Here is a 56029-nt window from a genome sequence, read left to right as displayed (position 1 = left end):
TGAAGATGGCGGCTGCCCGGCCCGGCGGGCCGGCGCGTGCGGCGGATGAAACCGGTGAATGCAGTCTAGTGGGCCCGGTTTGACACGGAAACGTGCAAAGGCGGATGATTGTTTTGCGTTATCCGCATAGCCAAATCAGCAGGCCCCCGCATGGACGACTTCCTTTCCCCGCACCTCGCGCTGTTCGTCGACGTGGTCGACCAGCAGAGCTTCTCGGCGGCCGCGCGCCGGCTCGGCGTCGCCGCGTCGTCGGTCACGCGGCGCATCGACCGGCTCGAGACGCAGCTCGGCATCCGGCTCCTGCATCGCACCACGCACGCGCTGCGGCCGACCGAGGCCGGGCAGCTTCTATATGGGCGCGCGGCCCGCATGCTGGCCGAACTGCGCGGACTACAGGAAGACCTGCACAGCCAGCACGACGAACCGGGCGGCCTGCTGCGCATCGACTGTCCGGCGCCGTTCGGCCGGCGGCACCTGATGGCTGCGCTGGCCGCGTTCATGCAGCGTCATCCGGCGCTGCAGGTCGATCTCGTGCTGACCGACAGCATGGTCGACCTGCAGGGCGCACGGCTGGGCTCCGACGTCGATCTCGCGGTGCGCATCGGCCCGCTCGAGGACACGCGTTTCGTCGCGACGGTGCTGGCGCCGCAGCGGCGCGTGCTGTGCGCGAGCGCGGCCTACCTCGCCCGGCGCGGCGAGCCCGCCTCGCCCGACGCGCTCGCCGGCCACGACTGTCTCGCGTGGCATGGCGCGCCGCCGCCCGGCGCATGGCGCTTCGGCGAGCGCCGTCACGTGCCGGCGCAGCCGCGGTTTCGCAGCAATCATTCGGAAGCGTTGCTCGAGGCGGCGATCGACGGGCTCGGTCTCGCGCACCTGCCGACCTGGCTCGTGGCGGACGCGCTGCGCGACGGACGGTTGCGCGCGCTGCTGCCGCAGTACGCGGCGGCGCCCGAGCCGGCGACGATTCACGTGCTGCGTCAGCAGCCGCGCGGCAGTGCGCGCACGTCGCGGCTCGTCGCGTTCCTCGCCACGTGGTTCGCGCAGCCGGCGTGGGATGCCGCATGGGCGTGACGGCCGGCGAACGCCGTGCCGCATGAAAAAAGGGCCTCGCATGCGAGGCCCGTCAACAGGTCGGAGAAACCGGTACGCCGGCCGGCGCCGCGGGTCGCGCGGCGCCGGCCGGATCTGCACCGTTACTGCGTTACTACCTTGCGCGGCTTGAAGAGGCCCTGGTATTGCCGTGCCGGGCGTTCCTTCGTCACCGGCTCGATGCCGCCGAAGGTCGGCGTCTGGCGCAGCTTCATCGCGGCCGGCGAAGCGACCGAGCCGATCGACGTCGAGCGCGAAGCCGGCGCGAGGTTGTTCGCGACGAGCAGCGCCGCTTCGCTCTTCAGGTTTGCCAGCAGCACCGGATCGGTCGAGCCGTTCACCTGCGTGAGCAGCCCGCTCCACGCCGCGTCGCTGTAGTTCACGACGTAGTAGTCGAGACCGCTCGGGTCGGCGACCACGCCCGTGCAGCCGTCGATCCGCGTCTGCGCCTGCGTGTCCTTCAGCGCGAGCGTCGTGCGTTTCGCGAGACCCTGGCCGTACGCGAGCGTGATCGGCACCGTCCATTGCAGGCCCGGATACGCGTTCTTGTTCGGGAACGGCTGCTGTTTCAGCGTGACGATCGTCTGGTTCTTCGTCATGTCGCACTGCGTGTCGAGCGAGATCAGCGGCACGCCGGTCTGACGCACGTAGCTGTCGCCGATCGGGCCGACCGACTGGCCGCTTTCCTTCGACAGCGCGTCCCACAGACGCTTCGGCGTCCCGTTGCCGAACGAGTAGTCGACCAGGTACTGCTGCAGACCCTTGCGCAGCGTCTGCTCACCGAGATAGTTCTCGAGCGTCTTCAGCACGTGGCCGCCCTTGTCGTACGTGAACGCGCTCGCGCTCAGCACGAAGTCGTTCGACGCCCAGTCGTTGAAGTTCGGCGCGACCGGGAACGCGTTCGGGCCGATGTCACGATTGATCACGCGATACTTGTTCTTCACCTGGTCGAGCCAGCTGAACTCGTCGGGGAAGAACTGGATCGTCGTCTTCGTCTCGAAGAACGTCGCGAACGATTCGTTGAGCCACACGTTGTCCCACCAGTCGGTCGTCACGAGATCGCCGAACCACTGGTGCGCCACTTCGTGCGTCAGCACTTCGTTGCCGTAGCGCGACATCGGCTGGCCCGGCTGCGGCAGGATGTCGTCGGCGAACTCGAGGATCGAGCCCCAGTTCTCCATTCCGCCGAAATTCAGGTCCTTCTGCTCCTTGAACGCGTCGTTCGCGGCCACCGTGTCGAACTTCGTCAGCGGCAGCGGGATGCCCGTGTAGCGGTAGTAGTAGTCGAGCGCCTGCTTGGTGCGGTCCATCGCCGGCTTCGCCCAGTCGCTCATGCCCGGCGGCGTGAACACGCGCAGGTGCAGGCCGCCCTTGCCGCCCGGCAGCGGGCTCGTGAAGTCGTCCTCGTAGGTGTCGAACAGGCCGCCGCCGAAGAACAGCAGGTACGACGGCATCGGCGGGGTCTTCTCGAACTGCACGAGCTTGTAGCCGCCGCCGACGTTGGTCGACGGCTTCTCGGCCGCGTTCGACACGACGCGCCAGTTCTGCGGCACTTCGGCCGTCACTTCATAGGTCGGGCGGAACGCCGGCTCGTCCCAGCCCGGGAACCACTGGCGCGACAGGTTGGTTTCGCCCTGCGTCAGGATCGCGCCGCTCGTCTTGCCATCGGTGCCCTTCAGGTCGACGCGGAACACGCCTTCTGCGGCCGAGCAGCCCGGGTACGGATCGTCGCCGCAGCTGCCGCCCGTCTGGTTGACCGGATCGTCATACGACTTGAAGTTGATGATGCCCGACCACTCCATGTGCAGCGAATAGTTGCCCGGTGCGATCGTGCCGGCAGTGGGGCGCAGCTGATAGAAGTCGCCCTTGTCCTGCGGCGTCGCGATCAGCTGGATGTTGCCCGGCTGCAGCGTGATGCGGCCGTTGGTGAACTTGATCCGGTGGCCGGCGATCACGATGTTGTTGACGGGCTTCAGCACCTTGATCTCGACGTCGGCGCGGCCGTCGAACGCGTTCAACGCGTCGTTCGGGCGGAACCACAGCCGGTAGTTCACAGGCACCACGGTGTCCGGCAATTCGACAGGCGAGACGCTCTTGTCGACGTTGGATGCGCTCGGCGGCGCGGTGACGGCGGGCGACGAGCCCGTATGCGGCGCGCCGGCGGAGCTGAGCGCGGAAGCGGAGCCCGCACCGCCGTCGTCGCCGCCGCACCCGGCTAGCGCGAGTGCGGCGACGAGCGGCAGATAACGCATCTTGCGAATATGAATCGACATGACTGAAACCTCGATTGTTGAATGAATCGTTCAGTGCTGCGAAAACACCGGCAAAAGCGATCCCCTCGCCGTTTAATCAACAGCGAAAAAATGCCAATGACGGATTATTCGAAAAAGACGGCGGCCGACTACGTGAAGGTAATCATGGTTTACTGCCCCCTCTGAATTTCCGGATGTCGTTTAACTGGCCGGTTCAAAATGGCCGGGCGCGTGTTGTACTGAATTGATTTCGCGCGCACGACACGGGGCCGCGCGCCCGGCGCGGGCGCGCAATCCCTTTGAACCGACGACCTACGGGGCTGGCCGGGCCAGGCCGCAGGACGGATGGACAGCGTGTCGCCGTCCCGTAAATTCGCCGTCATGCGGCTTCAAGGTTTGTCGGCTTGCTCCAAGGATGCGTAAATATACTTGATGGTTTTGGGTAAAGGAAACGAAAAATTTAGAAAGAGCATCTATTGAATTCCGGGCGCTTCATTGAATGCTGGAAGTCATTAATGCGCTTTCCGTTTAGCCGGAAATTTCGTAGTTTTAATCTATTAACGATCTTGCGTTGCCGCGGAAACTACGAAATCCGGTGACGGGCGGCACGGCCGGTACAGGCTCGGTCGGTACAATGCAGCGACGCGCCCCGTTCACCGCTTGCCGCGAGGAGACCTTCCCATGCCACGCACCCTGTCCCGTCTCGCGCCGCTGCGCGCCGTGCTGCTGCTGTTCGTCGTCGGGTTCCTGCTGGGCGGTTGCGCGGGGCTCATGCGCGAGCCGGTGCGCGTGTCGGTCGCCGGGCTCGACCCGCTCGTCGGGCAGGGTCTCGAGATGCGCTTCAGCCTGAAGTTGCGCGTGCAGAATCCGACCGATGCGCCGATCGACTACGACGGCATCTCGGTCTCGCTCGACCTGAACGGCACGCCGTTCGCGAGCGGCGTCAGCGACCGGGCGGGCACCGTGCCGCGGTTCGGCGAGGCCGTGCTCGACGTGCCGGTTTCGGTGTCGGCGTTCGCGGCTGCGCGGCAGGCGTGGAACCTGCCCGGCGCGGCCGCGAACGGCGAACTGCCGTATGCGCTGCGCGGCCGCCTCGCGGGCAGCGGGCTGGGCACCGTACACTTCAGCGACGCGGGCACGCTGCGCCTGCCGACCCTGCCGGGGTGGGGCGGATAGATCGTTCGGCGGACTTCAACGGCGGCCAAATGTGTCTGAAAATTCACCATTTGACAGTCTTTGACGCTTATCTTCGCGAGATGTCGACTTTAGTCGATGGACCCCCTTACACTTGTCGATGTCCGAGGGTCGGACATTCTTTTAGGGGAATTCCATGGCGGCAAAATTCGAGCTCAAGAAGGCCACGAACGGCCAGTACTACTTCCACCTGAAGTCGGCGAACGGCGAGATCATCCTCGCGAGCGAGCGGTACGAGGAGAAAAGCGGCGCGAGAAACGGGATCGCGTCCGTGCGGGAAAACGCGCCGCTCGACGAGCGCTACGAGCGCAAGCTCGCCCACAACGGTGAGCCCATGTTCAACCTGAAGGCAGCGAACCACCAGGTCATCGGCACGAGCGAAACGTACAGCAGCGCGCAGGCACGCGACAACGGCATCGCGGCCGTCAAGCGCGATGCGCCCACTGCGGAAACCTACGATCTCGGCTGATTGACGGTGGCGCCGCGCGGATGCCTTCGGGCGACCGTCGCGGCGCCTGTTTTTGCCGGGTCGGGCAAAGCGCGGTATGGTGTGGTCCGCGCGGTGAATTCTCGCCGCCGTTGAAGCCAACCGTACCGAGTTCGCGTGACCGATTTCCCCCTTTTCCACTGGACCGACGCCGACGGCGTCGATCATGCCGTGCGCTGGCGTTCCGAAGCCGGCGTGCAACCGCCGAAGCGCGCGGTGCCGGCCGACGACCGCCTCACGGCCGATGCGGCCTACCGCCTCGCCTGCGAGGGCACCGCGCTCGTCTGGCAGGGCGACTTCCAGAATGCGCGCCAGCTCCTGCAGGCGATGGCGCGCCGTGTCGAACGCAAACCGAAGAAAGCGAAAGCCGCGGCCGGCGTCGAGGCGTTCAACCTGCATCGTCTCGCGCAATCGCAGCGCGCCCGCACGCTCGGCATGCTGCTGATCCCGCTGGACGCCGATTACACGATCCCGCTGCGCCGCGCGCCCGACGTGCGGGCGGCCTGCGAGGAGGCGTACGGCCCCGGCAGTGTGCCGTCGGTCGTGTCGCTGCGCGAACTGCTCGGCCTCGTCGGCGCGCACGAGTGGCGCAAGAAGGGCGTGCCGATCCCGGCGCTCGGCGGCGCGCCGATCCATCCGCACTACGGCGTGTTCTCGCCGGTGCGCGGCGAATACGTCGAACTCGTCGCGCGTGCGCCGCTGCCGGCGACGTCGCTCGCGTTCGATATCGGCACGGGCACCGGCGTGCTGGCGGCGGTGCTCGCGTCGCGCGGCGTCGAGCGCGTCGTCGCGACCGACCAGGATCCGCGCGCGCTCGCCTGCGCGCGCGAGAACGTCGCGCGGCTCGGCCATGCGGGCCAGGTCGAGATCGTCGAGGCCGACCTGTTTCCTACCGGCCGTGCGCCGCTCGTGGTCTGCAACCCGCCATGGGTGCCGGCCCGGCCGAGCGCGCCGATCGAATACGCGGTCTACGACCCGGACAGCCGCATGCTGCGCGGTTTCCTCGCGGGGCTGGCCGCGCATCTGGAGCCGGGCGGCGAGGGCTGGTTGATCCTGTCCGATTTCGCCGAGCATCTCGGGCTGCGGCCGCGCGACACCTTGCTGCAATGGATCGACGAAGCCGGTCTCGTCGTGCTCGGCCGCGACGACATCCGCCCCGCGCATCCGAAGTCGACAGACGCCGACGATCCGCTGCATGCGGCGCGTCGCGCCGAGGTCACGTCGCTGTGGCGGCTGGGCGCCCGGGCCTGACCGCGTATTTTCGGTAAACTACCGCCATTCCTCACGAATTTCCGCCGCCGGGCCGTGGTCGACCGACCGTGGCCCGGCGGCGCTTCACGATGTCGAACAAGACCCACGAAATCCGCCCGGAGCAGTCCGTCGAGCTGCTGAAGGAACTGCACATCCTCACCCGCGACGGGAAGCTGAACCAGGACAGCCGCCGCAAGCTGAAGCAGGTCTATCACCTGTTCCAGTTCATCGAGCCGCTGCTCGCCGGCGTGCAGGCCGACAAGGGCCACGTGACGCTCGTCGATCACGGCGCCGGCAAGTCGTATCTCGGCTTCATCCTGTACGACCTGTTCTTCAAGCAGCAGCCGGGGCACGGCACACCGGCGTTCGCGTCGCACGTGTACGGCATCGAGACGCGCGAAGAACTCGTCGCGCGCTCGACCGAGCTTGCCGCGCGGCTCGGGTTCGGCGGCATGTCGTTCCTGAACCTGTCGGTCGCCGATTCGATCACGTCGCCGCAACTGCCCGACACGGTCGACGTCGTCACCGCGCTACATGCGTGCGACACGGCGACCGACGACGCGATCCGCTTCGCGCTCGCGAAGCGCGCGCAGCACATCGTGCTGGTGCCGTGCTGCCAGGCGGAGGTCGCGGGCGTGCTGCGCAGGAACAAGGGCAAGTCGCTCGCGAATGCGCTGACCGAGGTGTGGCGGCATCCGCTGCATACGCGCGAATTCGGCAGCCAGATCACCAACGTGCTGCGCTGCCTGCAGCTCGAGGCGCACGGCTACCAGGTCAGCGTGACCGAGCTGGTCGGCTGGGAGCATTCGATGAAGAACGAGCTGATCATCGCGCAGTACAAGAACCTGCCGCGCCGCAAGCCGGGCGAGCGGTTGAACGAGATCCTCGCGATGTTCGGGCTGGCCGAGCTGAACGAGCGCTTCTTCGTCGCGCAAGCCGCCGCGGCGGGCGACGCCGCCGTCGAGCCGGCCGAAGGCTGACGCGGTCGCGCGGGCATGGCGCCCGCGCCGCGCGTGGCACGCCGCATCACACGTCGTCGCCCGGCCGGCGCATCCATTCGCGCCAGCCTTCGTGGTCGAGGCGGCGCAGCGTTTCCTGATTCTTTTCGTAGATCGCGGACGCGTCCGGGAACGCGTCGACCGCGCGTGCGATGCTGTCCTCGCGCAGCAAGTGCAGGATCGGATACGGCGCGCGGTTCGTGTAGTTCTCGATGTCGTCGGGTTCGGTGCCGTCGAACTGGTATTGCGGATGGAAGCTCGCGATCTGCAGCACGCCGTCGAGCCGCAATTGCCGCACGAGCCGCTCGGCGAAGAACAGCGCATCGTTGTAGTCGACGAAATCGGCGAACGCGTGCGGGTAGATCACGAGCGTCGTATCGACCTGCTGCGGGTCCGCCGCTTCCAGCGCGCGCAGCTCGGTTTCGAGTTCGGCGAGCGCGTCCTCCAGCGTCGTCGCTTCGCTGATCGCGTAGCGCACCTGTTCCTTCACGTAGACGCTTTTCGCGAACGGGCACAGATTGAGCCCGATCACCGCGCGCGCGAGCCAGTGCCGCGTGGCGGCGAGGATGTCGTCGTGCGAATCGGGGCGGGTGTCGGTCATCGTGATACCAGTCGGGCGGAAGGGCGAAGAGGGCCGCATTGTAGCGGGCGCGCCGGGGACGAACGCGCGCGGCCCGTCACGCGCAGGCCGCCTCGATCAATTGCGTGACGAGTGCGGGCGCGGTGCCGATCGGCGTTTCGCCATGCCGGTAGGTCTGGCTGGCCGCATAGATGCCTTCGACCACCAGCGCGAGCGCATCGGCGAGCGCCTTCGGCTGCCGCGCGCCGGCGCTTTCGCATAGCGCGACGAGCCGTTTCATCAGCTGCTCCTTGTTCTGCGCGACGCGTTCGCGCGCCGGGTGCGACGCATCCGGGAATTCGGCGGCCACGTTGACGAACGGGCAGCCGCGATAGTCCTTTTGCGTCGCGCGCTCGGCGAGATCGGCGAAGTACTGGATCAACTGCGCCTTCGGCTGGCCCGGATGCTTCGCGGCGCTCGTGTCGAGCCGCTCGAAGAAGCACGCGTCCATCCGTTCCAGATACGCGAGGATCAGCTCGTCCTTCGACGAGAACTGGCGGTACAGGCTCATCTTGTTGACGCCCGCGCGTTCCACCACCGCCTCGACGCCGACCGTGCGCACCCCTTCCTTGTAAAACAGCTCCTCGGCGGCACGCAGCAGATGCTCCTGCGCGGTGGCGCCGTCGATCGGCCGGCGCGTGCGCCGCGCCAGCGGTTTGGCGACCTCGATGCCCGACATGATGGCCCTCGACTACGTAATGGATTGCTTGACATGTTACCGACTGGTAACTACGATCGCAACACAGTTGTGACCGGTCGGTAACAATCGCGGCCGGATCGACAGACGAATGCCAAGCGTCGGCCCGGGTCAGCCGATGTTGAAATGCGCGGCGGAGGTGGCCTGGTCGGGGCGGCGTGGTGCGATGGCGCCGGAACCGCCAACTGGAGAACGTGAAGATGAACTGGGCAGTGACACGAATCGGCGGGCGCTTCCATTACGGATGGCTCGCGGCGGCGGTGGTATTCCTGATCCTGCTGGCGGCGGCCGGCACGCGCGCGACGCCGAGCGTGCTGATGGTGCCGCTCGAACGCGAACTCGGCTGGAGCCGCGCGGCGATTTCGCTGGCGATTTCGGTGAACATCGCGTTGTACGGCCTGACGGGCCCGTTCGCGGCCGCCGCGATGCAGCGCTTCGGGCTGCGTCCGACGATCCTCACCGCGCTCGTGACGATGAGCGCGGGCGTCGCGCTGTCGTCGATGATGACGCAGAGCTGGCAGATGGTACTGATCTGGGGGCTGATGGTCGGCTGCTCGACGGGCGTCGTCGCGCTGACGCTGTCCGCGACCTTCGTCACGCGCTGGTTCCATGCGCGGCGCGGCCTCGTGATGGGGATCCTGACCGCGAGCACGGCCACCGGCCAGCTCGTGTTCCTGCCGATGCTCGCGGCGATCGCGCAGCGCCACGGCTGGCGGCCGGTCGTGCTGGTCGTCGCGGTGGCGGCCGCGATCGTGATTCCGCTGGTCGCGTTCCTGCTGCCCGAGCGGCCGGCCGACGTGAAGCTGCGCCCGTACGGCGAGCCGGTCGATACGCCGGCGGCGCCCGATGCGACGAAGGAGAATCCGCTCGCGGTCGCGTTCCGCACGCTGCTGATGGCGAGCCGCTCGCGCGACTTCTGGCTGCTGTTCTTCAGCTTCTTCATCTGCGGCGCGAGCACCAACGGCTATGTCGGCACGCACCTGATCGCGATGTGCAGCGACTACGGGATGACCGAAGTGCAGGGCGCGTCGCTGCTCGCGGCGATGGGCGTGTTCGACCTGTTCGGCACGACGCTGTCGGGATGGTTGTCCGACCGTTACGACAACCGCGTGCTGCTGTTCTGGTACTACGGGCTGCGCGGGCTGTCGCTGATCTACCTGCCGCATGCGTTCGGGATCGATTTCTTCGGGCTGCCGCTGTTCGCGATGTTCTACGGGCTCGACTGGATCGCGACCGTGCCGCCCACCGTGCGGCTCGCGACCGACGTGTTCGGCAAGGCCGCCGCACCGGTCGTGTTCGGCTGGATCGTCGCCGGCCACCAGCTCGGCGCGGCGTTCGCGGCGCTCGGCGCCGGGCTGCTGCGCGCGAGCCTCGGCACCTACACGATCGCATCGATGATCTCGGGCGGGCTGTGTATCGTCGGCGCGCTGATCGTGCTGCGGATCAATCGCGGCCCGTCGCGCGCGGCCGCGCAGGCGGCCTGAGCGCGGCGGACCGGCCGGCCGCACACGCTGCGGTCGGCCATTGCACGCGCGGCGATTTGCATAGCGCGGCAGGATCGGGCGCGCTGTCGCTCAAGCGGGTATGCTTGCGGTTCGCCGGGCGTTCGCGCCCCTTCATCGATGTCAGCGAGGAACCGCATGTCCGTCAAACCTGCTCCCACCACTGTTTCGATTCACGATCTGATCGCGGGCCGCTGGAGCCCCCGCGCGTATTCGGATGAAGCCGTCAGCGCCGGCGATCTCCACGCGGTGCTCGAAGCGGCACGCTGGGCCCCGTCCGCGTACAACGCGCAACCGTGGCGTTTCATCGTATTCGATCGCACCCAGGACGAAGACGCGTTCAAGCGCGCGTTCGCGACGCTGGTGCCGTTCAACCAGGGCTGGAATGCACCGGCGCCGGTGCTGATCGCGGTCACCGCGCACACGCTGACGCCGAAGGGCGAGCCGGCGCCGACCGCGCTGTACGACGCCGGCGCCGCCGCGATGTCGCTGGTGCTGCAGGCGCACGCGCTCGGCCTCGCCGCGCACCAGATGAGCGGGTTCGACGCGAAGGCATTCCGCGACGCGTTCGCGATTCCGGCGGATGTCGCGATCGTGTCGATCATTTCGCTCGGCCACTACGGCAATGTCGACAAGCTCGATCCCGTGCTGCGCGATCGCGAGAAGGCGCCGCGCACGCGCCACGCGCTCGGCGAAGTCGTCTACGCGGGTGCGTGGAAGAAGAGCTTCGACGCAGCGGCCTGACCCCGCGGGTGGGCAGGCTGCGTCGCGCATCCTGTCCGCGCCCGTTTCCGGCGCGCCACGCCGCGCGCCGTCGCCACCGGCGCCCGTTGCGCGGCCCCGGTGGCCGGCCCCGGTTGTGATCCCGCGGGCTTCATGTTAAAAAGCCGATCCTTTCCGTTTTCGCGCCGGCCCTGCTGCGGCAACTTCCCATGACTTACTGCGCGATCGATTTCGGCACGTCCAATTCCGCCGTGGCGCTGCCCGACGGCGACGGCATGCGCCTCGCGCCCGTCGAGGGCGACCACCTGACGCTGCCCACCGCGATCTTCTTCAACAACGACGAAGAGACGGTCGAATACGGCCGGGCGGCGCTGGCTTCCTATATCGACGGCTTCGACGGCCGGCTGATGCGCTCGATGAAGAGCATCCTCGGCTCGCCGCTCGCGGAAACGACAACCGATCTCGGCGACGGCAGCGCGATCGCGTACACCGAAATCATCGCGCGCTTTCTGACGCACCTGAAGCGCAAGGCCGAAGCGCGCGCGGGCGCGCCGATCGGCCGCGCGGTGCTTGGCCGGCCGGTGTTCTTCGTCGACGACGATCCGCGCGCCGACCGTCTCGCCCAGGATCAGCTCGAGGCGGCCGCGCAATCGGTCGGCTTCGCGGACGTTCACTTCCAGTACGAACCGATCGCCGCCGCATTCGACTACGAATCGCGCCAGCCGGCCGAGCGTCTCGTGCTGGTCGCCGACATCGGCGGCGGCACGTCCGACTTCTCGCTGGTGCGCGTTGGCCCGGCGCGGATGGCGCGGCTCGAGCGCAAGGACGACGTGCTGGCGCACCACGGCGTGCACGTCGCGGGCACCGACTACGACCGGCGTGTCGAGCTGGCGGCGATCCTGCCCGCATTCGGCTACCGTTCGCTCGACCCGGAAGGGCGCGAGCTGCCGAACAAGATCTACTTCGATCTCGCGACCTGGCACCTGATCAACACCGTCTACACCCCGAAGCGCGTCGGCGAGCTGAAGCTGATGAAGCACCTGTACCAGGACGTGCGGCAGTACGACCGGCTCACGAGCGTGGTCGACCAGCGGCTCGGGCACGCGCTGATGGCGCGTGCGGAAGAAGCGAAGATCGGCGTCGCGGCGGGCGGGGAGACGATGATCGACCTGAACGACGTGGAAGAGGATCTGTTGATCGCATTCGACGCGAATCGCCTCGTCGACGCGAGCCGCGACGATACCGCGCGCATCGTCGACGCCGCGCGCGAGACGGTGCGGCTCGCGGGCGTGGCGCCGCGCGACGTCGGTGCGCTGTATTTCACCGGTGGTTCGACGGGGCTTGCATTCCTGTCCGGCGCGCTCGCCGGTGCGTTCCCGGATGCGCAGCCGGTGTTCGGCGATCGCCTCGCGAGTGTCGCGACGGGGCTCGGCATTCACGCGCAGCGACTGTTCGGCTGAACGGCGGGCGGCTACGGGCCGCCATGCGCCACCATGTAGGACGACCGGCGCGCAAAAACAAAAAGCCCCGCCGAAGCGGGGCTTTTTTACACGAATAATCGCGCCAAGCTTAGACCGGACGGATGTTCGCAGCTTGCAGACCCTTCGGGCCCGTCTTCACTTCGAATTCAACCTTCTGGTTTTCTTGCAGCGTCTTGAAGCCTTCGACGCGGATTTCCGAGAAGTGCGCGAACAGATCGTCGCCGCCGCCTTCCGGGGTGATGAAGCCGAAGCCCTTTGCGTCATTGAACCACTTGACGGTACCGGTTGCCATGTTACTTGTTCCTAAAAAAATAAAACGGGGCCGAGGCCCATGGGGTGCGGAAAATCAAGGAAGGGGTAATAGGACCAACCGGAGTACCGTTGATGGGCGAACTACGAAAGAACCAATTCACTCGCCGCTTGAAATCCTGCGAAGTCCTTTATACGGCTAATCCTTCTGACGGTCAACCGTATTCCCATGCTCTCAGGGTTATTGCGGATATCTGGTTTACAAAGCTTGCAAGCGATGCGAATTTTTTGTAGGGGTCGATCGATTTTGGCGCCACGTTCGAGGTGCAACCGTTAAACTACGCGCCGCGTGGACGGGTTGCCCCGATCGGGTAACCCTCCTCCCCAAGAATGCGTGCGCGGCGCGCTCCGAGCCGATCCCGGATCGCAGGCCGACCATGCTTTTTGAGACACAGGAGAGGATGTGAAGAGTTCTATTCAACGGAACATCGGCCCGTTTGCATTGATGCTGACGGGGCTGGGTTCGATTATCGGCTCGGGTTGGCTGTTCGGTGCCTGGAAGGCCGCGAAGATCGCCGGTCCGGCGGCGATTTGCGCATGGATCATCGGCGCCGTCGTGATTCTCGCGATTGCGCTGACGTATGCGGAACTGGGGGCGATGTTCCCCGAATCGGGTGGCATGGTGCGTTACGCGCGCTACTCGCACGGTTCGCTGGTGGGCTTCATCAGCGCATGGGCCAACTGGATCGCGATCGTATCCGTGATCCCGATCGAGGCCGAAGCATCGATCCAGTACATGAGCACTTGGCCGTATCCGTGGGCGCACGCCCTGTTCGTGAACGGTGAATTACAGACGCTCGGGCTGCTGCTGTCGGCCGTGCTGGTCGTCGTCTACTTCATGCTGAACTACTGGGGCGTCAAGGCCTTCGCGCGGGCGAACACCGCGATCACGATCTTCAAGTTCCTGATCCCCGGCCTCACGATCCTCGGCCTGATGCTGTCGAGCTTCCATTCGGAGAACCTCGGCACCGCATCCAATGCCAGCTTTGCGCCGTACGGCTGGTCGGCCGTGCTGACCGCGGTCGCGACGAGCGGCATCGTGTTCGCGTTCAACGGCTTCCAGAGCCCGGTGAACCTGGCCGGTGAAGCGCGCAATCCGTCGCGCAGCGTGCCGTTCGCGGTGATCACGTCGATCCTGCTCGCACTCGTGATCTACGTGCTGCTGCAAATGGCGTATATCGGTTCGGTGAACCCGGCCGACGTCGCGAAGGGCTGGGAGCACTTCAACTTCTCGTCGCCGTTCGCGGAGCTCGCGATCGCGCTGAACCTGAACTGGCTCGCGATCCTGCTGTACGTCGACGCGTTCATCAGCCCGAGCGGCACCGGCACGACCTACATGGCGACGACCACCCGCATGATCTACGCGATGGAGCGCAACAACACGATGCCGAAGATGTTCGGCAACGTGCACCCGATCTACGGCGTGCCGCGCCAGGCGATGTGGTTCAACCTGCTCGTGTCGTTCATCTTCCTGTTCTTCTTCCGCGGCTGGAGCTCGCTCGCGGCGGTGATCTCGGTCGCGACGGTGATCTCGTACCTGACCGGCCCGATCAGCCTGATGGCGCTGCGCCGTTCGGCGACCGACATCGAGCGCCCGCTGTCGATTCCGCTGATGAAGCTGATCGCGCCGTTCGCGTTCGTATGCGCGTCGCTGATCCTGTACTGGGCGAAGTGGCCGCTGACGGGCGAAATCATCCTGCTGATGATCGTCGCGCTGCCGGTGTATTTCTACTTCCAGGCGAAGTCGGGCTGGACCGGCTGGGGCGCCGACCTGAAGGCCGCGTGGTGGCTGGTCGCATACTTGCCGACGATGGCCGTGCTGTCGCTGATCGGCAGCAAGGAGTTCGGCGGTCATGGCTACCTGCCGTATGGCTGGGACATGCTGATCGTCGCGGCGATTTCGCTGGTGTTCTACTTCTGGGGCGTGAATACCGGCTACCGGACCCAGTATCTCGACGAGCGCGAGTCGCACGACGAGATCCTCGAAGGGGTCGGTGTCTGACGCGTGACCTGTCGCCGGATTCGGCGGCGGCAGGATGCAGCGCAAAAAAGCCCGCCCGAGCGCGATACTCGGGCGGGCTTTTTGCTGACTGGCTCGGCGGTTGCACCGCCGTCCGGGTTCAGGCGTCGGCGTTCGCGAACACGTAGTTCGTCATCGCAAGCACGCGCTGGTACGTGCCGAGCGACTGGATGCCGAGCCGGTAGTCGTCATCCGCCGCGCCGAGTGCCGTGAAGACCGGCAGCAGGTGCTCGTCGGTCGGATGCATCAGCGCCGCGTGCGGCGCCTGCCGGCGATAGTCGAGCAGCGCATCGACGTCGCGCGCGGCGAGTTTCGCCTCGAACCAGTCGGTGAATTCGGCGACGCGCGGGTCCGCATCCTCGGGCGCCGCGCCGAAATCGGCGGCGCGCAGGTTGTGCGTGATCTGGCCCGAGCCGATCACCATCACGCCTTCGTCGCGCAGCGGCCGCAGCGCGCGGCCGAGCGCGAAGTGATGCGCGGCGTTCGCGCGCGGCTGGATCGACAGTTGCGCGACCGGCACGTCGGCTTCCGGAAACATCAGCAGCATCGGCACCCACGCGCCGTGATCGAGCCCGTGTTCGGTCGTCGCGGTCGCGATGCCGGCCGCGTTCAGCAGCGCGGCCGCGCGTTCGGCGACATCCGGTGCGCCCGGCGCCGGATAGCGGATGTCGTACAGCGCCTGCGGGAAACCGTAGAAATCGTGGATCGTGTCCGGATGCGCGGCGACGCTCGCGACCGGCTGTTGCGTGCCCCAGTGCGCGGACAGCATCAGCACCGCGCGCGGGCGCGGCAACTCGGCGCCGAGGTGCGTGAACGCGCCGGACGGCAGCGCCGGGTCGATCGGCAGTGTCGGGGCGCCGTGGGACAGGTAGAGCGAAGGCAAGCGGTTCATGGTGGTGACCTGCAAAAGGGGTTGCCTGTGACTATAAGCGCGTACCGTGCATTGATAAATCGGCGACAGAGAATTTGATTGACGTCTGTTTGTTGATAATCGTGGCGACGACCGGTGCTCGAATGCGGATTCGCATCCAAAGGTGAGAAATCGATGGGAGTTGCAGTGCGAATCGAAGGAGATCCGCGCAGAAGGATGGCTTACTGCGCGTGCCGGATGCCGGCCCACGGCGTCGTGAGCGGGGCGCTGAGCGCGAATAGGTCGAGCACGCGCGTGACGGTCTGGTCGACGAGTTCCTCGATCGTCTTCGGCATCGCGTAGAACGCGGGCAGCGGCGGGAAGACGATGCCGCCCATTTCGGTGACGGCGGTCATGTTGCGCAGATGCGCGAGGTTGAACGGCGTTTCGCGCACCATCAGCACGAGACGGCGGCGTTCCTTCAGCGTGACGTCGGCCGCGCGCGTGATCAGGTTGTCGGACAGCCCGTGCGCGACGCTCGCCAGCGTCTTCATCGAGCAGGGCGCGATCACCATGCCGTCGGTCGCGAACGAGCCCGACGCGATCGTCGCGCCGACGTCGCGCACCGAATGCACGACGTCCGCACGGCGTTCGACATCGGCCTTCGGCAGCTTCAGTTCATGCTGGATGTTGAGCCAGCCGGCGTTCGAGATCAGCAGATGCGTTTCGACGCCGCCGGCGGCGCGCAGCAGGTCGAGCAGCCGCACACCATAGATCGCGCCGGTGGCGCCGGTGATCGCGACGATCAGCCGGCGTGGCGGCGCGCTGGGAGATGCCATTGAAATGGGGATGGGTGCCGCGTGTTAGGCGGCGGCGAACAGTTGCTGCAGTTCGCCCGACTGGTACATCTCCATCATGATGTCCGAGCCGCCGATGAATTCGCCCTTCACGTACAGCTGCGGGATGGTCGGCCAGTTCGAGAATGCCTTGATGCCCTGGCGGATTTCGTCGTCCTCGAGCACGTTGACCGTCTTGAACTGGTCGACGCCGCAGGCCTTCAGCACCTGCACGGCGCGGCCCGAGAAGCCGCACATCGGGAATTGCGCGTTGCCCTTCATGAAGAGCACGACCTGGTTTTCGTCGACGATTTGCTTGATACGTTGTTGGGTGTCCATGACTGACCTTGCGTTTGCGGGGCGTTAGATCGAAATGATAGCGGATTTCAACCGGGCGGGCCGGCCATCAGCCCGGCAGGCGGCCGCCGGTCGTGCGTTCGATGGCGGCGAGATCGGCGAGCGATTCGACTGCGACGAAGCCGTGCGACGCCAGGATCGCGCGGACGGCTTCGGCCTGGTCGTAGCCGTGCTCGATCCAGAGCGTGCCGCCCGGTTTCAGATGTGCGCCGGCGCCCGCGACGATCGTGCGGATCGCGCTGAGGCCGTCGGCATCGTCGGTGAGCGCGCCGCGCGGCTCGAAACGCAGGTCGCCTTGCGCGAGGTGCGGGTCGTGCTGCGCGATGTACGGCGGGTTGCTGACGATCGTATCGAACGCGAGCGCGGGATCGAGCGCCGCGTACCAGTCGCTCTGCAGCCAGTGCAGCGGGCCGCCGGGGCGCCGCGCGTCGAGCAGTTTGTCGGCGTTGCGTTGCGCGACCGCGAGCGCGGCCGGCGAGCGGTCGAGCGCCCAGACGCGCGCATCGGGACGCTCGGCCGCGATCGACACGGCGATCGCGCCGCTGCCGGTGCCGAGGTCGAGCACGGCGGCATGCGGCAGCCCGCCGATCGCGTCGAGCGCGGCTTCGACGAGCAGCTCGGTTTCGGGGCGCGGGATCAGCACGTCGGGCGTCACGTCGAACGGGCGGCCGAAGAACTCGCGCATCCCGACCAGTTGCGCGACGGGCTCGCCGGCGACGCGGCGTGCTTCCAGTGCGCGGAAGCGTTCGACCGCGGCGTCGTCGAGCGGCGCGTCGCCGCGCGTGATCAGCTGCGTGCGGGTCCAGCCGAGCGCATGCGCGAGCAGCACGCGCGCATCGACCGGATCGAGCGGCGATGCGCGTAGCAGCGCGTCGGCGGTGGTGTCGGACATCGCGGCCTCAGTCGGCTTCGCCGAGCGACGCGAGCAACTCGGCCTGATGCTCGGTGACGAGCGCGCCGATCAGTTCGTCGAGATCGCCGTCCATGATCGCCTCGAGCCGGTACAGCGTCAGGTTGATCCGGTGGTCGGTCATCCGGCCCTGCGGGAAGTTGTACGTGCGGATGCGCTCCGAGCGGTCGCCGGAGCCGATCAGGCTCTTGCGCGTCGCGGCTTCCTTCGCATGCTGCTCGTGATACTGCTTGTCCTTGATGCGCGCGGCGAGCACCTTCAGCGCGCGATCCTTGTTCTTGTGCTGCGAGCGGTCGTCCTGGCATTCGACGACGATCCCGGTCGGGATGTGCGTGACGCGCACCGCCGAATCGGTCTTGTTGATGTGCTGGCCGCCGGCGCCGGACGCGCGGAACGTGTCGATGCGCAGGTCGGCCGGATTGATCTCGACCTCGCCGATTTCGTCCGCTTCCGGCATCACGGCGACCGTGCACGCGGACGTATGGATGCGCCCTTGCGTCTCGGTGGCCGGCACGCGCTGCACGCGATGGCCGCCCGATTCGAACTTCAGGCGCGAATACGCGCCCTGGCCCGCGATCCGCACGATCACTTCCTTGTAGCCGCCGAGATCCGACGCGCTCTCCGACATCATTTCGACCTGCCAGCGCTGGCGTTCCGCGAAGCGCAGGTACATGCGCAGCAGGTCGCCCGCGAACAGCGCCGATTCGTCGCCACCCGTGCCCGCGCGGATTTCGAGGAAGATGTTGCGGTCGTCATTCGGATCCTTCGGCAGCAGCATCTTCTGCAGCTCGGTCTCGAGGCGCGCCATGCCTTCGCGCGCGCTGCGGATCTCGTCTTCCGCGAAATCGCGCATCGACGGATCGGCGAGCAGCTCCTGCGCGGCCGCCTCGTCGCTGCGCGACTGGCGCCATAACGCGTATTGCTCGACGACCGGGCCGAGTTCCGCATGTTCGCGTGTCAGCTTGCGGTACTGGTCGAGGTCGGCCGTGACGTTTTCGCGGCTCAGCAGGTCGTTCAGTTCGGCCAGCCGTGTGGACAGCTGGTCGAGCTTGCGTTGCATGCTCGTCTTCATGGTGTGGAGCGGCGCTCCCGGGCAAGGGGTATTCGGAAAGGATAGGCCGGCGGCAGGACAACGACCGGCCGGCGGCAGGGCGACCGGGCGGCGCTAGTGGCCGGATGGGTCGTTCGAGCGCGGCGCGTGCTGGTAGAAGCCGCGCATCAGGTCGATCAGCGAATCGCGATCGGCGCCGTTGACGCGGTTGAGCGCGCTCGTCGGGCCGTGGATCAGCTTGTTGGTCAGCGCCTGCGACAGCGCTTCGAGCACCGCAGCCGGATCGTCACCGCGCGCGAGCAGCTTCTGCGCCTTCTCGACTTCGGCCCGGCGCAGCGCGTCCGCCTGCGTATGCATGTGACGGATCACCGGCACGACGCTGCGCGTGTCGAGCCATTGCATGAAATTCTGCACGCGCGTCTCGATGATCGCTTCGGCCTGCGCGACCGCGGCCTGGCGCGATGCGTTGCCCTCGCGCACGATCGCACCGAGATCGTCGACGGTGTAAAGGAACACGTCCTTCAGCTTGCCGACTTCGGGCTCGATGTCGCGCGGCACCGCGAGATCGACCATGAAGATCGGCCGGTGGCGGCGCGCCTTCACCGCGCGCTCGACCGCGCCGAGGCCGATGATCGGCAACGTCGACGCGGTGCACGACACGATGATGTCGAATTCGTGCATGCGCGTGGGCAGGTCGGCCAGCGGCATCGCGCGGCCGTTGAAGCGTTCGGCGAGCCGCTGGCCGCGTTCGGCCGTGCGGTTCGCGACGACGAGTTCGCGCGGGCCTTGCGCGGCGAAGTGCGTCGCGCACAGCTCGATCATTTCGCCGGCGCCGATGAACAGCACGCGCTGATCCGACACCTTTTCGAAGATCCGCTGCGCGAGGCGCACCGCGGCGGCGGCCATCGACACCGACTGCGTGCCGATTTCGGTCGTGCCGCGTACTTCCTTCGCCACCGCGAACGTGCGCTGGAATAGCTGGTTCAGGTAGGTGCCGAGCGCGCCCGCTTCGGTCGCGGTGCGAACGGCATCCTTCATCTGGCCCAGAATCTGGGTTTCGCCGAGCACCATCGAATCGAGGCCGGACGCGACACGAAACGCGTGCCGGACCGCTTCCGACTGCGGCAGCGCATAGACGTGCGGCGCGAGCTCGTCGACCGGAATCCGGTGATATTCCGACAGCCAGCGGAGCGCGCCTTCGCGGGCCGCGCGATCGTCGGTCGCGCAATACAGTTCGGTGCGGTTGCAGGTGGAGAGGATCGCCGCCTCGGGCGTATTCGGCGCCTGCGGGCCGAGAAACACGTTCTTGAACGTGACGAGAGCCGGTTTGATTTGCTCGAGCGGAAACGCCACGCGTTCGCGCAGGGCGACAGGCGCAGTGTGATGGTTGATTCCGATCGTGAGGAGTTGCATATCGAGGGCTATCGTTTAGCCTCATATTATAGCGTTTCAGTGATTTCCTCACTCGCTGCATACCGGGCATCGGCGTGGCGGGGCCGCGAATTTGGGGGTTCGATCGGCACGCGGTCGAGCTGATAGCCGAAGCCATAGAGCGGCAACAGCCGGTAGCCGCGCTCCGGAAGCAGCTGCAATTTGCTGCGCAGCCGGGACGCGTGCGTGTCGAGCGTGCGCGACTTCATGTCGCGGCGGCGGCCCCATACCGTTTCGAGGATATGGGCGCGCGACACGGGCCGCGACACGTTCGTGAGCAGCAACTGCGCGAAACGGAACTCCTTCGGCGTGAGTGAAACGATTGCGTCGCCGAAACGCACGAGGCAATGCGTGGTGTCGAATGCGTATTCGCCATACGTTTCGCGCGAGCGGGCAGGTGCGCGCCGTACGCCCGCGCGCCGGCTTAGCGCGTTGACGCGCGCGAGAAACTCGGGCCCGCTCACGGGGCGCACGAGGCAATCGTCGGCGCCCGCGTGCAGGCACGAGACGATTTCGCTTTCGCGCGCCGACTGCATCATGGCAATGGCCGGCAGCCCGGGCAGGACCGCCTGCGCGCGCGGAATGACTTCCTGCGCCGGCTGGTCGCCGGCCCAGTGGCCGGTGACCAGCATGTCGCAGGTGTTGTCGGCGGCGAGCCATTCGAAGAATGCGGTGCTGGACGGAAACGCATGGCACACATGACCGCCCGCGAAGAGCAGGCGGTTCAGGAGTGCGCTATGACGCGACTCCGGATCGATCAGAGCGATTCGCATGACGATTTCTTCAATACGGCAGCCGGTGTGCGCTTGCCATAACGTCGAGTCGGCCCCTACACTCGAACGTTCGCGGCGCCCGGCTGGTCTCGGGTTCGATGGATGAATCGATGCTAGCCGCTGGCAACGTTCACGCCTATGGGACGAATCTGAATTTATAGAAGGCGTTGAATGAACTGGTTTGGAATCCTTGTCCTGGGAGCGGCCGTCGGGCTGTTCGGCCGCTGGCTGCATCCGATGCGGCGCACGCGTCGGCCGGCGTGGTGGATCGCGGTGCTCGTCGGCATCGTGGGCGCGGCCGCCGCCCGCATGGTCGGCAATCTCTCGGGACTGTTTTACGATGGCGAGACGCTCGAATGGCCGGTCTGCACCGGCGTCGCGTTCCTCGCCGTAGCCGTGACGGTCGCGCTGTCGGCCCGTCGCTGAATGCTCTCAGGTGAAATCATGAATGCCCGTCTCCCCGAAGTCTCGCCGGTGCCGGCCCGTCTCGCGCTGCTGCGTGACGCGATGGCCCGCGAGAACCTGGCCGCCTATCTCGTGCCGTCCGCCGATCCCCATCTGTCCGAATACCTGCCGGAACGCTGGCAGGCGCGCCGCTGGCTGTCGGGTTTCACGGGCTCGGTCGGCACGCTGGTCGTGACCGCGGAGTTCGCGGGGTTGTGGGTCGACAGCCGCTACTGGGTGCAGGCCGACGCCGAGCTGGCGGGCACGGGCGTGCAACTGATGAAGATGACGGGCGGGCAGCAGAGCGCACCGCACGTCGACTGGCTCGCGCAGAACGTGGCGACCGGCGCGACGGTCGGCGTCGACGGCGCCGTGCTCGGCGTCGCGGCCGCGCGCGGGCTGACGGCCGCGCTGAGCGCGCGCGGCATTGCGCTGCGCACCGACGTCGACCTGCTCGACGCGATCTGGCCGGAGCGGCCGGGGCTGCCCGCCGACGCGGTGTTCGAGCACGTGGCGCCGCAGGCCGACACGACGCGCGCGAGCAAGCTGGCCGACGTGCGCCGCGCGATGCACGCGCAGGGCGCGCAATGGCACTTCGTGTCGACGCTCGACGATCTCGCGTGGCTGTTCAACCTGCGCGGCGCCGACGTCAACTTCAATCCGGTGTTCGTTGCGCACGCATTGATCGGCGCCGATCGCGCGACGCTGTTCGTCGCCGACGGCAAGGTGCCGCCGGCGCTGGCCGCGTCGCTCGCGCGGGATGGCGTCGACGTCCGCGCGTACGACGCCGCGCGTGCGTCGCTCGCGGCGCTGCCCGACGGCGCGACGCTGCTGATCGACCCGCGCCGCGTGACGTTCGGCACGCTCGAGGCCGTGCCGGCCGGCGTGAAGCTCGTCGAGGCCGTGAATCCGTCGACGTTCGCGAAATCGCGCAAGACGTCCGCGGAGATCGAGCACGTGCGCGTGACGATGGAGCACGACGGCGCCGCGCTCGCGGAGTTCTTCGCGTGGTTCGAACAGGCCGTCAATCGCGAGACGATCACCGAGCTGACGATCGAGGAAAAGCTCACGGCCGCGCGCGCCCGGCGCCCCGGCTACGTGTCGGCGAGCTTCGCGACGATCGCCGGCTTCAACGCGAACGGCGCGATGCCGCACTACCACGCGACGCGCGAGTCGCACGCGACGATCGTCGGCGACGGCCTGCTGCTGATCGATTCGGGCGGCCAATACATGACGGGCACGACCGACATCACGCGCGTCGTGCCGGTCGGCACCGTCAGCGACCTGCAGCGGCGCGATTTCACGATCGTGCTGAAGTCGATGATGGCGCTGTCGCGCGCCCGCTTCCCGCGCGGCATCCGCTCGCCGATGCTCGACGCGATCGCCCGTGCGCCGATGTGGGCGGCCGGGCTCGACTACGGCCACGGCACCGGGCATGGCGTCGGTTACTTCCTGAACGTGCACGAAGGCCCGCAGGTCATCTCGCACTACGCGCCGGCCGAGCCGTACACGGCGATGGAAGAGGGGATGATCACGTCGATCGAGCCGGGCGTGTACCGTCCGGGCCAGTGGGGCATCCGGATCGAGAACCTGGTCGTGAACCGGGCGGCCGGGAAGACGGAGTTCGGCGATTTCCTCGCGTTCGAGACGCTGACGCTGTGCCCGATCGACACGCGCTGCGTGCTGATCGAGATGCTGCACGACGAAGAGCGCGCGTGGCTGAACACGTATCACGCGACGGTGCGCGAGCGTGTCGGCCGGCACCTGGGCGGCGACGCGAAGGCGTGGCTCGACGCGCGCACGCAGCCGATCTGATGCAACGCGCGGCAACGGCCGGATGGCGATTCGGTCAAGATCGAACGACGGCCGGACGATAACAGCGAGGGCAAGCAATGGCGGATACGGCGGTGATCGTGGTCGACATGCAGCGCGGGCTGGTGGAGCGGGCGCGGCCCGCGTACCGGCTCGACGACGTGGTGTCGGGCATCAACCGGTTGACGGCGGCGGGGCGCGCGGCGAACGCGCCGGTGTGCTTCGTGCAGCACGACGGCGACGCGGACGACGACGTCGTGCCCGGCACGCCGGGCTGGGAACTGCATGCGGGGCTGGTCGTCGGCCGCGACGACTGGCGCGTGCGCAAGCAGGCGAGCGACGCGTTCCACGACACGCCGCTCGCGGCGCAGCTCGATCGCCACGGCATCCGCTCGGTGCTGATCTGCGGCTATGCGACCGAGTTCTGCATCGATTCGGCCGCGCGCCGCGCTGCTCGGCTATCGGACGACCGTCGTGTCCGACCTGCACACGACGAACGAGCGCGCCCACCTGTCGGCGGCGCAGATCGTCGCGCACCATCAGTTCATCTGGAACAACAATTCGCTGTCGGGCAACGCGGTGACGCCGCGTCCGCTCGCGGACGTGCTCGCCACGGAGTTCGCATGACGATCAAGGCAGTGGTGTTCGATTTCGGCGGCGTGCTGATCGACTGGAGTCCCGAGTACCTTTATCGTGAACTGATTCCCGACGACGCCGAGCGGCGCTGGTTCCTCACGCACGTGTGCGCGATGGACTGGGTGGTCCGCCAGGACGGCGGCCAGACGATCGACGAAGGCACGGCCGAACTCGTCGCGAAGTTTCCGGAGCACGAAGCGCTGATCCGCGCGTTCTACGCGCGCTGGCACGAGATGATCGGCGGCGTGCTCGACGAAGGCGCGGCGCTCGTCGACCGGCTGGACGCGCAGGGGATGCCGCTGTTCGGGCTGACGAACTGGTCCGCGCAGACGTTTCCGTATGCATGGGACAACTTCCCGGTGCTGCGCCGCTTCAAGGACATCGTCGTGTCGGGCCGCGTGAAGCTCGTGAAACCCGATCCGGCGATCTACCGCGAGATGCATGCGCGGATCGATCCACATCTGCCGGGAATCGCGCCGCACGAGCTCGTGTTCATCGACGACAACGCGCACAACGCGGCGGCCGCGACGGCGCTCGGCTGGCATGGCATTCATCACACGAGCGCGGCGGCGACCGAAGCGCGGCTGCGCGAACTGGGCGCGCTGGTGTAAGCGGCGGGGAAGCCACGCGGGATAAAAAAAGCGAGCCAAGGGCTCGCTTTTTTGATCGTGCCGTTCCGGAAGCGGCCCCGTTCGGCGCCGGCCCCGCGTGATCGCGGCGCCGGGCGCCCGGGCCGCGCCGCTCAGCGGCTGATCGGCTTGTAGCGCAGACGCTTCGGCTTCGCGGCTTCCTCGCCGAGGCGCGCACGCTTGTCGGCTTCGTACTCCTGGTAGTTGCCGTCGAAGAACGTGACCTGCGAATCGCCTTCGAACGCAAGGATGTGCGTCGCGATCCGGTCGAGGAACCAGCGATCGTGCGAGATCACCATCACCGAGCCCGCGAATTCGAGCAGCGCGTCTTCCAGCGCACGCAGCGTTTCGACGTCGAGGTCGTTCGACGGTTCGTCCAGCAGCAGCACGTTGCCGCCCGAGATCAGCGTCTTCGCGAGGTGCAGGCGCCCGCGTTCGCCGCCGGACAGGTTGCCGACGACCTTCTGCTGGTCGCCGCCCTTGAAGTTGAAGCGGCCGATGTACGCGCGCGACGGCGTTTCGTACTTGCCGACCGTCAGCACGTCGGCGCCGCCCGAGATTTCCTCGAACACCGTCTTCGAACCGTCGAGCGCGTCGCGGCTCTGGTCGACGTACGCGAGCTTCACCGTCGGGCCCATCACGACTTCGCCCGAATCCGGCTGTTCCTTGCCGGTCAGCATCTTGAACAGCGTCGACTTGCCGGCGCCGTTCGGGCCGATGATGCCGACGATCGCGCCGGCCGGGATCTTGAAGCTCAGGTTGTCGATCAGCAGGCGGTCGCCGAACGACTTGCTGACGTTCTTGAACTCGATCACTTCGTTGCCGAGGCGTTCGCCGGCCGGAATGAAGATTTCCTGCGTTTCGTTGCGCTTCTGGTATTCCTGGCTGCTCAGCTCCTCGAAGCGCGCGATACGCGCCTTCGACTTCGCCTGGCGGCCCTTCGGGTTCTGGCGCACCCACTCCAGTTCCTTCTTGATCGCCTTCTGGCGTGCCGACTCCGACGCTTCTTCCTGCTTCAGGCGCTCTTCCTTCTGGTCGAGCCAGCTGCTGTAGTTGCCCTTCCACGGAATGCCGTGGCCGCGGTCGAGTTCGAGAATCCACTCGGCCGCGTTGTCGAGGAAGTAGCGATCGTGCGTGACGGCGACCACGGTGCCCGGGAAGCGCACCAGGAACTGCTCGAGCCAGTCGACCGATTCTGCGTCGAGGTGGTTGGTCGGTTCGTCGAGCAGCAGCATGTCGGGCTTTTCGAGCAGCAGCTTGCACAGCGCGACGCGGCGCTTTTCGCCGCCCGACAGATGCTCGATCTTCGCGTCCCACGCCGGCAGGCGCAGCGCGTCGGCGGCCACTTCGAGCTGCTGCTCGGGGCTGCCGCCGTCGCTCGACGCGAGGATCGCCTCGTACTTCGCCTGCTCGGCCGCGAGCGCGTCGAAGTCGGCGTCCGGCTCCGCGTACGCCGCGTAGATCTCTTCCAGCTTCTTGTTGGCCTGGAACAGGTCGCCGAGGCCTTCCTCGACGGCTTCGCGCACGGTCTTCGTCGGGTCGAGCTGCGGTTCCTGCGGCAGGTAGCCGATGTTCAGGTTCGGCATCGGCGTGGCTTCGCCTTCGATGTCCTTGTCGACGCCCGCCATGATGCGGATCAGCGTCGACTTGCCCGAGCCGTTCAGGCCGAGCACGCCGATCTTCGCGCCGGGAAAGAACGACAGCGAGATGTCCTTCAGGATCTGGCGCTTGGGCGGCACGATCTTGCCGACCCGGTTCATCGTGAAAACGTATTGGGCCATTTCGGTGTGAAAGTCAGAAGTGGTTGAGACGGCCGCGCAGCGCGCGCGCGTGGCGGCGTCGGGTGATTCGGTACGGAGCGTGCCGCGCGGGGCGCGGCGGTGCGAGCGCGTATTGTACTTCGCCGCCGGCTGCCGCTGGCGCGGCGCAGGCCATTCGGCCGACCCGCGCTCACAGCCACGCGGCGACGCCGCCGTGCCCCGAGCACGTGCCGCGCCGGTGGCGGCTGAAGCTGTACGTGCCGTCGCGGCAGCGCGCGCTCGCGCCGTCCGGCACGCGGCCCGATTTCGAATGCGCGGGCGCATGCACGGTTTCGCCGTCGCGGTTGCGATACGTGTCGTGACGGTCGAGATCGGCTTCGTTGCCGTAGCCGGGCGGCGCGCGATAGGCGTGGGCGGAAGGGGGCAACGCGGCGCCCGCGACGACGAGCGCGGCGGACAGGGTCGCGACATGGGTCGCGCGGCGGAGCAGGGCATGCATGGTCTCTCTCGTTTCCTTCGTTGTTGTCGATGCCGGGCGATGTCGGACCAATCGCCCGCGCCGCATGTTAGCGGATCGGCGCCGGGTGCCCGCACGATGCTACGCCGCGCCGGACATCGACGCCGCGCCATCGGCCTGCGCGGCGTCGAGAATCCACCGGCGGAACGCGGCAACCTTCGGCCGTTCCGCGTGATGCGGCGGATAGACGAGGTAGTACGCGAAATCGTCGAGCCACGCGACGTCGGCAAGCTGCACGAGCCGGCCGCTCGCCAGCTCGCCGCGCACCATCGCGGCCGGCAGCAGCCCGGCGCCCTGGCCCGCGACGATCGCCTGCAGCAGCAGGCCCGAGTCGTCGAACGCGGGGCCGCGCGGCGGGCCGAAATCGTCGATCCGCTGCGCGCCGAACCAGATGTGCCAGCCCTTGCGTTCGGCGTCGTGCAACTGCGGCCAGCCGACGAGTTCGGCCGGCGCTGCCGGCATGCCGAGCCGCGCGACGAGTTCCGGCGACGCGAGCGCGACGATTTCCACCGTCAGCAGGCGTTCGCTGCATAGCCCGATGTAACGCCCGAGGCCGTGACGGATCGCGACGTCGACGCCGTCGCGCGCGAAGTCCGCGAGCGCGTGGCTCGTGACGACCTGCAGATCGACGTCCGGGCACGCCTGCCGGAACTGCGCGAGGCGCGGCACGAGCCACGCGGACGCGAAGAACGGCGTGACGCTCACCGTCAGCACGCCGCTGTCGGCGGCGCCCGACACGCGCTGCGACGCATCGGCGATCTGCCGGAACGCATTGCGCACGGGCGGCAGGTAGTCGCGGCCGGCGGCCGTCAGCAGGATGCCGCGGTTCACGCGCTCGAACAGCTGCACGCCGAGATGCGTCTCGAGCGTACGGATCATCTGGCTCACCGCGCCGGGCGTGACCGACAGCTCCTCGGCGGCCGACTTCACCGACAGGTGGCGGGCGGCGGCTTCGAAGGCGCGCAACGCATTGAGCGGCGGCAGGCGGGAGCGGTTCATTCAGTTTTTCTAAAGCGAAAGTTCGACGAAATATCGTTTGAGACGACGCGTACGCGCGAGTACCGTTGACGCATCGGATTGCATGTTTCGCGGCTGCCTGTCGGCGGCCGATGCGATCAACATAGTTCAACTATATCCACGGGGCAATCCGGACGCCGCCCGGCAGCCGGTGGAACCCGAAAGGAGCATCGTCATGAACCGCCCGGGCGCGTCGCGCATTTTCTACGGCTGGTACGTGGTGGCGGCCGCGTTCGCCGTCACGTTCGTCGGGTTCGGCAGCGCGTATACGTTCAGCGCGTTCGTCGAGTCGCTGCAGCGGGATTTCGCCGCGTCGCGCGGCCAGATCTCGCTCGTGTTCTCGCTCGCCGGCTTCCTGTACTTCGGCTTCGGCATCGTCAGCGGGCCGCTGGCCGATCGTTTCGGCTCGCGGCGGCTCGCCGTCGCCGGAATGCTGCTGACCGGCGTGGGGCTCGCGGCCGCCGGCGCCGCGCATACGCTGCTGCAGGTCTATGTCGCGTACGGGCTCGGTGTCGGTTTCGGCGTTGGCTGCGCGTACGTGCCGGCCGTCGGCGCGGTGCAGCGCTGGTTCGTGCGCCGGCGCGGGTTCGCGTCGGGGCTCGCGGTCGCGGGGATCGGCGTCGGCACGCTCGTGATGCCGCCGCTCGCGTCCGCGCTGATTGTGCAGGTCGGCTGGCGCGGCGCGTATTTCGCGCTGGCCGCGCTCGCGATCGTACTGGGAGCCGGCATGTCGCTGCTGATCGAGAACGATCCGCGCAGGCGCGGTTTGCTGCCGGACGGCGATGCACCCGGCGGCGGCGGTTGGCATGCCGCTGGCGCTGCTGCGTCGACCGGCGCGAGCGTGCATGCCGGCGCGACGGTGCGCGAAGCCGTCACGTCGCGGCCGTTCGCGAGCCTGTACGCGGCTTGCCTCGTCTGCTCGTTCGGCGTGTTCGTCCCGTTCGTTCACCTCGTGCCGTACGCGCTCGATCACGGCGTCGCGCCGTCGACGGCCGTGCTGCTGCTCGGCGCGATCGGCGTGGGCAGCACGGCCGGCCGCTTCTTCCTCGGCGGCCTCGCCGACCGCTTCGGCCGCCGCGCGTCGCTGCTCGCGATGTTCGCCGGCATGGCCGTCGCGCTCGTCGCATGGGCGGGCGCCGGCAGCGTCGCGACGCTGGCCGCGTTCGCGCTCGTGTTCGGCGTGTTCTACGGCGGCTGGGTCGCCGTGCTGCCGGCGGTCGTGATGGACTATTTCGGCGGGCGCAACGTGAGCGCGATCATCGGCATTCTGTACACGAGCGTCGCGTTCGGCACGTTGATCGGGCCGGCCGCCGCAGGCTTCATCTACGACGCGGGCGGCGGCTATCTCGTGCCGATCCTCGCGAGCGCCGCCGCGAATGCGATCGCGTTCGCGATCGTCGCGACCACCGGGCGGGCGCCGGCCGCCGCGCGCGCGGCTGGCGGATAACGCCGCCCGGCTGGGCGCGTCGCGCGGTTTCCGGTAGGGTGACCGGACCGTCAACCATCGACGCACGGTCGGGGAGGCATCGTGACATTCGACGAAGTCCGGCAGATCGCACTGGCGTGGCGCGGCGTCGAGGAACGCACGTCGTACGGCACGCCCGCGCTCAAGGTGAAGGGCAAGCTGCTCGCGCGATTGCGCGAGGACGGCGACACGCTCGTCGTGAAGGGCGTCGGCCCCGACGAGCGCGCGTGGCTGATCGAGTCGGCGCCCGACGTGTACTACGTGACCGATCACTATATCGGCTGGCCGATCGTGCTGGTGCGCCTGTCGGCCGCGCATCCCGACGCCGTGAAAAACCTGCTCCTGCGGGAATGGCGTGCAATCGTGCCGGCGAAGTGGCGGGACGAAGTCGCCGGCGACACGAACTGAACGGCGCGCGCAGCACGCGAGCCGCCGCCGAACCGGATCAAGCGTTGCATCGGTTCGTATCGATGCAACGAGTGGTTCCATCGAAATTCTTCAATTGGTTCTTAGTGAAGAACCGTTTGATGCTTACACTCCTTCGCTTCGAAGGCGGCTGACGACAGCCGACGGAACGGGCGTACGCGATGCGCCGGCGCCTGGTGCGCCGCATCGCACCCGCAGCTTCGCAGATTGCGCGGACGACCCGACCGGAACGGCCCCATCCGGCCTCATGCCCGCGTGCGGCGCACGCGCGGCCGCGGCCGGATTCAACAACGACAACGCCCGCGCCGCCTTCACGCGACACCGGTCGTACCGGAACCGTTTTTTGGAGAGAGACAGATGAGTGGAAGCAACACAGGCCTCGGCACCGGCCTGAAGCAGCGTCACGTCACGATGATGTCGATTGCCGGCGTCATCGGCGCGGGCTTGTTCGTCGGCTCCGGCCACGCGATCGCGGAAGCCGGGCCGGCATCGATACTCGCGTATGCGATCGCGGGCGTGCTGGTCGTGCTGGTGATGCGCATGCTCGGCGAGATGGCCGTCGCGCATCCGGACAGCGGGTCGTTCTCGACCTATGCCGACCGCGCGATCGGCCACTGGGCCGGCTTCACGATCGGCTGGCTGTACTGGTGGTTCTGGGTGCTGGTGATCCCGATCGAGGCGACCGCCGCCGCGACCATCCTCAATGCGTGGTTCCCGGGCATCGCGACATGGATCTTCGCGCTCGGCATCACGCTGCTGCTTACCGTCACCAATCTCTTTTCCGTCAAGAACTACGGCGAATTCGAATTCTGGTTCGCGCTGATCAAGGTCGTCGCGATCGTCGTGTTCCTGTGCATCGGCGGCGCGGCGATCGTCGGCATCATCCCTGCGCCGGCCGTGTCGGGCGTGTCGAACCTGTTCGTGCACGACGGCTTCATGCCGCACGGCGCGAGCGCGGTGCTCGCGGCGATGCTGACGACGATGTTCTCGTTCCTCGGCACCGAGATCGTGACGATCGCGGCCGCCGAATCGGACAACCCGCAACGCCAGATCGTGCGGGCGACGAACTCGGTCATCTGGCGTATCACGCTGTTCTATCTCGGCTCGATCCTCGTCGTCGCGGCCATCGTGCCGTGGAACGACCCGCTGCTGCCGAAGCACGGCTCGTATCAGCGCGCGATGGAACTGATCGGCGTCCCGAACGCGAAGGCGATCATCGACGTAATCGTGCTCGTGTCGGTCGCGAGCTGCCTGAATTCGGCACTGTACACGGCGTCGCGGATGCTGTTCTCGCTGTCCAGGCGCAAGGACGCGCCCGCCTTCCTGCATCGCACCGATTCGACCGGCACGCCGCGCGCGGCCGTGCTCGCGTCGACCGCGTTCGGTTTCCTGACCGTGATCGCGAACTACCTGATGCCGGAGCAGGTGTTCGGCTTCCTGCTCGCGACGTCGGGCGCGATCGCGCTGCTCGTGTATCTCGTGATCGCGATCTCGCAGCTGCGGATGCGCAAGACGCTCGAAGCGGGCGGCGCGGACCTGACGTTGCGGATGTGGCTGTTCCCGTGGCTCACGTGGGCGGTGATCCTGTTCATCTGCGGCACGCTGACCGTGATGTTCGTCAGCGAGGAACACCGGATGGAGGTTGGTGCGACGGCCGTGCTGGCGTTGATCGTGCTGCTCGCGTCGTGGCTGAACAAGCGTGGGCGCGATGCGCGGGCGGATGCGGGGCGGCGGGTGTCGGCGACGTGATCTGATCGAATGAGGTGACGACGGGGCGCGAAGTCCCGGGCGTGAATATGGCCTGATCGGCGGTTGCCGGTCGGGCCATTTGTCTTTTTGCGCGAGCACGCGGATATACGTCACGTCACGTTGCTCGGTCTTTCGTACCCCGCGATCGTTGATGTACGAACGCGTCAAAATCGAACTCGTCTGATTTCATCGCGAACGGCAACGCCATACATTCATCGCTTCGAGAACCGAGGTGAACGATGGCGTCGATGCCGACAACACAGTTCCGTTCAGCGAATCAGAGCGATGACGCGGGCGTCGTGTCCCACATGAATCAGCGCGTCTGGATTCATCCGCGAGACGAAAGCGGGCGTCGTCTGGCGCCCGTTCGTTCAAAGGGCTTGTCAACCGGCGCCGACTTGAATCGGCGCCGTTCCAGTCACAACAGAGGGCACCGTGAGAACGGCCATGATCGGTTTGCTCGTGCTGGCGTCGACGCATGCATTTGCCGGCCCGACGGCGGCGGACGAGATAGCGGCGCGCAGCGGCTTGCCGGCAAGCGAGGTCAATGTACTGCTCAGCGACTGTGAATCGAGCCAGACGAGCATGAATTTTTGCGCGTGGCGCGATCAGATCGTCGCCGAGCGGGAATTGCAGCGGATCGTCGACAAACAGGCGAGCGAGCAGCCACGGCGCAAGGCGGCGCTCGACGCGCAGATGGCGAAGTGGAAGAAAGCGCGCGACACATCCTGCGAAAAATCGGCGCGTCACGCATGGGGCGATGGGTCGATGCGACCTGCGGCACAGGCGATCTGTGCAACGGGGGCAACGAAGGAAATGGTGAAAAGGTTGTCCGCTCGCGCTTCCCGCAAACCTTCATGAATCGATCCGACATGACAAAAGCCCGCTGCGTTCGCGATCTCGTCACTGCCGATGCGTGTTCGCCATGTCATGCAGGAGTGACGCCCTGGTGTACTCGCGTCCTGTTATCAGGAGATCAGGTCCGCCGGCGTTCGCTTAAACGGCCGTGTCCCGATGTGTGACGATCGATTCGTTCCTGTTGGGAAATGAAGTATCGACAAGTCGGGGATTTGTTACTAACGTAGTTTCATTTAATCTACGGACACTCACCACCCATCAAGCGTCCAACCATGTCGATCCGTCATCTGTTTTCTTCCGCATTCGCGGCGACTGCGCTGCTCGGCGCCGCATCCGCGGGCATCGCCGCCCCGCTCACCGTCGATGTCTACAATCCGGGCGCGCATGCGATCTTCCCGGTTTCGTCCGAAATCGTTTCGGGCAAGACCGAGGCGATCCTGATCGACGCCCAGTTCCAGCGCAACGACGCGCAGGCGCTGGTGAGCCGGATCAAGGCGAGCGGCAAGACGCTCAAGGCCGTCTACGTGAGCCACAGCGACCCCGACTATTACTTCGGGCTGGAAACCATTCACGCGGCGTTCCCGGATGCGAAGATCGTCGCGACGCCGCAGACCGTCGCCGCGATCGAGGCCAGCAAGGACGGCAAGCTCGCCTACTGGGGCCCGATCCTGAAGGACAATGCGCCGACTTCGGTGATCGTGCCGCAGCCGCTCGACGGCAATACGCTGCGCGTCGACGGCGAGCCGCTGCGCATCGTCGGGCTCGACGGCCCGACGCCCGATCGCACGTTCGTGTGGATTCCTTCCACACGGACCGTGGTCGGTGGCATCCCGGTCGCCGCGAACATTCACGTGTGGATGGCCGACACGCAGACGCCGCTGTCGCACGCGAACTGGCTGGCGACGCTCGACCGGATCGATGCGCTGAAGCCGGCGCGCGTCGTGCCCGGCCACTTCCTGCCGAACCGTGACGGCAGCCAGCCGTTCGCCACCGGCGTCGCGTTCACGCGCAATTACGTGAAGGCGTTCGACGACGAAGCGGCGCGCGCGAAGGATTCGGCGGCACTGATCGCGGCGATGGAGGCGCGCTACCCGGATCTTGGCGAGAAGTCGTCGCTCGAGCTGAGCGCGAAGGTCGCCAAGGGCGAGATGCAGTGGCCCGCGCCGACGCCGTTCCCCGCGGCGGGCAAGACGGTGCGCGTGCAGTTCGGCGCTACCGCGTTCGACCTGCACTTCCAGGACGACAAGACGATGTCGTTCGTCGGTACGGCCGGCCAATTCAACGGTGTGACGGATACGGTGCAGTACACGGCGCGCGAGATTCGTCCGCAGGTGTACATGGTGTACTGGCATGAGCCGTCCACCGGCTCGAACGTCGTGCACGTCGAGGATTTCGAACGCGGCGCGGTGGATACGAACATCGCGACGAAGGACGGACAGTTCCTGCATATGTCCGGGACGCTGAAGATCGTCGGCCGGGAATGAGCCGGTCTTCCGCCATCGAAAAGAAAAAGCCCGCATTCAGCGGGCTTTTTTACGGTCGATGCAGCAGCAACGCTCAAACGTTGAACAGGAAGTTCATCACGTCGCCATCGTGCACGACATATTCCTTCCCTTCCGCGCGCATCTTGCCGGCTTCCTTAGCGCCTTGCTCGCCCTTGTACGTGACGAAGTCGTCGAACGCGATCGTCTGTGCGCGGATGAAGCCGCGCTCGAAGTCGGTGTGGATCACGCCGGCCGCCTGCGGAGCGGTATCGCCGATATGGATCGTCCACGCGCGCACTTCCTTCACGCCCGCGGTGAAGTAGGTCTGCAGGCCGAGCAGCTTGAAGCCCGCGCGGATCACGCGGTCGAGGCCCGGCTCTTCCATGCCCATGTCGGCGAGGAACGCTTCCTTGTCCGCGTCGTCGAGATCGGCGATTTCCGCCTCGATCGCCGCGCAGACGGCGACCACCGGCGCATTTTCGCTTTCCGCGTACTTGCGCACCGCCTCGAGGTGCGGGTTGTTCTCGAAGCCGTCGTCCTTCACGTTGGCGACGTACATCGCCGGCTTCGCGGTGATCAGGCAGAACGGCTTGATCAGCGCTTCTTCGTCGTCCGACAGCGCGAGGCCGCGCACCGCCTTGCCCTGGTCGAGCTGCGCGCGCACCTTTTCGAGCACCGCGACGAGCTTCGCCGCTTCCTTGTCGTTGCCCGACTTCGCCGCCTTCGAATAGCGCGTGAGCGCTTTCTCGATGGTGCCGAGGTCGGCGAGCGCGAGTTCGGTGTTGATCACTTCGATGTCGTCGATCGGGCTGACCTTGCCGGCGACGTGAATGACGTTGTCATCCTCGAAGCAGCGCACGACGTGCGTGATCGCGTCGGTTTCGCGGATGTTCGCGAGGAACTGGTTGCCGAGGCCTTCACCCTTGCTCGCGCCCGCGACGAGGCCCGCGATGTCGACGAACTCGACCACGGCCGGCACGACGCGCTCGGGGCTGATGATTTCGGCGAGCGCCTTCAGCCGCGTATCCGGCACTTCGACGATGCCGACGTTCGGCTCGATCGTGCAGAACGGGTAGTTCTCGGCGGCGATGCCGGCCTTGGTCAGCGCATTGAACAGGGTGGACTTGCCGACGTTGGGCAAGCCGACGATGCCGCATTTGAGACTCATGGAATCCTTCGGACGGGTGAGGCGGCGCGGCCGGACAGGGCACGGCGGCGCGGGAAAAAGGGCGGCCGGCGCGTGGAGCGCGGCGGGCCGACGGTCAAAGACGCTATTGTACCGTGCCGGCGCTCCGGATTCCGGGCTTGCCGCCGAACGGCCGATGCGGCGGGCCGCCGCGCCGGCGCACCGGCCTGCGATTCTGCTGATTTCCCGCAAAGTCCGGCCGCGTAAGGGTTTGGCCCCGCGGCTATAATGCCCGCCATGACTGCCCACCACTCCTTCGACGTCGCCGTGGTCGGCGGCGGGCTCGTCGGCAAGACGGCCGCGCTCGCGCTGACCCAGTCCGGCTACAAGACCGCCTTGCTCGCCCAGCCGGCCACGCCGCGCCCCGCCGATCTCGCGTTCGACACGCGCGTCTACGCGCTGTCGTCCAGTTCGCAGGCGTTGCTCGAGCGGCTGCGGGTCTGGCAGGCGCTCGACCACGGCCGGCTCGCGCCGGTCTACGACATGCGCGTGTATGGCGATGCGCATGCCGAATTGCATTTCTCCGCCTACCAGGCGTCCGTGCCGCAGCTCGCCTGGATCGCCGAATCGTCGCGGGTCGAGGCGTCGCTCGACGCCGCGCTGCGGTTCCAGCCGAACCTCACGTGGTTCGACGCGCGTGCGCAGGGTTTCGACGTGCGCGACGACGCGGCCGTGCTCACGCTGTCGTCGGGGCAGGTGCTCGAAGCCGATCTCGTCGTCGGCGCCGACGGCGCGCATTCATGGGTGCGCTCCCAAATGGGGGCCAGGGTAGAGCGGCGCGACTACCGGCAGACGGGCGTCGTCGCGAACTTCAAGGCGTCGCTGCCGCACCGCGAGACGGCCTACCAGTGGTTCCACGAAGGCGAGATCGTCGCGCTGCTGCCGCTGCCGGACGGCCACGTGTCGCTGGTATGGTCCGCGCACACCGCGCATGCGGACGAACTGCTCGCACTCGATCCGGCGCAGCTCGCGGCCGAGGTCGAGCGCGTGTCGCACGGCCAGGTCGGCACGCTCGAATGCGTGACGCCGGCCGCCGGCTTTCCGCTGGCGCTGCAGACGGTCGACAAGCTGATCGCGCCGCGCGTCGCGCTGGTCGGCGATGCCGCGCACCTGATCCACCCGCTCGCCGGGCAGGGGATGAACCTCGGGCTGCGCGACGTCGCCGCGCTCGCCGACGCGATCGCGCGCAAGGAAAGCTTCCGCAACCTCGGCGATCCGGTGCTGCTGCGCCGCTACGAGCGTTCGCGCCGCGAGGACATCCGCGCGCTGATGGTCGCGACCGACGGCCTGCAGCGGCTGTTCGCGGTGCCGAGCTCGCTCGCGAAGGCGGTGCGCAACGCGGGCATGGCGTTCGTCGGCGCGCAGCCGCTCGTGAAGCGCTGGCTCGTGTCGGCCGCGCTTGGGTGATCGAACCTTCTGCAACAGCGCGGGTCGGAGACGGTTCCATAACGGCGTACACTGTGCCGTGCACTCCGATTGAGCTGAAGGAAGATTTCGATGAAAAAAACGATCCGCATCGCATCGCTGGCGCTGGCCGTCACGATGGCGACGCTGGGCTGCACCGCGCAGGCCGACCAGACCACCGACAAGCTGAAGGCCACGCTGCAAGCCCGTCTCGGCAGCGACGCGCCGATCAAGAGCGTGTCGAAATCGCCGGTTGCAGGCCTTTACGAAGTGAACCTCGGCTCGCAGATCATCTATAGCGACGCGGCAGGCGACTACGTGCTGCTCGGCGATCTCGTCGACACCAAGTCGCACAAGAACCTGACCGACGCCCGCCTGTCCGAAATCAACAAGATCGACTTCGCGAGCCTGCCGTTCGCGAATGCAATCAAGGTCGTCAAGGGCAACGGCGCCCGCAAGATCGCGGTGTTCTCCGATCCGAACTGCCCGTACTGCAAGAAGCTCGAGACGACGCTGCAGTCGGTCGACAACGTGACCGTCTACACGTTCCTGTACCCGGTGCTGTCGCCGGATTCGACCGCGAAGTCGAAGGCGATCTGGTGCGCGACCGACCGCGCGAAGACGTGGGAAAGCTGGATGCTCGACCACCGCGCGCCGTCCGGCGCCGGCACGTGCGACACCACCGCGCTCGACAAGAACCTCGCGCTCGGCCGCGGGATGAACGTCACGGGCACGCCGACGATCTTCCTGCCGGATGGCCGCCGCCTGCCGGGCGCGGTATCGGCCGACCAGCTCAACCAGGCGCTCGCCTCGAGCAAGTAACCGACTGCACGCCGGGCGCATGGCCCGGCCAGCGAGGGGCGCCCGCATGATCTGCCGGCGCCTCTCTTCGTTTTCGCCGCCGTATTCGACCGACCGATTGCCACGATGACCCAGCCGATCCGCTATTCGATTGTCCCGAAAGATCTTGCCGCGCACCTGTTCGAAGTGACGGTGACGGTTGCCGATCCCGATCCCGACGGCCAGCGCTTCTCGCTGCCTGTATGGATTCCGGGCAGCTATCTCGTGCGCGAGTTCGCGCGCAACATCGTGACGCTGCATGCGTTCAGCGACGCGGGCCGCAAGGTGCGCATCGCGAAGACCGACAAGCACACGTGGCAGGCCGCGCCCGTCAGCGGCGCGCTGACGCTGCGCTACGACGTCTATGCGTGGGACCTGTCGGTGCGCTCCGCGTATCTCGACGATTCGGGCGGCTTCTTCAACGCGACGGCCGTATTCCTGAGCGTCGCCGGCCGCGAGGCGGCGCCGTGCGAAGTCGATATCGCGAAACCGGCCGGCCCGGCGTTCCGCACGTGGCGCGTCGGCACGTCGCTGCCCGAGGCGCGCGGCACCAGGCGCTACGGTTTCGGCGCGTATCGCGCGGCGAACTACGACGAGCTGTCCGACCATCCGGTGACGATCGGCGAATTCGCGCTCGCGACGTTCGACGCGCACGGCGTGCCGCACGATATCGTGATCGCCGGGCGCGTGACGCAGCTCGACCTGGAGCGGCTGCGTACCGATCTGAAGCGCGTATGCGAAGCGCAGATCGCGCTGTTCGAGCCGAAGTCGAAGAAGGCGCCGATGGATCGCTACGTGTTCATGACGCTCGCGGTCAGCGACGGCTACGGCGGCCTCGAGCATCGTGCGTCGACCGCGCTGATCTGCAACCGGACCGACCTGCCGGTGAAGGGGCGCCCGGAAACGACGGAAGGCTATCGCACGTATCTCGGCCTCTGCAGCCACGAGTACTTCCATACGTGGAACGTGAAGCGCATCAAGCCGGCGGCGTTCGTGCCATATGACCTCACGCGCGAGAACTACACGTCGCTGCTGTGGCTGTTCGAAGGCTTCACGTCGTATTACGACGACCTGATGCTGGTTCGCAGCGGGCTGATGTCGCAGGACGACTATTTCGCGGCGCTCGGCCGCACGATCGGCGGCGTGCTGCGCGGCACGGGCCGGCTCAAGCAGAGCGTCGCGGACAGCTCGTTCGACGCATGGATCAAGTACTACCGCCAGGACGAGAACGCGACCAACGCGATCGTCAGCTATTACACGAAGGGCTCGCTCGTTGCGCTCGCGTTCGATCTCGCGATCCGCGCACAGACGCGCAACCGGAAGTCGCTCGACGACGTGATGCGCATGCTGTGGCAGCGCTACGGCCGCGATTTCTATCGCGGCGGCAAGCAGGCGGGCGTGGAGGAAAACGAAGTCGAGACGCTGATCGAGGAAGCGACAGGCGTCGCGCTCGGCCGCCTGTTCGCCGACGCCGTGCACGGCACGCGCGACCTGCCGCTCGCCGAACTGCTCGCGCCGTTCGGCGTGACGCTGGCCCCCGACGTCGCGCTCGGCGCGGCCGCGAAGCCGACGATCGGCGCGCGCCTGCGCGGCGGCGCGGACTGCACGTTGGCGGCGGTCTACGAAGGCGGCGCCGCGCATCGCGCGGGATTGTCGGCCGGCGACACGCTGATCGCGGTCGACGGGCTGCGCGTGACGGGCACGAACCTCGATGCGCTGCTCGCCCGCTACCGGCCGGGCGACAAGGTCGAGGTTCACGCGTTCCGCCGCGACGAGCTGCGCACCGCGAAACTGAAGCTCGACGGGCCGGACATCACGCGCTACCGGCTGACGGCGGCCGCGAAGCCGGCCGCGGCCACGAAGGCCCGCGAAGCGTGGCTGAAGGGGTAAGCGTACGAAAGCGGGTAGCGGGGCGCGATCAAGGATTGTTCTGCTGTTGCAACAATCCGTCGCCCTGAACCCGCTTTTTCGCCGTCATATGGCCACGCACAATGGCGTCACTCGCGCTACCGAAGCGCAACCCCACCCGGAGCCTGACATGACGACCATTCTGCAAATCAATTCCGCTGCGCGTTCGCAAGGCGCGCAATCCACGCTGCTGGCCAACGAACTGACGGCAAAGCTGCAACAATCGAACCCCGGCGCGAACGTCGTGGTTCGCGACCTGCTCGCCGATGCGCTGCCGCACCTCGACGAATCGGTGCTGGGTGCGTTCTTCACGCCGGCCGACCAGCGCACCGCGGAACAGAATGCGATCGTCGCGAAGAGCGATGCACTGATCGCCGAGCTGCAAGCCGCCGACATCATCGTGATCGGCGCGCCGATGTACAACTTCGGCATCTCGTCGCAACTGAAGACGTATTTCGACTGGATCGCCCGCGCAGGCGTCACGTTCCGCTACACCGAGAACGGTCCGGAAGGCCTGATCAAGGGCAAGAAGGTTCACGTCGTGACGGCCCGTGGCGGCAAGTACCTGGGTACGCCGAACGACAGCCAGACCCCGTACCTGCGCACGTTCCTCGGCTTCATCGGCCTGACCGACGTGAGCTTCATCCACGCGGAAGGCCTGAACCTCGGCCCGGACGCGCAGAGCGCCGCGCTGGCCGGCGCACGCGAAGCGATCGCCGCCGCTTAACGCGCCAAGTTAACGCGCCAGGTCGACGCGGGTGCCACGCACCCGCTGCGTCACCCGATAAAGAACGCCGCGCCCTTCACGAAAGGGACGCGGCGTTTTTGCATTCGGCCGGCGAACTCGCCGCCGAGGCCGTTACGCGAGCGTTTCGGCCACGTCCGGCAGGCGCCAGTCGATCGGTTCGCGGCCGGCATCGACCAGGTAGTCGTTCGCGAGCGCGAAATGGCGGCAACCGAGGAAGCCGCGGTGCGCGGACAGCGGCGACGGATGCGGCGCCTCGAGCACGCAATGCGCGTTCGCGTCGAACAGCGCGCGCTTGGCCTGCGCATGCGCGCCCCACAGCATGAATACGAGCCCACGATGGCGGCCGGCGAGCTCGCGGATCAGCGTGTCCGTGCATTGTTCCCAGCCGCGCTTCGCATGGCTCGCGGCCGCGCCGCGCTCGACCGTCAACACGGTGTTGAGCAGCAGCACGCCCTGGCGCGCCCACGTGTCGAGGCAGCCGTGACGCGGCGTGTCGTGACCGAAGTTCGCGGCGATTTCCTTGAAGATGTTGCGCAGCGACGGCGGCGTGCGGACGGCCGGCGGTACCGAGAACGCGAGGCCGTGCGCCTGCGGCGTGCCGCGGTCGTCGCCGTGGTACGGATCCTGACCGAGGATCACGACCTTCACGTCGTCGGGATGCGTCAGGCGCAGCGCGCGGAACACGTCGGTCGGGTAGACCGTCTTGCCGGCGGCGCGCTCTTCGTCGACGAAGCGGCACAGCGGCGCGAACGCGTCGCTGTCGGTGAACGGTTTCAGCACGTCGCGCCAGACGGCCGGCAGCGCGTCGAATTGCGCGGCGAGATGCGGTACGTCGGTGGCAACGGGCCGCGGTGCCGAGGCGGCCGGGGCCGGTTCGGGCACGGCCGCCGGTGCGGCGGTTTTCTTTGCGGGTTTGCGCCGAGCGGCAGGCGGCTCGGAAGCCGCGGACGGAATATCGGCCGGTGCCGTTTCCGGCACGGGATCGTCGAACAGCGACGCCTGTTGCGGCGCGCGGGAAGTCTTGCGGGTTGCCATGCGTGATGCGTGTTTATTGCGCGCGCAGCCGGTAGCCGCGCTGCGCCTTGCTGATGTTTTCGGGAACGAGACCCGGCAGCGCCTGCTGCAGTTCGGCGGCGAGCGTCGCGAGCGCCGTTTCCGGGCCGTCGATCAGTTCGAGTTCGATTTCGCTGATCGGTTCGCGGCGCGTTTCGTGTTCCGCCTGGACGACGATCTCGCCGAGGTCCACCGCGGCCTCGACGGTTGCGCCGCCGATGGCGATGCGCCACAGCGTACGCGAAAAATCCGTGCGGAACAGCGCATGCAGCGCGCCGGCTGCGTCATTCAGCGCGGCGGCAGCTTCCGGCACGTCGCAGGCCGCGACGAGCGCGTCGATTTCGAGCGCGTCGCCCGCGACCGGCAGTTCCCACTCGTGGCGGCTATGCAGGCCGCCTTCCGCGCTGCCGACCGTCTTGAACGTCTGCAGCCAGCCGTCCGGCGTGCGGCGCACGCGCACCGCGCTCTTCGAGCGCGCGAGCGCGAGATCGGGCGTGTCGTAATAGACGTTCGCTAGCGTGATCGCGCGACCGGGTTCACCGGTCAGCGTCTCGAAGAAGCGGCGCGCGGCATCGGCCTGGCCGGCCGGCAGCGCGAGCTTGATTTCCTGTTCGATCGCCATCAGAAGAACATCCGTGCGAGTTCCTCGCCCGGCTGCTCGGCGCGCATGAACGCCTCGCCGACGAGGAACGTGTTCACGTTCGCCGCGCGCATCGTGTCGACGTCGGTGCGCGACAGGATGCCCGATTCGGTCACGACGATGCGATCCGCCGGAATCATGTCGAGCATGTCGAGCGTGGTCTGGATCGACGTCTCGAACGTGCGCAGGTTGCGGTTGTTGATACCGAGCAGCGGCGTCTTCAGCGTCAGCGCCTGTTCCATCTCGTGGCGGTCGTGCACTTCGACCAGCACCGCGAGGCCGAGCGAGTGCGCATAGGCTTCCAGATCCTGCATCAGCGGCGTGTCGAGCGCGGCGGCGATCAGCAGGATCGCGTCGGCGCCCATCGCGCGGGCTTCGACGATCTGGTACGCGTCGACGATGAAGTCCTTGCGCAGCACCGGCAGCGTGCAGGCCGCGCGCGCTTCCTCGAGGTAGCGGACGCCGCCCTGGAAGAACTGCTCGTCGGTCAGCACCGACAGGCACGCGGCGCCGTGCGCCGCATACGAGCGTGCGATGTCGGCCGGCACGAAATGCTCGCGCAGCACGCCTTTCGACGGGCTGGCCTTCTTGATTTCGGCGATCACGGCGGCGTTGCCGGCCGCGTGCTTCGCGCGCAGCGCACCGACGAAGTCGCGCAGGTCGCGCGCGGACGCTTCGAGTTTCAGTGCCTCGAGCGGCGTGCTGCGCAGCGCCGCCGCGATTTCTTCGCGCTTGACGGCGATGATTCGGTCGAGAATGTCGCTCATAGGGGTTCCTGCTGGATTCGTAAGAGGGTCAGCGCTTGAACTGCTGCGTGAAGCGCACGAGTTCGTCGACCTTCGCGCGGGCTTTGCCGCTCGCGATCGCTTCGCGGGCGAGCTGGATGCCGTCCGCGATCGACTCGGCGATATTGGCCGCGTAGAGCGCGGTGCCCGCGTTCAGCGTGACGATCTCGCGTGCGACGCCCGGCTGGTTGTCCAGCGCGCCGAGCAGCATCGTGCGCGATTCGTCCGCATTTTCCACCTTCAGCGTGCGATTCGACACCATCTGCAGGCCGAAGTCCTCCGGATGGATCTCGTATTCGTGCACCTTGCCGTCGCGCAATTCGCCGACGAGCGTCGCGGCGCCGAGCGATACCTCGTCCATGCCGTCCTTGCCGTACACGACGAGCACGTGCTGCGCGCCGAGACGCTGCATCACGCGCACCTGGATGCCGACGAGGTCGGCGTGGAACACGCCCATCAGCTGGTTCGGCGCGCCGGCCGGATTGGTCAGCGGGCCGAGGATGTTGAAGATCGTGCGCACGCCGAGCTCGCGGCGCACGGCCGCGATGTTCTTCATCGCCGGGTGATGGTTCGGCGCGAACATGAAGCCCATGCCGGTTTCGGCGATCGATGCGGCGACCTGGTCCGACTGCAGGTCGATGTTCACGCCGAGCGCCTCGAGCACGTCGGCGCTGCCGGACTTGCTCGATACGCCGCGGTTGCCGTGCTTCGCGACCTTCGCGCCCGCGGCCGCAGTGACGAACATCGACGCGGTCGAGATGTTGAACGTGTGCGAGCCGTCGCCGCCGGTGCCGACGATGTCGACGAAATTCGAGTTGTCCTGCACCTCGACGTGGTTCGCGAATTCGCGCATCACGGTCGCGGCGGCGGCGATCTCGCCGATCGTCTCCTTCTTCACGCGCAGCCCGGTGATGATCGCGGCCGCCATCACCGGCGACAGGTCGCCGCGCATGATCAGCCGCATCAGATGCAGCATTTCGTCGTGGAAGATCTCGCGGTGCTCGATCGTGCGTTGCAGCGCTTCCTGCGGGGTAATCGTCATCGTGCGTCTCCCGTCAGGCAGCCGGTGCGGCGGCATGGGCCGCTGCGCGGTTTTGCTTCAGGAAATTCTCGAGCAGCGCATGGCCATGCTCGGACAGGATCGATTCCGGGTGGAACTGCACGCCTTCGACCGGCAGCGTCTTGTGGCGCACGCCCATGATCTCGCCGTCGTCGGTCCACGCGGACACCTCGAGGCAGTCCGGCAGCGATTCGCGCTCGATCGCGAGCGAGTGATAGCGCGTCACGTCGAAATGCTTCGGCAGATCGGCGAACACGCCGCGGCAGTCGGTTTCGATCCGGCTCACCTTGCCGTGCATGATGGTCTTCGCGCGCACGACGCGGCCGCCGAACGCTTCGCCGATCGCCTGGTGGCCGAGGCAGACGCCGAGGATCGGCTTCCGGCCCGCGAATTCGCGCAGCACGTCGAGCGTGATGCCCGCGTGCTGCGGATTGCTCGGGCCGGGCGACAGGCAGATCGTGTCGGGGTTCAGGCGCGCGATGTCGTCGAGCGTGATTTCGTCGTTGCGGTAGGTGCGCACGTCCTCGCCGAGTTCGCCGAAGTACTGGACCAGGTTGTAGGTAAACGAGTCGTAGTTGTCGATCATGAGCAGCATGGTCAGTCTCCGGTCAGAAGTCGCTATCGAGGCCGTCCTGGACCTGTTCGGCCGCACGCAGCACCGCGCGCGCCTTGTTCTCGGTCTCTTGCCATTCGGATTCGGGCACCGAGTCCGCGACGACGCCGGCCGCCGCTTGCACGTACAGGTTGCCGTTGTGGATCAGGCCCGTGCGGATCGCGATCGCGAGATCCATCTCGCCGGAGAACGACAGGTAGCCGACCGCACCGCCGTACAGCCCGCGCTTGACCGGCTCGAGCTCGTCGATCAGTTCCATCGCGCGCACCTTCGGCGCGCCGGACAGCGTGCCGGCCGGGAACGTCGCGCGCAGCACGTCGTAGTTCGTCATGCCGGGCTTCAGCTTGCCTTCGACCGAGCTGACGATGTGCTGCACGTGCGAGTACTTCTCGATCACCATCTTGTCGGTCACCTGCACCGAACCGATCTCCGCGATGCGGCCGACGTCGTTGCGCGCGAGATCGATCAGCATCACGTGCTCGGCGATTTCCTTCGGATCGTTCAGCAGCTCGGTCGCGAGTTCCGCGTCGCGCTCGGGCGTGTTGCCGCGCGGGCGCGTGCCGGCGAGCGGCCGGATCGTGACGATCTGGTCGTCGCCGCGCTTTTCCTGGCGCACCAGGATTTCCGGCGATGCGCCGACCACGTGGAAATCGCCGAAGTTGTAGTAATACATGTACGGCGACGGATTCAGCGAACGCAGCGCGCGATACAGCGACAGCGGATTGTCGCGGTACGGCTTCGTGAGTCGCTGGCCGACCTGGATCTGCATCAGCTCGCCGGCCGCGATGTATTCCTTCGCCTGGCGCACGGCGGTCAGATAGTCGTCCTTCTTGAATTCGCGGAACGTCTCGGTGCGCACGCTCGCCGACGTGACGGGCGGCTGCACGGTCGTGCGCAGGCGCTGCTTCAGTTCGCGCAGGCGGTGTTTCGCCTTCGCATACGCTTCGGGTTGGCCCGGGTCCGCGTAGATGATCAGGTAGAGCTTGCCGGCGAGGTTGTCGATCACCGCGACTTCCTCGGTCAGCAGCAACTGGATGTCGGGCAGGCCGAGATCGTCGCGCGGCGCGGTGTTCGCGAGCTTCTTCTCGATGTAGCGCACCGCGTCGTAGCCGAAGTAGCCGGCGAGGCCGCCGCAGAACCGCGGCAGGCCCGGCCGCTGCGCGACCTTGAAGCGCGCCTGGAACGATTCGATGAACTGGAATGGGTCGCCGTCATGCGTCTCGACAACCTGGCCGTCGCGCACCACTTCCGACACGCCGTTGCGGGTGCGCACGAGCGTGCGGGCGGGCAGGCCGATGAACGAATAGCGGCCGAAACGTTCGCCGCCGACCACCGATTCGAGCAGGAACGAGTTGGCGCCCGCGCGTTCGGGCTGGGCCAGCTTCAGGTAGAGGGACAGCGGCGTTTCGAGATCGGCGAGGGCTTCCGCGATCAGCGGGATGCGGTTGTAGCCTTCGTTCGCGAGCGATTGGAATTCGAGTTCGGTCATGTTCCGGTCCTGTTCGGGACGAGCGGCGCGTGCGCCAGGGATCATTTGACGCTGCGCGGGTGGCCGTCGGCGAAAGGGCGGTCGATCGAGAAGTGCCTGTTGCCGGCCGGCACTCCGGGCGTGAACGTCGCGAGCCTGCGGCCGATCCTGAACGCAAGCGTTCGGACACAGTGGAACTCGAGGTGGTGCGACGATCGGCGCGCGGATGCGCAGCGAGATAAAAAACGGCGCTGAAGACGTGCTTCAGCGTACCTCATCGAAGAGGTCAGCGCGACCAGCGACGCCAGGGCCAGGCTCCCCGGTCGATGCTGCTCAGACTCCGTTTTTTATTCAGAAACATGCGGATGGAAGAAATAATCAGACGGTTGGCCGGCCGGCGTTGTGCGCGGAAATTGCGCGAGCCGCGACCAGCAACGAATCGACTATACCATCCGAATTTATCGTTTGTATAGCTTTGCCGTGGTTGTAGCCGTACGGCACCGTCAGTGTCGCCATCCCGGCCGCGCGGCCCGCCAGCGCGTCGTTTTCCGAGTCGCCGATCGCGACCGCGGCGTCCGGCGCGACGCCGAGCGCGTCGCAGGCCGTCAGCATCGGCAGCGGATCGGGCTTCTTGCGTGCGACGCTGTCGCCGCCCAGCACGATGCCGAAGCAGCCGGCCAGCCCGTATTGCTCGAGCAGCTCGACTGCGAAGCGGTGCGGCTTATTGGTCACGCACGCGAGCCGGATGCCGGCCGCGCGCAATGCGTCGAGGCCGGCCGCCACGTCCGGATAGAGACGCGTGTGGCGACCGTTGATCTTCGCGTATTCGGTCTGGTAGATCGCCAGTGCGTCGTCGAAGCGCGCGTGCGCTTCGTCGGCCGGGAAGCGCGGCTTCAGCACGCTGTGGATCAGGTGTTCGGAGCCTTTGCCGACATAGCCGATCACTTCGTCGCGCGACGTGGCCGGCGCGCCGAGCTGCGCGAGCATCCCGTTCAGGCCGGCCGTGAAATCGTCGGCCGTGTCGACCATCGTGCCGTCGAGGTCGATCAGCGCCGCATCGATGCGCGGCGCGGCGAAGCGAATCGGCGCAGCGTCCGCGGCGGCTCCGGCCGGCGCGTGGCCGGCGAACGACGAGTCGGCCACGGCGTCAGCTCCGCTCGACGGTCGCGAGCGCCGCGCGCATCTCGTCGATCACCTTGCGATAGTCGGGCTTGCCGAAGATCGCCGAACCCGCGACGAACGTGTCCGCGCCGGCCGCCGCGATTTCCGCGATGTTGTCGGCCTTCACGCCGCCGTCGACTTCGAGCAGGATCTCGCGGCCCGTGCGTTCGGTGTACGCGTCGATGCGGGCGCGCGCCTCGCGCAGCTTGTTCAGCGTTTCCGGGATGAACGACTGGCCGCCGAAGCCGGGGTTGACCGACATCAGCAGCACGAAGTCGAGGCGATCCATCACGTGGTCGAGGTAGTTCAGCGGCGTGGCCGGATTGAACACGAGGCCGGCCTTGCAGCCATGGTCGCGGATCAGCGACAGCGTGCGGTCGATGTGGTCGGAGCCTTCCGGGTGGAAGCTGATCAGGTTCGCGCCGGCCTTCGCGAAATCGGGCACGATCCGGTCGACCGGGCGCACCATCAGGTGCACGTCGATCGGCACCTGCACGTGCGGGCGGATCGCCTCGCAGACGAGCGGGCCGATCGTCAGGTTCGGCACATAATGATTGTCCATCACGTCGAAGTGAATCCAGTCGGCGCCGGCGGCGACCACGTTGCGGACTTCTTCGCCGAGCCGTGCAAAGTCGGCCGACAGGATGCTGGGAGCGATGCGGAATTGAGTCATGACAGGGGAGCGGGGACGTTGCGGCGCAAAACCGTCATTCTACCGTCCGGCGACCCGCTGCGCGGCGGCAGGCCGTGCGGTGGCGGCCCGAATGCGCATAGAATGCCGAACCAATGCGGCGCGCCCGCGGCCCGGCCGCTCGAGTCGGCGCGCGCGGTTACCTACAGCGGACACACCATGAGTCAGTATCAGTTCACCGTTTCGGTGAAAACCAGCTACTTGCCGGAACAATCCGACCCCGATCACCGTCAATACGCATTCGCGTACACGCTGACGATCCGCAATACCGGGCAGGTCGCGGCGCAGCTGATCGCGCGTCACTGGATCATCACGGACAGCGAGAGCCACGTGCAGGAAGTGAAGGGGCTCGGCGTCGTCGGGCACCAGCCGCTGCTGCAGCCGGGCGAGCATTTCGAATACACGAGCTGGGCCGTGATCGCGACGCCGGTCGGCACGATGCGCGGCGCGTACTTCTGCGTGGCGGAGGACGGCGAGCGTTTCGAGGCGCCGGTCGACGAGTTCGCGCTGCACATGCCGCGCACGCTGCATTGAGCGTGCGGTGTGCAGTGTGCGTCAGCGCGGCTGGCGGTCGTCGCGGCGGGCCTGCTTCTTTCTGCCCGACGACGTCCACACGACGATGAAGATCAGCAGGGCAAGCGCGACGAAGGCTTCGAGCGCGAAGATGAGCATCGGATATTGGTCGAGAAAATCTGACATGGCGGTTTCCATCAAGAACGGACATTGTATGTGGTTTGGGCCCCGGCTGGCCGGGTGGATGGCTGCGGCTGCTGCGGCGGCGCTGCTCGCCGCGTGCGGCGGCGCGCCGACGCGGACCTCCGCGCTGAAGCCGCCGACCGGTGCGGCGGTCGTGCCGGGGCAGGTCGCCGCGAAGCGGCTCACGCCGGTCGCGTGGCAGCAGGTGCCGGGCTGGCAGGACGATTCGCTGATCGGCGCGACGGCCGCGCTGCGGCAGAACTGCGCGCGGCTCGCGCGCCAGCCGGCCTGGGCGCGCGCTTGCGCGGCCGCCGACCGGCTCGACGAGCTCGACGTCAGCAGCGCCCGCAGTTTCTTCGAAACGTATTTCACGCCGTTCCAGTTCGCGAACACCGACGGTACGCTCGACGGGCTCGTGACCGGCTATTACGAGCCGCTGCTGCACGGTTCGCGCGTACGCCGCGGTCCGTATCAGTACGCGCTCTATCGCTGGCCGGCCGGCTATCGCGCGGGCGCCGCGCTGCCGGCACGCGCGCAGCTCGAGCGCGCTGGCATCCTGAACGGCAACGAGCTCGTGTGGGTCGACGATCCGATCGAGGCATTCTTCCTGCAGGTGCAGGGCTCGGGGCGCGTGCTGCTCGACGACGGTTCGGTGATGCGGGTCGGCTTCGGCGGCACCAACAACCAGCCGTACCGTTCGATCGGCAAGTGGCTGCTCGATCGCGGCGAGCTGACGCCCGCGCAGGCGACGATGCAGGGCATCAAGGCCTGGGCGAAGGCGAACCCGACGCGCGTCGACGCGCTGCTCGACACGAATCCGCGCTTCGTGTTCTTCCGCGACATGCCGACCAAGGAGGATGCGCCGCACGGCGGCGCCGACGGTCCGATCGGCGCGCTCGGCGTGCCGCTGACGCCGGAGCGCTCGATCGCGGTCGATCCGTCGTCGATCCCGCTCGGCACGCCGGTGTTCCTGCAGACCACGCGTCCGCTGACGAATACGCCGATGAACCGGCTCGTGTTCGCGCAGGATACGGGCTCGGCGATCAAGGGCGGCGTGCGGGCGGACTATTTCTGGGGGCTCGGCGACGACGCGGGCGACCAGGCTGGCCGGATGAAGCAGGTCGGCCGGATGTGGCTGTTGTTCCCGAATTCGTGATTGGGCGCGGCGCGGGTTGCCCGGAGGGTGGCCCGTGCACAAGATTCGGCATTCGTGGCGCGTCTCATGCGTGACGCGCATGCCGGTTTGATCGCCGGTGTGCCCATGTGATTTCGGTTCGCGTGATGCCGTGCGTGTCACGTCGAACGACGCTTTGGCGTAAAACAGCCCGATCGGCATTGGCCGACCGGGCTGTTTCGTTTGCAGGCACGGCTTCGCCGTTGCGCGGCGTGCGTGCGGCGAGTACGCGACGTTCGCGCCGGTCGCCTGCGCGGCGGGGTGACCTCAGCCCTTGCGTTTGTCGATGACGCGGCGCGCCTTGCCGACCGAGCGCTCGATGCCGTTCACGGGCAGCACGTTGATCATGGCCGTCACGCCGATCAGCGACTTGATGTCGTACGCGAGCGCCTGTTTTGCCGCCTGGATCGCCGCGGTATCGGGCGCGGTCTCCGGACAGGGCTCGACGTTGAGCGTCAACACGTCGAGCGGGCCTTCCTTCGTCAGCACGATCTGATAGTGCGGCGCGAGCGCGCGCTGCTTGAGCAACTGCTCCTCGATTTGCGTCGGGAACACGTTGACGCCGCGCACGATCATCATGTCGTCCGACCGGCCGGTGATCTTCTCCATCCGGCGCATCGTCCGGGCGGTGCCTGGCAACAGGCGCGTGAGGTCACGGGTGCGGTAGCGGACGATCGGCAGCGCTTCCTTCGTCAGCGACGTGAACACGAGCTCGCCGAGTTCGCCGTCCGGCAGCACTTCGCCGGTTTCGGGGTCGATGATTTCCGGATAGAAATGGTCTTCCCAGATGGTCGGGCCGTCCTTGGTCTCCACGCATTCGGACGCGACGCCCGGGCCCATCACTTCGGACAGCCCGTAGATGTCGACCGCGTCGATCCCCATCCGCTGTTCGATGGCGACGCGCATGTCGTTGGTCCACGGCTCCGCGCCGAAGATGCCGATGCGCAGCGAACTCTGCACGGGATCGAGGCCCTGGCGCTCGATCTCGTCGGCGATCGACAGCATGTAGCTTGGCGTGACCATGATGATGTCGGGCCGGAAGTCCTGGATCAGCTGCACCTGCTTTTCGGTCTGCCCGCCGCCGAACGGGATCACGGTGAGGCCCGCGCGTTCGGCACCGTAATGTGCGCCAAGCCCGCCCGTGAAGAGGCCATAGCCGTAGCTGACGTGCACCTTGTCGCCGCGGCGCGCACCGGCCGCGCGGATCGAGCGCGCGACGAGATTCGCCCACGTGTCGATGTCGGCGGCCGTATAGCCGACGACCGTCGGCTTGCCGGTCGTACCCGACGACGCATGGATGCGCGAGATCTGGTCCTGCGGCACCGCGAACATCCCGAACGGATAGCTGTCGCGCAGGTCGCCCTTGGTCGTGAACGGGAAGCACGACAGGTCGGCGAGCGTCTTCAGGTCGTCCGGATGCACGCCCGCTTCGTCGAACTTGCGGCGATAGACGGGCGAGTGGTCATACGCATGCCGGAGCGACCATTTGAGGCGTTCGAGCTGCAGCGCGGTCAGCTCGTCGCGTGAGGCGGTCTCGATTGGCTCGAGCGGTAGCGGGGTAGTCATGCATGTCTCCAGTGTTTGTTATGGGCGCGCCGTCGACGTCAGCGGTCTTCCGGGATGACCGTGCCCTTGATCTGGGCGGATTTGCCGCGAAACATCGCGACGGTGTCGCCTGTCTGGTTCGTGACGCGGATGTCGTAGATGCCGTGGCGGCCGGCACGCGCCTGTTCGATCGCCTCGGCCGTCAGCATGTCGTCGCCGTGCACGGGGCGCAGGAATTCGATCGAGCAGCCGGCCGCGACCGCATTCACGTTGTACGAGTTGCACGCGAACGCGAACGTCGAATCGGCGAGCGTGAAGATGATCCCGCCGTGACAGGTCTGGTGCCCGTTCAGGAATTCGGGTCGCACGCGCATCTGCAGGCGGGCGTAGCCGGCGCGGACTTCGGCGATCTCCATGCCGAACGCGCGGCTGCAGGCATCGGCGTCGTACATGGCCTGAGCGGTGGCGCGGGCGAGCGAATCGGGATCGAGCGTGGCGGTGGCGTTCGTCATGTCAATGCCCTTCGAAGCGCGGTGCGCGCTTCTCGATGAAGGCCTGCACACCTTCCGCATAGTCGTGCGACTGACCGAGCTTGCGCTGCAGGTCACGTTCCACGTCGAGTTGCTGATCGAGCGTGTTCGTGACGCTGTCCCGCATCGACTGCTTGATCGATGCGATCGCGAGCGTCGGCTGCTGCGCGAGCTGGGCGGCGAGTTGGCGGGCCGTCGCGACGAGCGCGTCGTCGTCGACCGCGCGCCAGATCAGGCCCCACTGTTCGGCCTGTTCGGCGCCGAGCTTGTCGCCGGTCAGCGCGAGCCCCAGCGCGCGCGCCATACCGATGCGTTGCGGCAGGAACCACGTGCCGCCCGAATCGGGTACGAGCCCGATCTTTACGAAGGCCTGGATGAAACTGCTCGAGCGGGCGGCGAACACGAGATCGCACGCGAGTGCGAGATTCGCGCCGGCGCCGGCCGCCGTGCCGTTGACGGCGGCGATTACCGGAATCGGCAGACGCTGCAGGCGGCGGATCAGCGGATTGAAATGCTCGTCGATCAGCGTGCCGAGGTCGGTGGACGCGCCCGGTGTGAAGTCGAGGTCGGCCAGATCCTGGCCCGCGCAAAAGCCGCGCCCCGCACCCGTCAGAATCAGCGCGCGTGCACCGGCCGCCTCGACTTCATCGAGCGCCGACTGCAGTTCGCGATGCATCGCCCGCGTGAAGCTGTTCAGCTTGTCGGGGCGGTTGAGCGTGATCGTGGCCACGCGCGCGGCCTGATCGATATCCAACTGGATCGCCTGATAGGACATGCAGTATCTCCGTCATGACTTCGTTATAGGCGCGCGGCGCGGCGGTTACACGCGTTCGATCGCGAGCGCGATGCCCTGACCGACGCCGATACACATCGTACAGAGCGCGAAGCGGCCGCCGGTACGCTCGAGTTGATGGAGCGCCGTGGTGACGAGCCGCGCGCCCGATGCGCCGAGCGGGTGGCCAAGCGCGATCGCACCGCCGTTCGGGTTCACGCGCGGATCGTCGTCGGCGACGCCGAGCATGCGCAGCACCGCGAGACCTTGCGACGCGAACGCCTCGTTCAGTTCGATCACGTCGAACTGGTCGATCGTCATGCCGAGCTGGCGCAACAGTTTCTGCGTGGCCGGCGCGGGGCCGATGCCCATCACGCGTGGCTCGACGCCGGCGGTCGCCATGCCGATGACGCACGCGCGGCGGCGCAGGCCATGCTGGTCGGCTGCTTGCGCATTGGCGAGCAGCAGCGCGCAGGCGCCGTCGTTGACGCCCGACGCGTTGCCGGCCGTCACGGAGCCGTCCGGGCGCACGACACCCTTCAGCTTCGCGAGCGCCTCGAGCGACGTCTCGCGCGGATGCTCGTCGCGCGACACGACGATGGCGTCGCCTTTCTTCTGCGCAATCGTGACCGCGACGATTTCTTCAGCGAGCGTGCCGTCTTGCTGCGCCCGCGCGGCCTTTTGCTGGCTGCGCAGCGCGAACAGGTCCTGATCCGCGCGACTGATGTGGTAGTCGACCGCGACATTCTCGGCGGTTTCCGGCATCGAATCGACGCCGTGCAGTTGTTTCATCAACGGATTGACGAAGCGCCAGCCGATCGTCGTATCGAAGATGTCGGCCTGGCGCGCGAACGCGCTCGCCGCCTTGCCCATCACGAACGGCGCGCGCGTCATGCTCTCGACGCCGCCTGCGATCATCAGGCGCGCTTCACCTGCCTTGATCGCGCGCGCGGCCGTGCCGACCGCGTCCATCCCGGAGCCGCACAGCCGGTTCAGCGTCGTGCCCGGCACGGCGGTGGGCAGGCCCGCCAGCAGCGCCGACATGCGCGCGACGTTGCGGTTGTCCTCGCCGGCCTGGTTCGCGCAGCCGTAGATCACGTCGTCGATCGCCGCCCAGTCGACGTCGCGATTGCGCTCGATCAGCGCCTTGAGCGGCACCGCGCCGAGGTCGTCGGCGCGGACATCTTTCAGGGCGCCGCCGTAGCGGCCGATGGGAGTGCGAATCGCGTCGCAGATGTAGGCGTCTGTCATGAGCGTATCGGTGAGTGACGAACCCGCCGGGTGGCGGATTCGTTCATGGTAGAGAACATGGCGGCGTTTGCACGTCGGCCAATCGGGTTATGCCGTCTGGCCAGCTTCCACAGGTGCCGCCTTCGGGGCAACATGGACGCGACTTTGGACCACTCGGAAGCGGTTGGCGACGAATGCCGGATCGGCCAGCGCGGCGTTGGCCGCCGGGTTCGCGCCTGTGCCGTGGAAGTCGGAGAACGCGGCCGACTGATTGACGAATACGCCGCTCGTCAGGTTGATCGACAGCGCGACCCCGCCACGCACCGCCGCGTCATGCGCGGTGTCGATGATTGCGTCGTCGGTGCTGTAGACGGAGAGGGTGAGCGCGCCATGCTCGGCGGCGATTTCACCGGCCAGATCGAGCGACTGCGCGGTCGAGTCGGTTGCGATCACGAACGAAATCGGGCCGAACCACTCCTGCGTGAATTTCTCGCGATCGGCCACGTCGAGTTGCAGTACGAGCGGCGTGCGCACGCGCGCGTCGGGGAAGGTGGGATGCTGGAGCGTCATGCTGTCCGCGAGCACGCGGCCGAGCTTGCGCGCGTCGTCGATGCGCGCGGTCACGCCGTCGTTCTGGATCGCGCCGATCAATTCGACCGAGCGTGCCGGGTCGCCGGTGAGCTTTTGCACGGCAACCGCGATCGCTTGCGCGACTTCGTCGAAGCTCGCATGGCCGTCGGCCGTCCGGATACCGTCGCGCGGCACGTAGATGTTCTGCGGCGCGGTGCACATCTGGCCCGAGTACAGCGCCAGCGAGAACGCGATGTTCTTGGCGGCGGCCTTCAGGTCGTCGGTCGAGTCGATCACGATCTGGTTGACGCCGGCTTTCTCGGTGTACACCTGCGCCTGGTGGGCATGGTGTTCGAGCCACGTGCCGTTTTGCGTGCTGCCGGTGAAGTCGATCAGCTTGATCTCGGGGCGCAGCGCGAGATCCTGGACGAGGGCGCCGTCGTTGGGTTCGGTCGCGAGGAGGGTGACCACGTTCGGATCGAACCCGGCTTCGCGCAGCACGTCGCGGGCGATCCGCACCGTGATCGCGAGCGGCAGGATCGCGCCCGGGTGCGGCTTGACGATCACGGTATTCCCGGTTGCCAGATCGGCGAACAGGCCCGGGTAGCCGTTCCAGGTGGGGAACGTGCAGCAGCCGAGCACGACGCCCGTGCCGCGCGGCACGATCGTATAGCGCTTGTGCATCGCGAGCGGCGGGTTCTTGCCTTGCGGTTTTTCCCAGTGCGCATCGGCCGGGATGCGGCGCAGTTCGTCCCACGCATAGGCGACCGCCTCGAGGGCGCGGTCCTGTGCGTGCGGGCCGCCGGCCTGGAACGCCATCATGAACGCTTGCCCGGTGGTGTGCATCACGCTGTAGGCGATTTCGAAGCTTGCACGGTTCAGGCGGGCAAGGATTTCGAGGCTGACGCCGATCCACGCGCTCGGGCCGGCTTCGCGCCACGTACGTTGCGCGGCGCCAGCGGCAGCGATCAGAGCGTCCGGCGTAGATTTCGGATACCGGATGCCCAGCGCGATGCCGTACGGTGAGCGCTCGGCGCCGACCGTGTCATCGGACGCCGGCTGGTCGAGCACGAAGGTCTTGTCGAGGTGCGACTTGAACGCGGCCTCGCCGTCCGCGCTTGCGCTTTCCCCGTACACTTTGGGGCTCGGCATTTCGGCGAACGGGCTCCAGTACCCGCGGCTCTCGATGGCGGCGAGTGCGTGTTGCAGCGTGTCTTCGTGCTTCGTGAACAGGGCATGGGTCATGGCGACAGCCTGATGAACGTTGAGAGGGATCGGATCGATTAATTAACCGACCGGTTGGTCGGAGAATGGTAGCATCAAACTATTCGCATGTGCGAGGCGTTTCTCATTTCATTGATCGAGGAGAAATAGATGGCTTACGAGAACATCCTGGTGGAGACCCGGGGGCGTGTCGGTCTGGTGACGCTGAACCGTCCGAAGGCGCTGAATGCGCTGAACGATGCGTTGATGGATGAACTGGGCGCTGCGCTGAAGGCGTTCGACGCGGACGACGATATCGGCGCCATCGTCGTGACTGGCAGCGAGAAGGCGTTCGCGGCCGGCGCGGACATCGGCATGATGGCGGCCTATTCCTATATGGATGCTTATCGGGGCGACTACATCACGCGCAACTGGGAGACGGTCCGCGAGATCCGCAAACCGATCATTGCTGCGGTGTCGGGCTTTGCGCTGGGCGGTGGTTGCGAACTCGCGATGATGTGCGACATCATCTTCGCGGCGGATACGGCCAAGTTCGGCCAGCCGGAAATCAAGCTGGGCGTCATGCCGGGTGCGGGCGGCACGCAGCGTCTGCCGCGCGCGGTATCGAAGGCGAAGGCCATGGACATGTGCCTGACCGCGCGCTTCATGGACGCCGCCGAGGCCGAGCGTGCCGGGCTCGTATCGCGCGTGCTGCCAGCCGACAAGCTGCTCGACGAGGCGATTGCCGCGGCGACGACGATCGCCGAGTTTTCGCTGCCGGCGGTCATGATGGTCAAGGAGTCGGTGAACCGCGCGTACGAGACGACGCTGGCTGAAGGCGTCCACTTCGAGCGACGGTTGTTCCATTCGTTGTTCGCAACCGAAGACCAGAAGGAAGGGATGGCGGCGTTCGTCGAGAAGCGGAAGCCTGTGTTCAAACACCGCTGATCGGCCGGCGCCGCGATAGGTATCCGGTGGCTGACCTATATCCGTCGTCGGCGCGATTGCCTCGCCCGGGTGCTTCAAAGCCTCCGTGCGCGCCAGCGCCCGGAGGCTTTTTCAAACTTTCTTCACAAAGGGCTTGCGCGGATAGGGGCGGATGCATAGAATCACGCCTCTTTCGCG

53 protein-coding genes and 2 pseudogenes are annotated in these 56029 nt (G+C 67.1%); 27 read left to right on the top strand and 28 right to left on the bottom strand.

The window, feature by feature from the left end:
- The first annotated feature begins 150 nt into the window (after positions 1–150).
- A complete protein-coding gene (locus J8I35_RS20405; protein WP_050013090.1) occupies positions 151–1071 on the top strand; it encodes a LysR family transcriptional regulator in 921 nt (306 codons plus the stop codon).
- 122 nt (positions 1072–1193) lie between these two features.
- On the opposite strand, the gene J8I35_RS20400 is transcribed toward J8I35_RS20405, so the two are convergent.
- On the bottom strand, positions 1194–3362 hold the full coding sequence (locus J8I35_RS20400) for a M1 family metallopeptidase (RefSeq protein WP_124557591.1): 2169 nt from the start codon (positions 3360–3362) through the stop codon (positions 1194–1196).
- A 17-nt stretch (positions 3363–3379) separates the two neighbouring features.
- Between J8I35_RS20400 and J8I35_RS20395 the strand changes: the two genes are divergently transcribed.
- From J8I35_RS20395 to J8I35_RS20375, 5 genes are all read left to right on the top strand, one after another.
- Positions 3380–3589, top strand: coding sequence for a hypothetical protein (locus J8I35_RS20395; RefSeq protein WP_160300508.1), 210 nt, complete (start codon positions 3380–3382; stop codon positions 3587–3589).
- Positions 3590–4022: 433 nt separating this feature from the next.
- Entirely contained in the window at positions 4023–4517 is a 495-nt protein-coding gene (locus tag J8I35_RS20390) for an LEA type 2 family protein (protein WP_089488124.1), read from the top strand.
- 154 nt (positions 4518–4671) lie between these two features.
- Complete coding sequence (locus tag J8I35_RS20385; protein WP_124557592.1) at positions 4672–5004, top strand: YegP family protein; 333 nt, start codon at positions 4672–4674, stop codon at positions 5002–5004.
- Between the two features lie 135 nt (positions 5005–5139).
- A complete protein-coding gene (locus tag J8I35_RS20380) occupies positions 5140–6273 on the top strand; it encodes a class I SAM-dependent methyltransferase (protein ID WP_209926758.1) in 1134 nt (377 codons plus the stop codon).
- A gap of 89 nt (positions 6274–6362) precedes the next feature.
- A complete protein-coding gene (locus J8I35_RS20375) occupies positions 6363–7253 on the top strand; it encodes an SAM-dependent methyltransferase (RefSeq protein ID WP_050013175.1) in 891 nt (296 codons plus the stop codon).
- Positions 7254–7299: 46 nt separating this feature from the next.
- Here the strand turns inward: J8I35_RS20375 and J8I35_RS20370 are convergent, their stop codons facing one another.
- A complete protein-coding gene (locus J8I35_RS20370) occupies positions 7300–7872 on the bottom strand; it encodes a DUF1415 domain-containing protein (protein WP_209926757.1) in 573 nt (190 codons plus the stop codon).
- Between the two features lie 76 nt (positions 7873–7948).
- Complete coding sequence (locus J8I35_RS20365; protein ID WP_209926756.1) at positions 7949–8569, bottom strand: TetR/AcrR family transcriptional regulator; 621 nt, start codon at positions 8567–8569, stop codon at positions 7949–7951.
- A gap of 218 nt (positions 8570–8787) precedes the next feature.
- Between J8I35_RS20365 and J8I35_RS20360 the strand changes: the two genes are divergently transcribed.
- From J8I35_RS20360 to J8I35_RS20350, 3 genes are all read left to right on the top strand, one after another.
- Positions 8788–10071 carry an MFS transporter gene (locus J8I35_RS20360; RefSeq protein ID WP_209926755.1) on the top strand — a complete coding sequence of 428 codons (1284 nt, stop codon included), beginning with the start codon at positions 8788–8790 and terminating at the stop codon, positions 10069–10071.
- A 156-nt stretch (positions 10072–10227) separates the two neighbouring features.
- Positions 10228–10833, top strand: a complete 606-nt coding sequence (locus J8I35_RS20355) for a nitroreductase family protein (protein ID WP_069619473.1) — start codon at positions 10228–10230, stop codon at positions 10831–10833.
- 188 nt (positions 10834–11021) lie between these two features.
- Complete coding sequence (locus J8I35_RS20350) at positions 11022–12272, top strand: Hsp70 family protein (RefSeq protein ID WP_124680770.1); 1251 nt, start codon at positions 11022–11024, stop codon at positions 12270–12272.
- Between the two features lie 109 nt (positions 12273–12381).
- Here J8I35_RS20350 and J8I35_RS20345 read toward each other — a convergent pair whose 3' ends face one another.
- Positions 12382–12585: a cold-shock protein gene (locus J8I35_RS20345; protein WP_006477070.1), complete on the bottom strand. Its 204-nt coding sequence runs from the start codon at positions 12583–12585 to the stop codon at positions 12382–12384.
- Positions 12586–13005: 420 nt separating this feature from the next.
- Between J8I35_RS20345 and J8I35_RS20340 the strand changes: the two genes are divergently transcribed.
- Positions 13006–14604, top strand: a complete 1599-nt coding sequence (locus tag J8I35_RS20340; RefSeq protein ID WP_050013080.1) for an APC family permease — start codon at positions 13006–13008, stop codon at positions 14602–14604.
- 118 nt (positions 14605–14722) lie between these two features.
- On the opposite strand, the gene J8I35_RS20335 is transcribed toward J8I35_RS20340, so the two are convergent.
- From J8I35_RS20335 to J8I35_RS20305, 7 genes are all read right to left on the bottom strand, one after another.
- Positions 14723–15514, bottom strand: coding sequence for a class III extradiol ring-cleavage dioxygenase (locus tag J8I35_RS20335; RefSeq protein WP_124594068.1), 792 nt, complete (start codon positions 15512–15514; stop codon positions 14723–14725).
- A 200-nt stretch (positions 15515–15714) separates the two neighbouring features.
- Positions 15715–16311 carry a UbiX family flavin prenyltransferase gene (locus tag J8I35_RS20330; protein ID WP_050013078.1) on the bottom strand — a complete coding sequence of 199 codons (597 nt, stop codon included), beginning with the start codon at positions 16309–16311 and terminating at the stop codon, positions 15715–15717.
- Between the two features lie 24 nt (positions 16312–16335).
- On the bottom strand, positions 16336–16647 hold the full coding sequence (grxD, locus tag J8I35_RS20325) for a Grx4 family monothiol glutaredoxin (protein ID WP_006477066.1): 312 nt from the start codon (positions 16645–16647) through the stop codon (positions 16336–16338).
- A 67-nt stretch (positions 16648–16714) separates the two neighbouring features.
- On the bottom strand, positions 16715–17557 hold the full coding sequence (gene prmC, locus J8I35_RS20320) for a peptide chain release factor N(5)-glutamine methyltransferase (RefSeq protein WP_124557529.1): 843 nt from the start codon (positions 17555–17557) through the stop codon (positions 16715–16717).
- A 7-nt stretch (positions 17558–17564) separates the two neighbouring features.
- Positions 17565–18647: a peptide chain release factor 1 gene (gene prfA, locus J8I35_RS20315; protein ID WP_006494405.1), complete on the bottom strand. Its 1083-nt coding sequence runs from the start codon at positions 18645–18647 to the stop codon at positions 17565–17567.
- Positions 18648–18740: 93 nt separating this feature from the next.
- Positions 18741–20039: a glutamyl-tRNA reductase gene (gene hemA / locus J8I35_RS20310; RefSeq protein ID WP_050013076.1), complete on the bottom strand. Its 1299-nt coding sequence runs from the start codon at positions 20037–20039 to the stop codon at positions 18741–18743.
- A gap of 26 nt (positions 20040–20065) precedes the next feature.
- The gene (locus tag J8I35_RS20305) at positions 20066–20830 is read right to left on the bottom strand and encodes a response regulator transcription factor (RefSeq protein ID WP_050013075.1); all 765 of its coding nucleotides are present in this window, start codon (positions 20828–20830) and stop codon (positions 20066–20068) included.
- Positions 20831–21001: 171 nt separating this feature from the next.
- Between J8I35_RS20305 and J8I35_RS20300 the strand changes: the two genes are divergently transcribed.
- From J8I35_RS20300 to J8I35_RS20285, 4 genes and pseudogenes are all read left to right on the top strand, one after another.
- Positions 21002–21256, top strand: coding sequence for a hypothetical protein (locus J8I35_RS20300; RefSeq protein ID WP_089488127.1), 255 nt, complete (start codon positions 21002–21004; stop codon positions 21254–21256).
- Positions 21257–21274: 18 nt separating this feature from the next.
- A complete protein-coding gene (locus J8I35_RS20295; protein ID WP_050013073.1) occupies positions 21275–23089 on the top strand; it encodes an aminopeptidase P family protein in 1815 nt (604 codons plus the stop codon).
- Positions 23090–23166: 77 nt separating this feature from the next.
- Positions 23167–23713 (top strand): annotated as a pseudogene (locus tag J8I35_RS20290) (cysteine hydrolase family protein).
- Positions 23710–24333: an HAD-IA family hydrolase gene (locus J8I35_RS20285; RefSeq protein ID WP_209926754.1), complete on the top strand. Its 624-nt coding sequence runs from the start codon at positions 23710–23712 to the stop codon at positions 24331–24333. The pseudogene J8I35_RS20290 and the gene J8I35_RS20285 overlap by 4 nt, the downstream one beginning before the upstream one ends.
- Positions 24334–24464: 131 nt before the next feature.
- Here the strand turns inward: J8I35_RS20285 and ettA are convergent, their stop codons facing one another.
- The 3 genes from ettA to gcvA all read right to left on the bottom strand — a co-directional run bounded on the left by ettA (position 24465) and on the right by gcvA (position 27627).
- Entirely contained in the window at positions 24465–26132 is a 1668-nt protein-coding gene (ettA, locus tag J8I35_RS20280) for an energy-dependent translational throttle protein EttA (protein ID WP_124594075.1), read from the bottom strand.
- Positions 26133–26301: 169 nt separating this feature from the next.
- On the bottom strand, positions 26302–26610 hold the full coding sequence (locus J8I35_RS20275) for a DUF3761 domain-containing protein (protein ID WP_209926753.1): 309 nt from the start codon (positions 26608–26610) through the stop codon (positions 26302–26304).
- A gap of 99 nt (positions 26611–26709) precedes the next feature.
- On the bottom strand, positions 26710–27627 hold the full coding sequence (gene gcvA / locus J8I35_RS20270) for a transcriptional regulator GcvA (protein WP_050013068.1): 918 nt from the start codon (positions 27625–27627) through the stop codon (positions 26710–26712).
- 193 nt (positions 27628–27820) lie between these two features.
- Between gcvA and J8I35_RS20265 the strand changes: the two genes are divergently transcribed.
- From J8I35_RS20265 to J8I35_RS20245, 6 genes and pseudogenes are all read left to right on the top strand, one after another.
- Entirely contained in the window at positions 27821–29092 is a 1272-nt protein-coding gene (locus tag J8I35_RS20265; RefSeq protein ID WP_050013067.1) for an MFS transporter, read from the top strand.
- Between the two features lie 81 nt (positions 29093–29173).
- Entirely contained in the window at positions 29174–29518 is a 345-nt protein-coding gene (locus J8I35_RS20260) for an MmcQ/YjbR family DNA-binding protein (RefSeq protein WP_124594077.1), read from the top strand.
- A gap of 375 nt (positions 29519–29893) precedes the next feature.
- Entirely contained in the window at positions 29894–31285 is a 1392-nt protein-coding gene (gene gabP / locus J8I35_RS20255; protein WP_050013065.1) for a GABA permease, read from the top strand.
- A gap of 266 nt (positions 31286–31551) precedes the next feature.
- Positions 31552–31724 (top strand): annotated as a pseudogene (locus J8I35_RS34975) (lysozyme); the annotation flags it as partial.
- A gap of 8 nt (positions 31725–31732) precedes the next feature.
- A complete protein-coding gene (locus tag J8I35_RS20250; RefSeq protein WP_209926752.1) occupies positions 31733–32146 on the top strand; it encodes a lysozyme inhibitor LprI family protein in 414 nt (137 codons plus the stop codon).
- A gap of 269 nt (positions 32147–32415) precedes the next feature.
- Positions 32416–33627, top strand: a complete 1212-nt coding sequence (locus J8I35_RS20245; RefSeq protein WP_209926750.1) for an MBL fold metallo-hydrolase — start codon at positions 32416–32418, stop codon at positions 33625–33627.
- Positions 33628–33700: 73 nt separating this feature from the next.
- Here the strand turns inward: J8I35_RS20245 and ychF are convergent, their stop codons facing one another.
- Positions 33701–34795: a redox-regulated ATPase YchF gene (gene ychF, locus J8I35_RS20240; RefSeq protein WP_050013056.1), complete on the bottom strand. Its 1095-nt coding sequence runs from the start codon at positions 34793–34795 to the stop codon at positions 33701–33703.
- Positions 34796–35041: 246 nt separating this feature from the next.
- Here ychF and J8I35_RS20235 point away from each other — a divergent pair, with 246 nt between their 5' ends.
- From J8I35_RS20235 to J8I35_RS20220, 4 genes are all read left to right on the top strand, one after another.
- Positions 35042–36220, top strand: a complete 1179-nt coding sequence (locus J8I35_RS20235; RefSeq protein ID WP_209926748.1) for a UbiH/UbiF family hydroxylase — start codon at positions 35042–35044, stop codon at positions 36218–36220.
- Between the two features lie 90 nt (positions 36221–36310).
- Positions 36311–37039 (top strand): DsbC family protein, encoded by a 729-nt coding sequence (locus tag J8I35_RS20230; protein WP_050013054.1) that lies wholly within the window; start codon positions 36311–36313, stop codon positions 37037–37039.
- A gap of 105 nt (positions 37040–37144) precedes the next feature.
- On the top strand, positions 37145–38947 hold the full coding sequence (locus J8I35_RS20225; protein ID WP_209926746.1) for a PDZ domain-containing protein: 1803 nt from the start codon (positions 37145–37147) through the stop codon (positions 38945–38947).
- A 148-nt stretch (positions 38948–39095) separates the two neighbouring features.
- On the top strand, positions 39096–39692 hold the full coding sequence (locus tag J8I35_RS20220; protein WP_050013052.1) for an NAD(P)H-dependent oxidoreductase: 597 nt from the start codon (positions 39096–39098) through the stop codon (positions 39690–39692).
- A 132-nt stretch (positions 39693–39824) separates the two neighbouring features.
- Here the strand turns inward: J8I35_RS20220 and J8I35_RS20215 are convergent, their stop codons facing one another.
- The 8 genes from J8I35_RS20215 to rpe form a co-directional block, all read right to left on the bottom strand.
- Complete coding sequence (locus J8I35_RS20215) at positions 39825–40748, bottom strand: uracil-DNA glycosylase (protein ID WP_124557515.1); 924 nt, start codon at positions 40746–40748, stop codon at positions 39825–39827.
- 13 nt (positions 40749–40761) lie between these two features.
- Positions 40762–41388 (bottom strand): CYTH domain-containing protein, encoded by a 627-nt coding sequence (locus tag J8I35_RS20210; protein WP_011546533.1) that lies wholly within the window; start codon positions 41386–41388, stop codon positions 40762–40764.
- Entirely contained in the window at positions 41388–42173 is a 786-nt protein-coding gene (gene trpC, locus J8I35_RS20205; RefSeq protein ID WP_006477043.1) for an indole-3-glycerol phosphate synthase TrpC, read from the bottom strand. Before trpC ends, J8I35_RS20210 begins: the two co-directional genes overlap by 1 nt.
- Before the next feature lie 28 nt (positions 42174–42201).
- Entirely contained in the window at positions 42202–43233 is a 1032-nt protein-coding gene (trpD, locus tag J8I35_RS20200) for an anthranilate phosphoribosyltransferase (RefSeq protein ID WP_050013172.1), read from the bottom strand.
- Between the two features lie 13 nt (positions 43234–43246).
- A complete protein-coding gene (locus J8I35_RS20195) occupies positions 43247–43846 on the bottom strand; it encodes an aminodeoxychorismate/anthranilate synthase component II (RefSeq protein WP_124557513.1) in 600 nt (199 codons plus the stop codon).
- Positions 43847–43859: 13 nt separating this feature from the next.
- Complete coding sequence (gene trpE, locus J8I35_RS20190) at positions 43860–45353, bottom strand: anthranilate synthase component I (protein WP_209926743.1); 1494 nt, start codon at positions 45351–45353, stop codon at positions 43860–43862.
- A 357-nt stretch (positions 45354–45710) separates the two neighbouring features.
- Entirely contained in the window at positions 45711–46475 is a 765-nt protein-coding gene (locus J8I35_RS20185) for a phosphoglycolate phosphatase (protein WP_124653585.1), read from the bottom strand.
- Positions 46476–46479: 4 nt separating this feature from the next.
- Positions 46480–47166, bottom strand: coding sequence for a ribulose-phosphate 3-epimerase (gene rpe / locus J8I35_RS20180; protein WP_006482066.1), 687 nt, complete (start codon positions 47164–47166; stop codon positions 46480–46482).
- Positions 47167–47343: 177 nt separating this feature from the next.
- Between rpe and apaG the strand changes: the two genes are divergently transcribed.
- On the top strand, positions 47344–47718 hold the full coding sequence (gene apaG, locus J8I35_RS20175) for a Co2+/Mg2+ efflux protein ApaG (RefSeq protein ID WP_006477037.1): 375 nt from the start codon (positions 47344–47346) through the stop codon (positions 47716–47718).
- 85 nt (positions 47719–47803) lie between these two features.
- Complete coding sequence (locus tag J8I35_RS20170) at positions 47804–49036, top strand: MltA domain-containing protein (RefSeq protein ID WP_080334218.1); 1233 nt, start codon at positions 47804–47806, stop codon at positions 49034–49036.
- Between the two features lie 285 nt (positions 49037–49321).
- Here J8I35_RS20170 and paaK read toward each other — a convergent pair whose 3' ends face one another.
- The 5 genes from paaK to paaN form a co-directional block, all read right to left on the bottom strand.
- The gene (gene paaK, locus J8I35_RS20165; RefSeq protein ID WP_209926742.1) at positions 49322–50620 is read right to left on the bottom strand and encodes a phenylacetate--CoA ligase PaaK; all 1299 of its coding nucleotides are present in this window, start codon (positions 50618–50620) and stop codon (positions 49322–49324) included.
- 38 nt (positions 50621–50658) lie between these two features.
- Positions 50659–51111: a hydroxyphenylacetyl-CoA thioesterase PaaI gene (gene paaI / locus J8I35_RS20160; RefSeq protein ID WP_089488134.1), complete on the bottom strand. Its 453-nt coding sequence runs from the start codon at positions 51109–51111 to the stop codon at positions 50659–50661.
- 1 nt (position 51112) lies between these two features.
- Complete coding sequence (gene paaG, locus J8I35_RS20155) at positions 51113–51904, bottom strand: 2-(1,2-epoxy-1,2-dihydrophenyl)acetyl-CoA isomerase PaaG (RefSeq protein ID WP_050013044.1); 792 nt, start codon at positions 51902–51904, stop codon at positions 51113–51115.
- A 45-nt stretch (positions 51905–51949) separates the two neighbouring features.
- A complete protein-coding gene (gene pcaF / locus J8I35_RS20150) occupies positions 51950–53152 on the bottom strand; it encodes a 3-oxoadipyl-CoA thiolase (protein ID WP_089488135.1) in 1203 nt (400 codons plus the stop codon).
- A gap of 87 nt (positions 53153–53239) precedes the next feature.
- Positions 53240–54946, bottom strand: a complete 1707-nt coding sequence (gene paaN / locus J8I35_RS20145) for a phenylacetic acid degradation protein PaaN (RefSeq protein ID WP_209926733.1) — start codon at positions 54944–54946, stop codon at positions 53240–53242.
- 129 nt (positions 54947–55075) lie between these two features.
- Between paaN and J8I35_RS20140 the strand changes: the two genes are divergently transcribed.
- Entirely contained in the window at positions 55076–55852 is a 777-nt protein-coding gene (locus J8I35_RS20140; RefSeq protein WP_050013041.1) for an enoyl-CoA hydratase, read from the top strand.
- Positions 55853–56029 lie beyond the last annotated feature (177 nt).

It is taken from the genome of Burkholderia sp. CpTa8-5 (assembly GCF_017815045.1).
GTDB classification, from domain to species: Bacteria; Pseudomonadota; Gammaproteobacteria; order Burkholderiales; family Burkholderiaceae; genus Burkholderia; species Burkholderia sola.
Note: the sequence above shows the minus strand (reverse complement) of the source record. Positions and strands in the feature narration are given on the sequence as shown.

Bases quoted from the DNA above. Each gene is read 5' to 3' on its own strand.
- J8I35_RS20170 (WP_080334218.1), top strand. From the start codon at position 47,804: ATGAAGATCAGCAGGGCAAGCGCGACGAAGGCTTCGAGCGCGAAGATG.
- J8I35_RS20385 (WP_124557592.1), top strand. From the start codon at position 4,672: ATGGCGGCAAAATTCGAGCTCAAGAAGGCCACGAACGGCCAGTACTAC.
- J8I35_RS20250 (WP_209926752.1), top strand. From the start codon at position 31,733: ATGATCGGTTTGCTCGTGCTGGCGTCGACGCATGCATTTGCCGGCCCG.
- J8I35_RS20235 (WP_209926748.1), top strand. From the start codon at position 35,042: ATGCCCGCCATGACTGCCCACCACTCCTTCGACGTCGCCGTGGTCGGC.
- J8I35_RS20210 (WP_011546533.1), bottom strand. From the start codon at position 41,388: ATGGCGATCGAACAGGAAATCAAGCTCGCGCTGCCGGCCGGCCAGGCC.
- J8I35_RS20140 (WP_050013041.1), top strand. From the start codon at position 55,076: ATGGCTTACGAGAACATCCTGGTGGAGACCCGGGGGCGTGTCGGTCTG.
- J8I35_RS20360 (WP_209926755.1), top strand. From the start codon at position 8,788: ATGAACTGGGCAGTGACACGAATCGGCGGGCGCTTCCATTACGGATGG.
- J8I35_RS20400 (WP_124557591.1), bottom strand. From the start codon at position 3,362: ATGTCGATTCATATTCGCAAGATGCGTTATCTGCCGCTCGTCGCCGCA.
- J8I35_RS20275 (WP_209926753.1), bottom strand. From the start codon at position 26,610: ATGCATGCCCTGCTCCGCCGCGCGACCCATGTCGCGACCCTGTCCGCC.
- J8I35_RS20305 (WP_050013075.1), bottom strand. From the start codon at position 20,830: ATGCGAATCGCTCTGATCGATCCGGAGTCGCGTCATAGCGCACTCCTG.
- J8I35_RS20405 (WP_050013090.1), top strand. From the start codon at position 151: ATGGACGACTTCCTTTCCCCGCACCTCGCGCTGTTCGTCGACGTGGTC.
- grxD (WP_006477066.1), bottom strand. From the start codon at position 16,647: ATGGACACCCAACAACGTATCAAGCAAATCGTCGACGAAAACCAGGTC.
- J8I35_RS20225 (WP_209926746.1), top strand. From the start codon at position 37,145: ATGACCCAGCCGATCCGCTATTCGATTGTCCCGAAAGATCTTGCCGCG.
- apaG (WP_006477037.1), top strand. From the start codon at position 47,344: ATGAGTCAGTATCAGTTCACCGTTTCGGTGAAAACCAGCTACTTGCCG.
- paaN (WP_209926733.1), bottom strand. From the start codon at position 54,946: ATGACCCATGCCCTGTTCACGAAGCACGAAGACACGCTGCAACACGCA.
- ettA (WP_124594075.1), bottom strand. From the start codon at position 26,132: ATGGCCCAATACGTTTTCACGATGAACCGGGTCGGCAAGATCGTGCCG.
- J8I35_RS20285 (WP_209926754.1), top strand. From the start codon at position 23,710: ATGACGATCAAGGCAGTGGTGTTCGATTTCGGCGGCGTGCTGATCGAC.
- prmC (WP_124557529.1), bottom strand. From the start codon at position 17,557: ATGTCCGACACCACCGCCGACGCGCTGCTACGCGCATCGCCGCTCGAT.
- J8I35_RS20390 (WP_089488124.1), top strand. From the start codon at position 4,023: ATGCCACGCACCCTGTCCCGTCTCGCGCCGCTGCGCGCCGTGCTGCTG.
- trpD (WP_050013172.1), bottom strand. From the start codon at position 43,233: ATGACGATTACCCCGCAGGAAGCGCTGCAACGCACGATCGAGCACCGC.
- J8I35_RS20195 (WP_124557513.1), bottom strand. From the start codon at position 43,846: ATGCTGCTCATGATCGACAACTACGACTCGTTTACCTACAACCTGGTC.
- J8I35_RS20300 (WP_089488127.1), top strand. From the start codon at position 21,002: ATGAACTGGTTTGGAATCCTTGTCCTGGGAGCGGCCGTCGGGCTGTTC.
- J8I35_RS20335 (WP_124594068.1), bottom strand. From the start codon at position 15,514: ATGAACCGCTTGCCTTCGCTCTACCTGTCCCACGGCGCCCCGACACTG.
- J8I35_RS20295 (WP_050013073.1), top strand. From the start codon at position 21,275: ATGAATGCCCGTCTCCCCGAAGTCTCGCCGGTGCCGGCCCGTCTCGCG.
- paaI (WP_089488134.1), bottom strand. From the start codon at position 51,111: ATGACGAACGCCACCGCCACGCTCGATCCCGATTCGCTCGCCCGCGCC.
- prfA (WP_006494405.1), bottom strand. From the start codon at position 18,647: ATGAAGACGAGCATGCAACGCAAGCTCGACCAGCTGTCCACACGGCTG.
- J8I35_RS20330 (WP_050013078.1), bottom strand. From the start codon at position 16,311: ATGGCATCTCCCAGCGCGCCGCCACGCCGGCTGATCGTCGCGATCACC.
- rpe (WP_006482066.1), bottom strand. From the start codon at position 47,166: ATGACTCAATTCCGCATCGCTCCCAGCATCCTGTCGGCCGACTTTGCA.
- J8I35_RS20375 (WP_050013175.1), top strand. From the start codon at position 6,363: ATGTCGAACAAGACCCACGAAATCCGCCCGGAGCAGTCCGTCGAGCTG.
- J8I35_RS20215 (WP_124557515.1), bottom strand. From the start codon at position 40,748: ATGGCAACCCGCAAGACTTCCCGCGCGCCGCAACAGGCGTCGCTGTTC.
- trpC (WP_006477043.1), bottom strand. From the start codon at position 42,173: ATGAGCGACATTCTCGACCGAATCATCGCCGTCAAGCGCGAAGAAATC.
- J8I35_RS20245 (WP_209926750.1), top strand. From the start codon at position 32,416: ATGTCGATCCGTCATCTGTTTTCTTCCGCATTCGCGGCGACTGCGCTG.
- J8I35_RS20370 (WP_209926757.1), bottom strand. From the start codon at position 7,872: ATGACCGACACCCGCCCCGATTCGCACGACGACATCCTCGCCGCCACG.
- pcaF (WP_089488135.1), bottom strand. From the start codon at position 53,152: ATGACAGACGCCTACATCTGCGACGCGATTCGCACTCCCATCGGCCGC.
- gcvA (WP_050013068.1), bottom strand. From the start codon at position 27,627: ATGAACCGCTCCCGCCTGCCGCCGCTCAATGCGTTGCGCGCCTTCGAA.
- J8I35_RS20350 (WP_124680770.1), top strand. From the start codon at position 11,022: ATGACTTACTGCGCGATCGATTTCGGCACGTCCAATTCCGCCGTGGCG.
- paaK (WP_209926742.1), bottom strand. From the start codon at position 50,620: ATGACTACCCCGCTACCGCTCGAGCCAATCGAGACCGCCTCACGCGAC.
- J8I35_RS20365 (WP_209926756.1), bottom strand. From the start codon at position 8,569: ATGTCGGGCATCGAGGTCGCCAAACCGCTGGCGCGGCGCACGCGCCGG.
- J8I35_RS20230 (WP_050013054.1), top strand. From the start codon at position 36,311: ATGAAAAAAACGATCCGCATCGCATCGCTGGCGCTGGCCGTCACGATG.
- paaG (WP_050013044.1), bottom strand. From the start codon at position 51,904: ATGTCCTATCAGGCGATCCAGTTGGATATCGATCAGGCCGCGCGCGTG.
- ychF (WP_050013056.1), bottom strand. From the start codon at position 34,795: ATGAGTCTCAAATGCGGCATCGTCGGCTTGCCCAACGTCGGCAAGTCC.
- gabP (WP_050013065.1), top strand. From the start codon at position 29,894: ATGAGTGGAAGCAACACAGGCCTCGGCACCGGCCTGAAGCAGCGTCAC.
- J8I35_RS20220 (WP_050013052.1), top strand. From the start codon at position 39,096: ATGACGACCATTCTGCAAATCAATTCCGCTGCGCGTTCGCAAGGCGCG.
- J8I35_RS20355 (WP_069619473.1), top strand. From the start codon at position 10,228: ATGTCCGTCAAACCTGCTCCCACCACTGTTTCGATTCACGATCTGATC.
- J8I35_RS20345 (WP_006477070.1), bottom strand. From the start codon at position 12,585: ATGGCAACCGGTACCGTCAAGTGGTTCAATGACGCAAAGGGCTTCGGC.
- trpE (WP_209926743.1), bottom strand. From the start codon at position 45,353: ATGACCGAACTCGAATTCCAATCGCTCGCGAACGAAGGCTACAACCGC.
- J8I35_RS20265 (WP_050013067.1), top strand. From the start codon at position 27,821: ATGAACCGCCCGGGCGCGTCGCGCATTTTCTACGGCTGGTACGTGGTG.
- hemA (WP_050013076.1), bottom strand. From the start codon at position 20,039: ATGCAACTCCTCACGATCGGAATCAACCATCACACTGCGCCTGTCGCC.